Source organism: Streptomyces europaeiscabiei, from assembly GCF_001550375.1.
GTDB classification, from domain to species: Bacteria; Actinomycetota; Actinomycetes; order Streptomycetales; family Streptomycetaceae; genus Streptomyces; species Streptomyces europaeiscabiei.
Genome location: NZ_LRTR01000276.1, coordinates 1 through 57,671, shown reverse-complemented (window position 1 = coordinate 57,671; position 57,671 = coordinate 1). Strand labels below are relative to the sequence as shown.

Sequence of the window (57,671 nt, the reverse complement as noted above, 5' to 3'; positions counted from 1 at the left end):
CTCGTTGGTCTGGCGGTCGAAGGTGCGGGGGGTGGACGCGACACGGAACTTCGCGACCGCCGCACCGGAAGGGGTGAAGCGCAGCTCGGGGTCGTCGACAAGATTGCCGACGACCGTGATGACGGTCTCGCCTGCCATGGGGGTACCTCTCGGCGGGTTTGCTGCTGGCTGCTAGTGCTGCTACTCGGATCCCGGGATCAGCTGAGCGGGAGAGCTCAGTGGGTCTCGGGGCGGAGGACCTTGGTCCGGAGGACCGACTCGTTCAGGTTCATCTGGCGGTCGAGCTCCTTGACGACCGCAGGCTCGGCCTGCAGGTCGATGACCGAGTAGATGCCCTCAGGCTTCTTCTTGATCTCGTACGAGAGACGACGACGGCCCCAGGTGTCGACCTTCTCGACCTTTCCGTTGCCCTCACGGACGACGGAGAGGAAGTTCTCGATCAGAGGAGCGACAGCGCGCTCCTCCAGATCGGGGTCGAGGATGACCATCACCTCGTAGTGACGCATGTAGAACCCACCTCCTTTGGACTCAGCGGCCACGGTCGTTCCGTGGCAGGAGGGTCGTGATGCGTACGCAACGGTATCGGCAGCCACTGACAATCGGAGTCCCCGCTGGGGATCCCTGTCATGGCTTGGGCAGACACCGGTGCAGACGCTACAGACTACCTGCACCCCCGCTTCCGGTTGAAATCCAGGGGTGGTGACCGTCAGTCTGTACACATCGGGTGTGTATGGCGCTACGATGCGCCGCCTTCCGCAGGAGGTGCCCTATGGCACAGACATTGCGACCCAACATCGCCGGCTCCCTGTTCGCCACCGACGACAAGCCCCACCCAGTACAGGACACCCTGCTGGCCGTGACGCTCGTACTCGGGGCGGTCTCCTTCATCACCGCGATGTTCCACCATCTGCACCTGCTCAGTTCCTGGGCAGGGTTGGTGGGGATTCTGACCGGCGCGTACGGGCAGTTCATCTCGGAGACGACCCGTGAGCGCTTCGGCCTGATCGTGGGTCTCGGTGCCTCGGCCGTCGGCTTCTTCCTCGGCATGGCCCATGGAGGACTCTTCGGCGGGGTCATCGGCTGACTCCGTACCCCCGGCCGCGCGGGCGGCGGACCGTACTTGTCGCTGTCCGCCGCCCTACATCGGACCAAGCGGCCGAATAGCACCACCTGGCGTCCCGGCCGCATACTGGCCGGGTCCCAGGTTCCATACGGCCATTCGAGGCGCCCGCAGGGCGCAGTAGGCTTCGGCGCAAGAGCCGGAGCCCCTGTACCCATGGGGACACACCAGCCCGAGGAGCGCCCTGAATGAGCCTGACCCTGAGGACGATCAGCCGTGAGCAGCATCTGGCGTACCTCCAGAGCCTGCCCGCGGCTAGCCACATGCAGGTCCCGGCCTGGGCCGACGTCAAGGCCGAGTGGCGCTCCGAGAGCCTCGGGTGGTTCGACGACAAGACCGGTGAGGTCGTCGGCGCCGGCCTGGTGCTGTACCGCCAACTGCCCAAGATCAAGCGCTATCTCGCCTATCTGCCCGAGGGCCCGGTCATCAACTGGTTCGCCCCGAACCTCACCGACTGGCTGGAGCCGATGCTCGCGCATCTGAAGCAGCAGGGCGCCTTCTCGGTGAAGATGGGCCCGCCGGTGATCATCCGGCGTTGGGAAGCCACCTCCATCAAGGCCGGCATCCAGAACCCGGACGTGAAGCGTCTGCGTGACATCGAGGCCGACTTCATCGAGCCACGCGCCTTCGAGGTCGCCGACAAACTGCGCCGCATGGGCTGGCAGCAGGGCGAGGACGGCGGGGCCGGCTTCGGTGACGTACAGCCCCGCTACGTCTACCAGGTACCGCTGGCCAACCGCTCCCTGGAAGAGGTTCACAGGAACTTCAACCAGCTGTGGCGCCGCAACATCAAGAAGGCCGAGAAGGCGGGTGTCGAGGTCGTCCAGGGCGGTTACCAGGACCTGGAGGAGTGGCAGCGGCTGTACGAGATCACGGCCCTGCGCGACCGCTTCCGGCCCCGCCCGCTGTCGTACTTCCAGCGTATGTGGACGGCCCTCAACAACGAGGACCCCAACCGCATGCGGCTCTACTTCGCCCGGCACAACGGCGTGAACCTGTCCGCCGCGACCATGCTGGTCGTCGGCGGGCACGTCTGGTACTCCTACGGTGCCTCGGACAACATCGGCCGTGAGGTCCGGCCCTCGAACGCGATGCAGTGGCGCATGCTGCGCGACGCCTACGCTCTCGGCGCGACCGTCTACGACCTGCGCGGCATCTCCGACTCGCTGGACGAGACGGATCACCTCTTCGGCCTGATCCAGTTCAAGGTGGGCACGGGCGGGCAGGCCGCCGAATACCTCGGTGAGTGGGACTTCCCGCTGAACAAACTGCTCCACAAGGCGCTCGACATCTACATGTCGCGCCGCTGACGCCCCCGTTTTTGCTTCCATACCTCTGATACACCGCAGCCACGAGAAAGGTTCCGGGACCGTCCATGGCGCTCACGCTGTACGTCGACACCGCGCGCTGGCGGGCACACCACAAGCATGTTCAGGAGCAGTTCCCGGGACTCGTCCCCGTCTGCAAGGGCAACGGCTACGGCTTCGGGCACGAGAAGCTGGCGGAAGAGGCCACGCGCCTCGGGTCGGACATCCTCGCCGTCGGCACCACCTACGAGGCCGCCCGGATCAAGGACTGGTTCAGCGGCGACCTGCTGGTGCTGACGCCCTACCGGCGCGCTGAGGAGCCCGTACCCCTACCCGACCGCGTCATCCGTTCCGTGTCGTCGGTCGACGGCGTGTACGGGCTCGTGGGCGCGCGTGTCGTCATCGAGGTCATGTCCTCGATGAAGCGGCACGGAGTGAGCGAGCAGGAACTGCCCCAGCTCCACGCGGCCATAGAGAACGTGCGCCTGGAGGGCTTCGCCATCCACCTGCCGCTGGACCGCACCGACGGCTCGGACGCCGTCGAGGAGGCCATCGGCTGGATGGACCGCCTGCGCGCGGCCCGCCTGCCGCTGCACACCATGTTCGTGAGCCACCTCAAGTCCGAGGACCTCATCCGCCTCCAGCAGCAGTTCCCGCAGACCCGTTTCAGGGCCCGCATCGGCACGCGGCTGTGGCTGGGCGACCACGAGGCGACCGAGTACCGCGGGGCCGTGCTGGACGTGACCCGCGTCGCCAAGGGCGACCGCTTCGGTTACCGGCAGCAGAAGGCGGCCTCCGACGGCTTCCTGGTCGTCGTGGCGGGCGGTACGTCGCACGGGGTGGGTCTGGAGGCACCGAAGGCGCTGCACGGCGTCATGCCGCGCGCCAAGGGCGTCGCACGGGCAGGCCTCGCCACGGTCAACCGGAACCTTTCTCCGTTCGTCTGGGGCGGCAAGCAGCGCTGGTTCGCCGAGCCGCCGCACATGCAGGTGTCGATCCTCTTCGTGCCGTCGGACGCCCCGGAGCCGAAGGTCGGCGAGGAACTGGTGGCCCATCTGCGGCACACCACCACGCAGTTCGACCGGATCGTCGACCGCTGAGCCCCTCCCTCCCGGGAGGCGAGGGAACGAATCGCCGGGATCATCCGCAGGTAACGCGGAAGGCCGGACACGAGGTCTCGTGTCCGGCCTTCCGCGTTACCTGCCCGCACTCTGTTCGCTCAGGGCGAACTGTTTCCCGGGTCGTGGCTTCCCCACTCCACCTGTGTCCCTTCGAAGTGCATCGCGTGCCGCGGGGGATGGGCCGCCGCGCCGTACACATGAACGTCCTCCGCGCCGTCGAGCACTCCACCGGAGGGATCGTCATCGCCCGCCCGGCGCACCGTGTCGCGCTCGGGCATGAAGATGTCCCGCACGACGAGGACGCACAGGTACAGCGTCCCCAACAGGTGCGCCATGATGGCGAGTTGGTAGCCCTCGGCAGGCAGACCCTTGTGGGCGTCCCCGCTGGTCGTGTACGCGAGGTACATCCAGATCCCCAGGAAGTACGTCACTTCGCACGCCTGCCAGATGAGGAAGTCCCGCCAGCGGGGCCGGGCCAGCGCGGCGAGGGGGACCAGCCAGAGCACGTACTGCGGCGAGTAGACCTTGTTGGTGAGGATGAAGGCCGCGACGATCAGGAAGGCGAGTTGCGCGAAGCGCGGGCGGCGCGGTGCGGTCAGTGTGAGCACGACGATGCCCGCGCAGACGAGCACCATCGAGACCATCGCATACGCGTTCGCGGTCTCGGCCGTGATCTGGATGTTCATCCGTTGCGCGACGACGAGGAAGAAGGAGCCGAAGTCGACGCCGCGTTCCTGGCTGAAGCGGTAGAACTTCGCCCATCCGTCGGGGGCCAGGAGCATCACCGGGATGTTCACCGCGAGCCAGGCCCCGACAGTGCCGAGCAGGGCGGTCACGAACGCGCGCCACTTGCCCGCCCGCCAGCACAGCACGAAGAGCGGTCCGAGCACCAGGAACGGATAGAACTTGGCGGCTGTGGCGAGTCCGATCAGCACACCGAAGGCGAGAGGCCTCCCGCGCGACCACATCAGCATCGCGGCGGCCAACAGAGCCACGGCGAGCAGGTCCCAGTTGATGGTGGCGGTCAGCGCGAAAGCGGGCGCCAGGGCCACGAGAAGGCCGTCCCAGGGACGTCGGCGATGAATGCGCGCGCAGCAGACAGCGATGACCGCCGCGCACGCCATCAGCATCCCGGCGTTGACCATCCAGTACCACTGCTCTTGTTCCTGGATAGTGCCGCTGCCCGGGGTGAGCCAGGCGGCGACCTCCATGAACACTCCGGTCAGCACCGGGTACTCGAGGTACTCCATGTCGCCGGGGATCTTGTCGAAGTACGGCACGAGCCCGTCGGCGAAGCCACGCCCCTGGTAGAGGTGGGGGATATCCGAGTAGCAGGCGTGCGTGTACTGGGAACTGGCCCCGAAGAACCAGGCGCCGTCGTAGCAGGGCAGCTTCTGCACCATGCCGAGCGCGAACATGCCGATCGCCACGAGCGCCACGACCCGTACCGGCGTCCACCAGGACGTGCCGAGCAGCGCCCGTCGCCCGATCGGGCCGCCGATCAGCTCACTGCCGGTCGAAGCGACCTCGTCCTCCTTGGTCGGCCGCACGGGCTCCGGCTCGTCCACGCTCACTCGCGTCGTCTCTGCACTGGGCATGCCGCACATCCTGCCGTACGCGCCTGGGAATACGCCGAGGGCCTCCGCATCCCGTCGGGTGCGACAGCCCATGTTTCACGTGAAACACGCCCTGCCCGGGTCCCACAGGAACGGCAAGGGCCACCGCACCTGACCGGTGGGGTGGCCCTTGTTTCACGTGAAACACATTCTGCCGAGCGGGGAGCTACCCTTCGGGGCCTCCGAAGAGGCCCCCGTTCTGATTGCCTCTCGTATCGTCCTCCGACTCCGTCGGGGTCGGGGTCACCCCACCAACGGTTCCACCGGCGTCCGTACCGCCCGTGTCCGTCTCACCCGTGTCCTCACAGGTGGGGTCGAACGGGTTGCGGCAGGTCTCGCTGGGCGACGGCGACGGCAGGATCTCGCTCTCGGTCGGCGTCGGGCTCGGCTCGGGGCTCTCCTCCTCGGACTCGGTCGGCGTCGGGGTCGGCGTCGGGTCCGGGTCGTCGTTCACGATCACACCGATCGGCTGGGGCTCAGGGAAGTCCACAGCCGGCTCGCCCTTGAGCGCGTCCTCCATGTAGTCGTGCCAGATCTCGGCCGGGAACGACGCACCGTGGATCGTCTCCTGGCCACCCGTGCCGTACATCTCCAGGAACTTGCGGTTCTTGTTCGACTCGTCGTCGTCCATGCGGTACATGCTGATCGCGGTCGACAACTGCGGGGTGTACCCGACGAACCAGGCCGACTTGTTGCCGTCGGTGGTACCGGTCTTGCCCGCCACCTCACGTCCGGTGAGCTGGGCCGACGTACCGGTTCCCTCGTCGACGACGGTCTTGAGGACGTCGGTGACGTTGTCGGCGACCTCCGACGTGAAGGCCCGCTTGGGATCGGCGATGTCGTCGTGGTCGAACCTCGTCAGACCCTCGTACTCGACCGTCTTCACCGAGAACGGGTCGCTCTGCTTGCCGCTGGCCGCGAAGGTCGCGTAGGAGCCCGCCATACGGATCGCGCTGGGGTCGGAGATACCGATCGAGAAGGACGGGAAGCTGGTGCCGGCCAGGCTGCTCTCCTTGAGACCTGCCTCGATGGCCGCTTCCTTCACCCGGTCCAGACCCACGTCCATGCCCAGCTGCACGAAGGCCGAGTTCGCCGAGACCCGCATCGCCTCACGGAGGTCGATCTGGTACTTCGGCGCGCTGCCGTACGACGCGTCATCGTCGTTGGCCTGCAGCCACTCCTCACCCTTCTCGTTGGTCCAGACCTGTCCGTCGTAGTCCTTGATCTTGAGGTTGTTCTTGCCGCTGTAAAGGCTCTTCGGCGAGACGATGGTGCGCTCGTCCTGCGCCTGGTCCCCATCGAGGTCGGGGTCGCGCTTGCCCCAGGTCATGGCTGCCGCGAGGACGTACGTCTTGAACGTCGAACCGACCTGCGCACCGGTGACATCGGCGTTGTTGGTGAAGTGCTTGGTGGCGTCCTCACCGCCGTAGATCGCCTCGATGGCACCCGACTTCGGATTCACCGACGCGCCGCCGAACTGGACATGAGTGTCGGTCTGCGGGCGCAGGTCGGGCTTGATGTTCTCCTTGCGGACCTTCGCCACGGCCTTCTCGAGTTCCTTGACCTTGCTCTTGTCGAAGGTCGTGTGGATCTCGTAGCCGCCCTGTTCGAGCTGCTTCTGACTGATGTCCGTGTTGTTGAGGATGTAGCCCTTGGCCGTGTCGACGAGGTAGCCGATCTGGCCCCCCAGCTGGGCGTTCGACCGAGGGCTTTGAATCTTCGGGAAGTCGGGGTACTTGGCCCGCTCGGCCGCGGACAGGTGCTTGTCCCTGACCATCTCGTCGAGGATCCAGCGCCAGCGCTCCGTGGCTCGCTTACGGTTGTTCTCCGGCGAGGCCTCCGGGTCGATCGACGGCGCGCCGGCCGGGTCGTAGTACGTGGCGCCCTTGAGGACCGCGGCGAGGAAGGCGCACTGGCTCGGATCGAGCTCGTCGGCGTCCTCGCCGAAATACGTGCGGGCGGCCGCCTGAATGCCATACGCACCACGTCCGTAGTACGCGGTGTTCAGGTACCCCCGCATGATGTCTTCCTTCTCGACCGAGGTGCCCACCTTGACCGAGATGAAGAGCTCCTTGACCTTCCGCGACAGGGTCTGCGACTGGTCGTCGAGCATGGCGTTCTTCACGTACTGCTGGGTGATGGTCGAACCACCCTGCGTCTGACCACCCTTGGCCATGTTGACGACGGCTCGGGCGATACCCATCGGGTCGACGCCGCTGTCGGTCTCGAACGTCTTGTTCTCGGCCGACATGACGGCGTAGCGCATCTCCTTGGGGATCTTCTCGTACGCGATGATCTGGCGGTTGACCTCACCGCCCGTCGCGACCATCTGAGTGCCGTCCGACCAGTAGTAGACGTTGTTCTGCGCCGTCGCGGCCTCGGCCGGGTCGGGAACCGCCACGACCGCGTATCCGATGCCGGCCGCCGCCACCAGGCTTCCGAAGAACCCGATGAACAGCCCGGTCACCTGGCGCCACGACGGCACCCAGCGCATCGCCCCGTACTTGCCGGCACGCGGGTAGTCGATAAAGCGCTTCTTCCCCGGCGGAGCCGCGCGCCCACGGCCACGGCCGGGTCCACGCCCTGTGGGTTCGGCAGCTCTACGGCGGCCGCCGACGTCGGTACTTCTCTGAGACGACCGTTGAGTGCCACGGCCCTCGTACTGGGTCTCCTCATCTCCCGCGCCATAGGTGTCGGAAAGTGACCCGGTGGCGCCCCGCGGTGCCGCGCGGCGGCCGGCGGACGCCGACTGGCCGCGTCGGGCCGCGGCACGTCCGCCTCCCTGCGGCTGCGGCGGTTTGCGACGGTGCTCGCTCATCGAACGACTACTCCTCGGGCAGGCGCACCCGTGCGCGCCTGGAAACGGCGGCTGGTTTCCGGTCCCCCCGAAGTACGGATGCGGCCCTGTTGCCATTCATCCGTACCGCACCCAGGACGCCGACGTGCTCAAACGTCACTCGGCTCCCAGTGGTGTGCATGCCGCACAGACTACGCACCGCCAAAACCCACTGGGCACCGAACTTCATCCCAAATCAGGCAACTTGCTTCCTACTAATCAGTGATGTGACCCCGTTCACCGGATCCCCACTTGTCGCATCCGTAGGGGCGTTCTATCGTCTGGATGTATCGAGTCGATACATCAGCTCGGCATAAAACGTGTCGGCAGGGCCAGCGGGAGAGGGGAGGCGACGATGAGCCGGCGCTCCGGGATACTCGAGTTCGCTGTCCTCGGCCTGCTCCGCGAAGCCCCGATGCACGGCTATGAGCTGCGCAAACGACTCAACACGTCGTTGGGTGTGTTCCGTGCGTTCAGCTACGGGACGCTCTACCCCTGCCTCAAGACGCTGGTCGCGAACGGCTGGTTGATCGAGGAATCGGGTGGTACCCCGGAAGATGCTGCCGCCGTCCCGCTCACGGGCCGCCGCGCCAAGATCGTCTACCGGTTGACGGCGGAAGGTAAGGAGCACTTCGAGGAGCTGCTCTCGCAGACGGGTCCGGACGCCTACGAGGACGAGCACTTCGCTGCTCGCTTCGCGTTCTTCGGGCAGACCTCCCGTGATGTGCGCATGCGCGTCCTGGAGGGCCGTCGCAGCCGTTTGGAGGAACGGCTGGAGAAGATGCGTGCCTCTCTGGCACGCACCCGCGAGCGCCTCGACGACTACACGCTCGAGCTCCAGCGCCACGGGATGGAGTCCGTGGAGCGCGAAGTGCGCTGGCTGAACGAGCTCATCGAGAGCGAGCGGGCAGGTCGGGACCTGAAGGGTCCCGACCACGGAAAACCCGCTCGCGACACCACAGAGGGAGCGCCGGGCGCCCTGCCCCGGCCCGGGGACACCCCCGGGCCGGAAGCGCCCGGCGACACCACCACGTGAGGTCCCTGCCAGGACCTCACTCGTACACACAGGGAGCAACCGGAATGGGTTCGGTTCGCGTAGCCGTCGTCGGTGTGGGCAACTGCGCCGCGTCGCTGGTGCAGGGAGTCGAGTACTACAAGGACGCCGACCCGGCGTCGAGGGTCCCGGGCCTCATGCACGTGCAGTTCGGTGACTACCACGTCCGTGACGTGGAGTTCGTCGCGGCCTTCGATGTCGACGCCAAGAAGGTCGGTCTCGACCTCGCGGACGCCATCGGCGCCTCCGAGAACAACACCATCAAGATCTGTGACGTGCCCGCCACAGGTGTGCCCGTGCAGCGCGGCCACACCCTCGACGGCCTCGGCAAGTACTACCGCGAGACCATTGAGGAGTCCGCCGACACCCCGGTCGACGTGGTCCAGGTCCTCAAGGACAAGCAGGTCGACGTTCTCGTCTGCTACCTGCCCGTCGGTTCCGAGGACGCGGCGAAGTTCTACGCCCAGTGCGCCATCGACGCCAAGGTCGCCTTCGTCAACGCCCTTCCGGTCTTCATCGCCGGCACCAAGGAGTGGGCGGACAAGTTCGTCGAGGCGGGCGTCCCGATCGTCGGTGACGACATCAAGTCGCAGGTCGGGGCCACCATCACGCACCGCGTCATGGCGAAGCTGTTCGAGGACCGCGGCGTGGTCCTGGACCGCACGATGCAGCTGAACGTCGGCGGCAACATGGACTTCAAGAACATGCTCGAGCGCGACCGCCTGGAGTCCAAGAAGATCTCGAAGACGCAGGCCGTCACCTCCCAGATCCGTGACCGTGAACTCGGCGCCGACAACGTCCACATCGGCCCGTCCGACTACGTGGCCTGGCTCGACGACCGCAAGTGGGCGTACGTCCGCCTCGAGGGCCGCGCGTTCGGTGACGTCCCGCTGAACCTGGAGTACAAGCTCGAGGTCTGGGACTCCCCGAACTCCGCCGGTGTCATCATCGACGCCGTGCGCGCCGCGAAGATCGCCAAGGACCGCGGTATCGGCGGCCCGATCCTGTCGGCGTCCTCGTACTTCATGAAGTCCCCGCCGGTGCAGTACTTCGACGACGAGGCCCGAGAGAACGTCGAGAAGTTCATCAAGGGCGAGGTCGAGCGCTGACCAGGCGCTAGTAGTGGGCTGTTGAGGGTCTCCGGGTCATGCGCCCGGGGGCCCTCCCCGTATGTGAGGCTGTGCCCCATGTCCGTCGTGCGCGACCTGCGTGTCCTGCTCCGCCTCCGAGACTTCCGGCATCTGCTGGCCGTACGGCTGCTGTCCCAGGGAGCCGACGGCGTCTATCAGGTCGCGCTCGCCACGTACGTCGTGTTCTCCCCCGAGAAGCAGACCTCGGCGGCCGCGATCGCCTCGGCCATGGCGGTCCTGCTCCTGCCGTACTCCCTCGTCGGCCCCTTCGCGGGCGTCCTGCTGGACCGCTGGCGACGTCGCCAGGTGCTGCTGTACGGAAACCTGCTGCGCGCCCTGCTGGCGTGTGTGACAGCAGTCCTGATCCTGAGCCACGTGCCCGACTGGCTCTTCTACGTCTCCGCTCTGTGCGTCACCGCGGTCAACCGCTTCGTGCTGGCGGGGCTCTCCGCCGCACTGCCCCGCGTGGTGGACGCCGACCGCCTGGTCGTCGCCAACTCGCTCTCCCCGACGGCCGGAACGCTCGCCGCGACCGCCGGCGGCGGACTCGCCTTCGTCGTTCGGCTGGTGGTCTCGGACTCCGACGCGGCGGTCGTCCTCCTCGGCTCGGCCCTGTACCTGTGCGCGGCCCTGGCCTCGCTGCGTATCGCCCGAGAGCTGCTCGGCCCGGAACCGGAGTTGGTGCAGCCTCGACTGTGGGTGGCGCTCGCCGGGACCGCACGGGGCCTTGCGGCGGGCGTACAGCATCTTGCCGAACCGGGGCGGCGTACGGCTGCCTGGGCGTTGGCCTCGATGACGCTGATGCGGTTCTGCTACGGCGCCCTGACCGTCATGGTGCTCATGCTCTGCCGGTATGCCTGGTCGTCCGACAGTTCCGGGGCGCCCGACTCCGAGCAGGGGTTGGCCCTCCTCGGTCTCGCCGTGGGGATCTCGGGAGCGGGGTTCTTCGCCGCTGCGGTGATCACGCCCTGGGCAGCGGTGCGGTTGGGGCCGGGCCTCTGGATCGTCACCTGCTCCGCTGCCGCCGCCCTGCTGGAACCGGCCCTCGGCCTGCCGTTCGCTGAAGCGCCCCTGTTGATCGCGGCGTTCGTCCTGGGTCTGATCACCCAGGGAGCGAAGATCTCCACGGACACAATCGTCCAGTCCTCTGTCGACGACGGCTACCGGGGCCGGATCTTCTCCCTCTACGACGTCCTGTTCAACGTCGCCTTCGTCGGCGCCGCCGCCGTGGCCGCTCTGATGCTCCCTCCGGACGGCCGCTCAGCCGCTCTGGTGATCACCGTGGCCGTGATCTACGGACTGACCGCTGCGGTCATGGCCCGCTTCGGGGTGGCAAGGCAGCAACGATGCGGGGGCCACGATGTTTCACGTGAAACATCACCCCCTCGGTGACCACAGCCCTTGCGGACTCCCAGGACAGCAGCGCGGTGCGATGTTTCACGTGAAACATCGCACCGCGCTGCTGTCCTGGACAGGCAGCTGCCCACCTGTCGTCAAGAAGCCCGCGACGTCTGGGCCCACCAATCCTTGAGTGCTGTCACGGCCTCACCGTGTTCCATCGGCCCGTTCTCCAAGCGCAGTTCCAGCAGGAACTTGTACGCCTGCCCGATCACCGGCCCGGGTCCGACGCTCAAGATCTCCATGATCTGGTTGCCGTCGAGGTCCGGGCGGATGGCGTCCAGTTCCTCCTGCTCCTGGAGCTGGGCAATGCGCTCCTCCAGGCCGTCGTACGCGCGAGACAGGGCGTTCGCCTTGCGCTTGTTCCGCGTCGTGCAATCGGAACGGGTCAGCTTGTGGAGCCGCTCCAGGAGCGGGCCGGCATCGCGTACGTAGCGGCGGACGGCTGAGTCCGTCCAGTCACCCATTCCATACCCGTGGAAGCGCAGGTGGAGTTCGACCAGACGCGAGACATCCTTGACGAGTTCGTTGGAGTACTTGAGGGCGGTCATGCGCTTCTTGGTCATCTTGGCGCCCACCACCTCGTGGTGGTGGAAGGAGACCCTGCCGTCCGTCTCGAATCGACGAGTGCGGGGCTTGCCGATGTCGTGCAGCAGAGCAGCGAGCCGCAGAGTGAGGTCCGGTCCGCCGTCCTCGAGCGCGATCGCCTGCTCCAGCACGATCAGCGTGTGGTCGTAGACGTCCTTGTGCCGATGGTGCTCGTCCCGTTCCAGCCGCAACGCCGGCAGCTCGGGCAGGACGTACTCGGCGAGGCCGGTGTCGACCAGCAGGCTCAGTCCCTCGCGGGGGTGGGCGGAAAGGATCAGCTTGTTCAGCTCGTCCCGTACCCGCTCCGCCGAGACGATCTCGAGACGGCCGGCCATGCCGGTCATCGCCGAGACGACCTCGGGGGCCACCTCGAAGTCCAACTGCGCGGCGAAACGCGCGGCACGCATCATGCGCAGCGGATCATCGGAAAAGGAGTCCTCAGGAGTGCCGGGGGTACGCAGTACGCGTGCCGAGAGGTCCCCAAGCCCACCATGGGGGTCGATGAACTCCTTCTCGGGGAGGGCCACCGCCATCGCGTTCACGGTGAAGTCGCGGCGTACGAGATCTTCCTCGATCGAGTCGCCGTACGACACCTCGGGCTTGCGCGAGGTCCGGTCGTACGCCTCTGACCGGTAGGTCGTGACCTCGATCTGGTAGCCGTCCTTCTGTGCCCCCACCGTGCCGAAGGCGATCCCGACCTCCCAGACGGCGTCCGCCCAGGGGCGCACGATCTTCAGCACGTCCTCGGGGCGGGCGTCCGTCGTGAAGTCCAGATCGTTGCCGAGCCGGCCGAGCAACGCGTCCCTGACCGAACCGCCGACCAGGGCGAGCGAGAACCCGGCCTTCTGGAATCGGCGGGCGAGGTCGTCGGCGACCGGGGACACCCGCAGCAGTTCACTCACCGCGCGGCGCTGCACCTGGCTCAGGGCACTGATGTCTTCGTTGGCGTTCGGCACAACAGAAAAGGGTACGTGGCGCCAGTGGCAGCGGTCGCCTCCATTGAACGTGCACAAGGGCTTCGCGCAGGTGACCCCCTCACCGACCCACTTGATACCTGCACATACGGGGACAGCCCGGCCTAGCCCCCGATCTTGTGGAGCGGACCGCGGCACTTCCCCTCAGCGCGCATCGTTACCATGCGTGGACGCACATTCCGACGACCACTGACACGACGAGGGACGGGCGAGCGCGTGGCCGAGGCGGCAGACTTCCAGGGGACGAGTCCCTCACCTGCCCGCCGGTGGCTGCTGCGCACCGGAGCGCTGTTCGCCGGGGCACCCCTGCTGGCCGGTCTGGTTCAGCTGCCCACGGCCCCGTCCGCGGAGGCGGCGCCGAAAGCCTCGCTGACCGAGGCCACGGGGTCGAACACCGTCGAGGTCTCCCTGGACTCGCTCAGCCCCAGCGTGCCCACCGACGGCGACACGGTCACCGTCTCCGGCACGGTCACGAACAAGGGCAAGCAGACGGTCACGGACGCCCACGTGGGCCTGCGTGTGGCCTCAGGGGCCGTGACGGGCCGCTCGGCCATCGACGACGCGGCCAAACGCACCGGCTTCGACCAGTTCACCGACGGGACGGAGGTCGGCGGGAAGTATGTGGAGAAGTTTCCCGAGCTCGCCTCCGGTGTGGCCCAGCCTTTCACCATCTCGGTACCCGTCAAGGAGCTGGATCTCGGCTCGGACGGTGTCTATCAGCTGGGTGTCTCGCTGTCGGGCAAGACCGCTGCCGCTCAGTACGACCAGGTCCTCGGTATCCAGCGCACCTTCCTGCCGTGGCAGCCCGACGAGGCGGGTGCCAAGACGAAGACGACGTACCTCTGGCCGCTGATCTCCACCACCCACCTGACGGCCGAGACCGGACCCGGTGAGCAGCAGACGCCCGTCTTCCTCAACGACGACCTGGCCAAGGAGATCTCGGCAGGCGGACGCCTGGAGCAGATGCTGACGCTGGGCAAGGACCTGGACATCACCTGGGTGATCGATCCGGATCTGCTGGCATCGGTAGTCGCAATGACGGGAAGCTACCAGGTCCGGAGTAACGGAACCCCCATCGCGGGCAAGAACCAGGCCCTCGCCAAGGAGTGGCTGGCGGAGTTGGAGACGGCGGTCCAGGGCGAGGAGGTGATCGCTCTCCCCTTCGCCGACCCCGACCTCGCTTCGTTGGCCCACAACGGAAAGACGATCACAGGCTCCCTCAGTCGACTCAAGGGCGCCACCGATGTGGCCTCGGACACCGTCCAGAACATCCTTCGGGTGGTACCCGACACGGACTTCGCCTGGCCCGTCAACGGCGCCGTCGACCCGTCGATCGTCAAGGTCGCCATCTCCGCCGGCGCCGACAAGGTGATCGCCCGCAGCGACAGCCTGCAGGAGAGCAGCAGTCTGTCCTACACGCCCAACGCCGCCCGACCCATCGGCGGCGGCACCACGGCCGTGGTCGCGGACGCCCGGCTGTCGACGGCGTTCCAGGGCGACATGACGAAGGCCGAGAGTTCCACGCTGGCTGTGCAGAGATTCCTCGCCCAGAGCCTGGTGACGGACCTCCAGAACAACAAGCAGCGCAGCATCGTGATCACCCCGCAGCGCATGCCGTCGGCGAGCCAGGCGCAGACGATGGCGCAGGCACTGACGGCGCTCCAGGGGGGAAACTGGTCGCAGCCCCAGGAGCTGTCCGACGCCGCCGCCGCGAAGCCCGACCCGGACGCCAACACCAGGATCCCGTCGGCCTCGGCGTACCCCAAGTCTCTGCGGAAGCAGGCGCTGCCGAAGTCGGCATTCGAGGAGATCCACGCCACCCAGGCCGACCTCGACCGCTTCAAGGTGATCCTCTCCGACCAGTCCCGCGTGGTCACGCCGTTCGGCAGGACCATGGACCGGGAGATGTCCACGTCCTGGCGGGGCCGCTCCATGGATGCGGCGGTCTATCGCAACGACGTGCAGTCGTACCTCAACTCGCTCACCGGCCAGGTCCGGCTGATCGAGAAGTCCGAGACGAAGCTCTCGGGCCGCAGCGCGACGATCCCCGTGACCGTGCAGAACAACCTCGTGCAGGGTGTCGACAACCTGACCCTGCGCCTCACGTCGCAGGCGCCGAAGCGCCTGAAGATCGGTATCAAGGACTTCGACGAGCAGTCCGTCGACATCTCCGGCGGGCACAGCGAGTCGGTGAAGTTCACCACCAACGCCGAGGCCAACGGCAAGGCCGATGTCGTCGCCCAGCTCTACACGGCGGACGGCGAGAAGTATGGTGACGAGGTCAGATTCACTGTGAACGTGACCGAGATCACGCCCACGGTCATGCTGGTCATCGCCGGTGGCGTCCTGCTCCTCGTCCTCGCCGGATTCCGGATGTACACGCAGCGCAAGCGCGCCACTGCCCTGCAGCCGGCAGAGGAAGCCTCGACGGACGACGACGATCCGTCGGAAAGCGTCCCGACGGACGAGGACGCGAACGCCGAAGCGGTCTCAGCCGTACACACTGCCGAAGAGCAGTCCCCGGCGAAGTCCGGGTCAGATGAGCCGGAGCACCCGAGTGACCCGGCACCGGACACCGCTCCGGAAAGTGCCGACCCCTCCGGCACGGGTGAGAGAGTGGACCGTTGAGCGACTGTCGTGGCCGGTTGGCCCGGGGACGATGAGGTGGGGTAGCCATGAACGCGCCGTACGACGGTGACCGCGGCCAGGGCGCGGCCGACTCGGGGTATCCCGACGGCCGGCAGCCCGGGCCGGGCCAGGTACCGCCGCAGCCTCCCGCGGACATGTACCTCCAGGACGCCTACGACCAGGACCCCTACCGCGCGCGCGATCTCGCCGCCCAGGACCCGGTGGCCGAGGCGCTCTACGACCGTGCCGCGCACCCGCCGCCCGCTCCGGGCACCTACCAGCCGCAGCAGCCGCTCTACTCGCAGCCGTCGGCGCCTCAGTACGCGCCCGACCCGCGTGTGTGGGCCCAGACGCCCGCGCCCGAGCCCGAAGGGCCGACCCGCCATCTGCCGTACGGCGACGACGCGCGTACGACCCAGTTCGTGGGCGTGGACGACCTGGTGACCCAGGCCGGCGAGGAACGCCACGAACCGGACGCGTTCGCCCATCTCTTCCGCGACCAGCAGCAGGGTGGCGCCCCCATGGGGCAGCCCTCCGTTCCCGGGCCGGCCACCGCCCCGTCACCCGGTCCCGGCCGCCCGGCGTACCAGGAGCCCACCCCCACCCCCACCCCCGCTCCGGCACCTACGCCTCCGGCGAAGAAGGGCGGGCGGGCCTCCGGCCTGCTGAAGTCGAGCGCCGTGATGGCGGCAGGCACCATGGTGTCGCGCCTCACCGGCTTCATCCGCTCGGCGATGATCGTCTCTGCGCTCGGCCTCGCCCTTCTCGGTGAGTCCTTCCAGGTCGCCTACCAGCTGCCGACGATGATCTACATCCTGACCATCGGCGGTGGTCTCAACTCCGTCTTCGTGCCGCAGCTCGTCCGCGCCATGAAGGACGACGACGACGGCGGAGAGGCGTACGCCAACAGGCTGCTGACCCTGGTCATGGTGATCCTGGGCCTCCTCACCGCGCTTGCCATGTTCGCCGCACCACTGCTCGTCCGCGCGCTGTCGACACCCCTCGCCAACGACGCCGACGCCAACGACGTTGCTGTCACCTTCACCCGGTACTTCCTGCCCTCGATCTTCTTCATGGGCATCCACGTGGTGATGGGACAGATCCTCAACGCCCGTGGCCGCTTCGGCGCGATGATGTGGACCCCGGTCCTCAACAACATCGTCATCATCGTCACCCTCGGCGCGTTCCTCTGGGTCTACGGCAGCGCGGCAGACTCCGGTATGACGGTCGAGAGCATCCCGCCGGAGGGCGAGCGGCTGCTCGGTATCGGCATCCTCCTGGGCCTCGTGGTCCAAGCCCTGGCGATGATCCCGTACCTGCGGGAGACCGGGTTCCGGATGCGGCTGCGTTTCGACTGGAAGGGCCACGGTCTCGGCAAGGCCGCGATGCTGGCCAAGTGGACGATCCTGTTCGTGCTCGCCAACCAGGCGGGCGCCCTCGTCGTCACCCAGCTGGCGACCGCAGCGGTCACTGAGACGAAGATCGCCGGAACCGGTTTCAGCGCCTACGCCAACGCCCAGCTCATCTGGGGCCTGCCGCAGGCCATCATCACCGTCTCGCTCATGGCCGCCCTCCTGCCGCGCATCTCGCGCTCGGCCGCCGAGGACGACACGGGCGCCGTTCGTGACGACATCTCACAGGGGCTGCGCACCACGGCGGTGGCCATCGTGCCGATCGCCTTCGGCTTCGTCGCACTCGGCATCCCGATGTGCACGCTGATCTTCGGCTCCTCCGGCACCGGCGCGGCCACGAACATGGGCTTCATGCTGATGGCCTTCGGGCTCGGCCTGATCCCGTACTCCGTGCAGTACGTCGTCCTCCGCGCCTTCTACGCGTACGAGGACACCCGGACCCCGTTCTACAACACGGTCATCGTGGCCGCCGTCAACGCGAGCGCCTCCGCGGTCTGCTTCTTCGTGATCCCGGCCCGCTGGGCCGTGGTCGGTATGGCGGCCTCGTACGGCCTGGCGTACATGATCGGTGTCGGCGTCGCATGGCGTCGCCTCAAGAAGCGGCTGGGGGGCGACCTGGACGGATCCAAGGTCATGCGGACGTACGCGCGGCTGTCCATCGCCTCGCTGCCCGCGGCGCTGCTCAGCGGCGCCGCCTGCTACGGCATCAGCCGAACCCTGGGACAGGGCGTCGGCGGCTCGATGCTCGCACTCGTAGGGGGAGGAATCGTTCTGCTCGGTGTCTTCTTCGTCGCCGCGCGACGCATGCGCATCGAAGAACTCAACTCGATGGTCGGCATGGTTCGCGGACGGCTGGGGCGCTGAGGCTGGGGTACGCGCACAACCATCGTCCGCCGCCGCGTGTCGCTCATAGCGGCGGACTGTGGGCACAATTGGCTTTGGCGTCTCGGAGCGCTCAACGGATGGGGAGGCAGGAACGACGGTGGCGGAACGGAGCACGGCTGCCGTCGACGTGGCAGACAACAGCGGCGACGAGCCGCTGACCGCACAAGCGGACCAGTCCACGGCCGACGGGGAGGCCCAGAACCGGGAGCGGGACACGGAAAGCTCGGCGAGCGAAGAGGCACAAGGGAGCGGCGGTACCGAGAGCTCTTCGAAGACGACACCGCCCGAACTGCACAGCGGCCACAAACTCGCCAGGCGCTACCGTCTCGAGGAGTGCGTCACCCGTCTGGACGGTTTCAGTAGTTGGCGTGCCGTGGACGAGAAACTGCGGCGCGCGGTCGGGGTGCATGTGCTGCCCGCAGACCACGCGCGTGGTCGTTCCGTGCTGGCGGCGGCACGCTCCTCGGCGTTGCTGGGGGACCCCCGCTTCGTCCAGGTGCTGGACGCAGTCGAGGAGAACGACCTCGTGTACGTGGTGCACGAATGGCTGCCCGACGCCACGGAGCTGACGGCTCTGTTGGCCCACGGTCCGCTGGAACCTCATGACGCGTACCAGATGGTCACACAGGTCTCCCACGCCATGGCCGCCGCGCACCGCGAAGGTCTCTCGCATCTGCGGCTCAACCCGAGCGCCGTGCTGCGTTCCGCCTCGGGACAGTGGCGCATCCGCGGTCTCGCGGTGAACGCCGCACTACGAGGCATCAGCTCGGACACTCCTCAGCGGACGGACACGGAGGCGATCGGCGCGCTGCTGTACGCGGCGCTCACCCAGCGCTGGCCGTACGAGAACGACGCGCACGGCCTCTCCGGGCTCCCCAAGGGCGTCGGGCTCATCGCGCCCGACCAGGTCCGCGCCGGTGTCCACAGGGGGCTGTCGGAGCTCTCCATGCGCGCACTCGTCAACGACGGTGCCACCGCTTCCCGCCACGAGTCTCCGTGCACGACGCCGGAGGAACTGGTGAAGGCTGTCGGTGAGATGCCGCGCATCCGCCCGCCGGAGCCCGCGTTCACCGCGCCGCCCGACTACCAGCGCACGACGTACCAGCAAGGGTCGTACGGCCGCCAGGCACCGCACCCCGGCGTCACCCAGCCGATGCAGACACCGCCGCCCCCGCTGCAGAGCCGGACCGGCAAGGCCCTCAAGTGGGCCGTCTCGGCACTACTGATCGCCGCCCTCGGTCTCGGCAGCTGGCAGTTGGCCGACGCGCTCATGCGCCGTGCGGACCAGTCCACCGACCAGGACACCAGCCAGACGACGGACGACAACGACAAGGGCACCGACAAGGCCAAGCCCATCACGGCGCTCAGCATCAAGGGCGCCGCGGAGTACTACCCGGACGGCAAGCCACAGCACGCGAACGACGCGGATCTGACGTACGACAGCGACTCGTCGACGTACTGGCGGACCTACTCCTACACCGGCGGCCCCACGCTGGCCCCGTTCAAGCAGGGCGTCGGCATCGTCTACGACCTGGGCTCGGCGCGGGAGGTGACGGCTGCCTCAATAGGGCTGTACTACTCCGGCGATCACACGACCGCCACGCTCTACGCGGCCGACTCCCTCTCGTCGTCCGCTCCCCTCAGCACCATGACGAAGATCGCCACCAACAGGACGACCGGGACGGAACTGAAGATCTCCGCAAAGAAGCCGGTGAAGACCCGGTACGTTCTCGTCTGGCTCACGGATGTGCCCAAGGCGGCCGGCGACCAGTACAGCAACCCCGGCTACAAGCAGGCGATCACCGATGTGAAGTTCACGGGCTGAGAGTTCACCGAGGGAGGGGGGCAATGGCGCACGGCGCTGATCACAGCGGAGCGAGCGATCAGGAGCTCCTGGCCCGGCATGTCGAGGGCGACCCCGACGCCTTCAGTGAACTCGTACGACGGCACCGAGACCGGCTGTGGGCGGTGGCGCTGCGGACTCTGGGGGACCGTGAGGAGGCCGCCGACGCAGTCCAGGACGCGTTGATGTCCGCCTATCGGGCCGCCCACACCTTCCGTGGCCACTCGGCCGTCACGACCTGGCTGCACCGCATCACGGTGAATGCCTGCCTGGACCGTGCTCGCAAGGCGGCCTCCCGCAAAACGTCGCCCGTCGACGACACCGAGCGCCTGGAGCAGCTCCTGGAGCCTCACGAGTCGGCTTCCGCTCCCGCCGAACGCAACGACCTGCACCGTCAGCTGCTGGAGGCCCTGGGCACCCTGCCGCAGGATCAGCGGGCGGCACTCGTCCTGGTGGACATGCAGGGCTACCCGGTGGCTGAGGCCGCGCGGATCCTCGACGTGCCGACCGGCACGGTGAAGAGCCGCTGTGCCCGTGGCAGAGCCAGACTCCTGCCGCTCCTGACCCATCTCCGTGCGGATGGCGAAGGTGGCGGCGGTAAAAAGTCGGGGCGCGGAAGGAACCGGGCGCAGGGGACATCCGTCCCACCCGCAGCGGGACCACATGATGCAGGGCCAAGCGATTCAGCTGCTGTGAAGGGCGGAGGTGGACGAGCGTGACATCCACGACCGACACGGCCGGACACCCGGAAGTCGCGGAGATCTCCGACCTCAGTGAAGGTCTACTCCCTCCCTCCCGTACTACTGATGTCCGACAGCATCTGGACGAGTGCCCGCTCTGCGCCGACGTGTACGCCTCGCTGGAGGAGATCCGCGGTCTCCTGGGCACCCTGCCGGGACCTGCTCGTATGCCCGACGATGTGGCGGGACGGATCGATGCCGCGCTGGCAGCCGAAGCCCTTCTGAACGCCACGGCACCCGAGCACGAGACCGCCGAGGAACCTGCCGTCGCCTCCCCTGCGGCGGGCAGCGAGGATGCCGCGGATGTTTCACGTGAAACATCGCCTGTGGCGGGTCGTCCTGCCGGCCGTCCACGCGCGTCCACCGGCCCGGGCCGCACGGGTCGGCGGCGCCCCAACAGTCGCACGACAGTCATCGGTGCCGCCTTCGCGATCGCAGCCCTGGGCTTCGGCGCGGTCCTCGTCCAGTCGATCGGTGAGGGGGACGGTCCTACGAACAAGGACCCGGCAGCGGCCTTCTCCGGCGTCAGGCTGGAGAAGCGGGTCGAAGCCATCCTGGACGATGCCGAGACCCAGAGCTCGCCCGGAAGGGATCCCTTCGGGACTGCCGCGTCCCCGGACAAGAGCAGGAACACGGTCTTCAAGGCCGATGTGCCCGTCTGTATCGCGAAAGGCATCGGCGATGTCACGGGCGCGATCACTTCCGAGCCTGGTACCTATCGGGGAGCTGACGCGTATCTCGTGCTGCTGCCCGACCGTTCCGACGACTCGCGCGTCACCGCTTATGTCGTCGACGCCTCCTGCTTGGACAAGGCTTCGGAGCCGGCCGGTGACATCCTCCTGAAGCAGTCCTACGCCCGCCCCTGAGGGCTGTCGCTCGCGTTGCACCATCCCTGGCATCCCTGCGCGGTGCCTTGTCTCCGTGTGCCCGGACACACCGGGAATGCGCGCCCCTTAGGATCCGTTGGGTGGGGTGAGAGTTCCGAGAGCAGCTCCCACCGGCAGTACACCAGCAGTCTCCAGAGACGAGGAATCAAGCCGTGAGCGACGTCCGAAACGTGATCATCATCGGCTCCGGGCCCGCCGGCTACACGGCGGCGCTCTACACCGCGCGCGCGTCGCTGAAGCCGCTGGTGTTCGAGGGCGCCGTCACCGCAGGCGGCGCGCTGATGAACACCACCGAGGTGGAGAACTTCCCCGGCTTCCGGGACGGCATCATGGGTCCCGACCTGATGGACAACATGCGGGCGCAGGCCGAACGCTTCGGTGCCGAGCTCATCCCGGACGACATCGTCGCCGTCGACCTGAGCGGCGAGATCAAGACCGTCACGGACACCGCAGGCACGGTGCACCGCGCCAAGGCCGTCATCGTCACCACGGGCTCCCAGCACCGCAAGCTCGGGCTGCCCAACGAGGATGCTCTCTCCGGCCGAGGTGTTTCCTGGTGTGCCACCTGTGACGGGTTCTTCTTCAAGGACCAGGACATCGCCGTGATCGGCGGCGGGGACACGGCGATGGAGGAGGCGACCTTCCTCTCGCGGTTCGCCAAGTCCGTGACCATCGTCCACCGCCGGGACACGCTGCGTGCTTCCAAGGCGATGCAGGACCGCGCGTTCGCCGACCCGAAGATCTCCTTCGTGTGGGACAGCGAGGTCGCCGAGATCCAGGGCGACCAGAAGCTCGCCGGACTGAAGCTGCGCAACCTCAAGACGGGCGAGACCTCCGAGCTGCCGGCGACAGGTCTCTTCATCGCGATCGGCCACGACCCGCGCACGGAACTCTTCAAGGGCCAGCTCGACCTGGACGACGAGGGCTACCTGAAGGTGGTCTCCCCGTCGACCCGGACGAACCTGACCGGTGTCTTCGGCGCCGGTGACGTCGTCGACCACACGTACCGCCAGGCGATCACCGCGGCCGGAACCGGCTGCTCCGCCGCCCTGGACGCCGAGCGCTACCTCGCCGCCCTCGCAGACGGCGACCAGGTCGCCGAGCCCGAGAAGACCGCCGTCTGACCTCCGTCCGCCCCACCGCACCAACCAGTTAGGAGCCCTCAGTGGCCGGCACTCTCAAGAACGTGACCGACGACTCCTTCGAGCAGGACGTCCTCAAGAACGACAAGCCCGTCCTGGTGGACTTCTGGGCCGCCTGGTGCGGTCCGTGCCGCCAGATCGCGCCGTCCCTCGAAGCGATCGCCAACGAATACGGCGACAAGATCGAGATCGTCAAGCTCAACATCGACGAGAACCCGGCCACGGCTGCCAAGTACGGCGTCATGTCCATCCCGACGCTGAACGTCTACCAGGGGGGCGAGGTCGCCAAGACCATCGTCGGTGCCAAGCCCAAGGCAGCGATCGTGCGTGACCTCGAGGACTTCATCGCCGAGTGATGTTTCACGTGAAACACGAAGGGGCCAACCCGAACGGGTTGGCCCCTTCGCTTTAGAGCGGCCGCAACGCCGGCTCCTTCTGCACAGCTCCCAGAAGCCGGTCCAGTGCCAGCTCGACGTCCTCCTTCCAGGAGAGCGTCGTCCGCAGCTCCAACCGCAGCCGGGGATAAGTGGGATGAGGGCGGACCGTCTTGAAGCCCACGGCCGTCAGATGGTCGGCGGGGAGAACACACGCCGGATCCTTCCAACGAGCGTCCCCGAAAGCCTCGATCGCCTTGAAGCCCCTCCGCAGCAGATCCTTGGCAACCGTCTGGACCATCACACGGCCGAGCCCCTGGCTTTGGTAGCCCTGCATGATGAAGGCGGTCATCAACTGAACCGCGTCGGGAGACACCGGACTCGTGGGGAACGCCATGGCGCGGGGCACATAGGCCGGAGGCGCGTACAGCACGAAGCCCACCGGTACCTCGTCCACGTAGGCAACCCGGCCGCAGGACCCCCAGTCCAGCAGGACGGCGGAGATCCACGCCTCCTTCTCCAGAGCTGGAGTACCTGCTTTCAGCGCGGCCTCGCCGCTGACTGGGTCCAACTCCCAGAAGACACACGACCGGCAGCGCTTGGGAAGGTCCTGAAGGTTGTCCAGCGTGAGCGGTACGAGCCGACGCCCCATGAAGGCTGTTCCTCGCTTCCTTCGCCCGCAGCATCGCGAGCGGCTGTCAGAGCGCTCCGCTCCCTGATCAGACTGCCGATGAATCCGCCGACCGCACCCAGTCCCAGGCCTGCGGTCACCAGTCCGGAACGGCTCACGGTTCGCATGGCCCCGCCTCTCCCAAGAAGACCCGCCAGGTCGATGCGCCACCCGAACGCATCGTATCCACGATGCGATTGCCTAGATACCGCCTCGAAGCAAAGAGCGGGCTGTGTCCGGTATACATCGGTCACAGCCCGCTCAGGCGGTCGACGGGCCGAAGGCCGTCCTTCCATTCGACCGCTCAGACCTCCGTGTCCTCCGAGTCGTCGTCCAGAAGGCTCTTCTGGAGAGCGAGCTTCTCGCCCGGAGCGAGCGTGCTCAGAATCCGCTCAAGGTCCTCCGTGGACGCGAACTCCACAGTGATCTTGCCCTTCTTCTGGCCCAGATCGATCTTCACCCGCGTCTCGAAGCGATCCGAGAGACGGGTCGCGAGTTCGCCCAGCGCGGGGGAAGGTACGGAGCCGGCGCGTGGGCCCCTGGACCGCGCAGAAGCCTGCGGATGCGATCCCATGAGGGTGACGATCTCTTCGACGGCTCGGACCGAGAGCCCCTCGGCCACGATCCGGTGAGCCAGCTTGTCCTGCTCCTCGGAGTCCTCGACGGAGAGCAGCGCCCGAGCGTGCCCGGCCGAGAGAACACCGGCGGCCACACGCCGCTGGACCGCCACCGAAAGCTTCAGCAGGCGCAGCGTGTTGGAGACCTGCGGGCGGGACCGGCCAATACGGTCCGCCAGCTGGTCGTGCGTGCAGTTGAAGTCCTTGAGCAACTGATCATAGGCAAACGCCTCTTCCAGCGGGTTCAGCTGGGCACGGTGCAGGTTCTCCAGAAGCGCGTCCAGAAGAAGCTTCTCGTCGTCCGTGGCCCGGACGATCGCCGGAATTGCCTCCAGACCGGCCTCACGGCAGGCTCGCCAACGCCGCTCACCCATGATGAGCTCGTAGCGGGCCGGACCCACCTGCCGTACGACGATGGGCTGGAGAAGACCGACCTCCTTGATGGAGGTGACGAGTTCCTGAAGAAGGTCATCGTCGAACACCTCACGCGGCTGGCGTGGGTTCCGGGAGATGGAGTCGAGAGGCAGCTCGGCGAAAAAGGCACCGATAGGCGCTCCGGGCAGTTCCGCCGCGCCATCCGGCGGCAGCTCCTCTGTTTCACGTGAAACAGGCGGGAGAGTGGCCACCTTCGAGGCTGCCAGCCCACGCTCGGGGGTGAAGACAGATGGCACCGCCGGCGGTGTGGATGCGGTTGCTCCCGCTGCTGGCGATTCCTTCTCTCCTGTCGCGGCCGCTGGGATCAGTGCGGCAAGACCACGGCCCAACCCCCTCCGTCGATCACTCACTGGATCCCCTCCACCACACTCGGATTGTTCTGAGCACCGATATGGGCGTGCGTCGGGTCGTACCCCATGCCCACGCCCCTCAGTGCGACTTCTCGTGCCGCCTCAAGGTAGGAGAGGGCACCACTCGATCCTGGATCGTAGGTCAGCACCGTCTGCCCATAGCTCGGCGCCTCTGAGATACGGACCGAGCGGGGAATGCTCGTCCGTAGCACCTCCTCGCCGAAGTGGGTACGCACCTCGTCGGCGACCTGGGACGCCAGGCGCGTCCGGCCGTCGTACATGGTGAGCAGGATGGTCGACACATGAAGGACGGGGTTGAGGTGCCCTCGAACCAGGTCGACATTGCGGAGCAGCTGGCCGAGGCCCTCCAGCGCGTAGTACTCGCACTGGATCGGAATGAGAACTTCCTGGCCGGCGACCAGCGCGTTCACCGTCAGCAGGCCGAGCGAGGGCGGGCAGTCGATGAGGATGTAGTCCAGGGGCTGCTCATACGCCTGAATCGCTCGCTGCAGTCGGCTCTCTCGTGCCACCAGGGACACCAGCTCGATCTCGGCACCAGCGAGATCGATCGTGGCGGGCGCGCAGAAGAGACCCTCTACATCAAGAACGGGCTGGACGACTTCCGCCAACGGCTTGCTGTCGATCAACACGTCGTAGATGGACGGCACCTCGGCGTGATGATCGATCCCCAACGCGGTGGACGCGTTGCCCTGGGGGTCGAGATCGATCACCAGGACACGGGCGCCGTGCAGAGCCAGCGAAGCAGCGAGGTTGACCGTCGTCGTGGTCTTGCCGACACCGCCCTTCTGGTTGGCGACCACCATGACTCTGGTCTGCTCAGGCCGAGGCAGGCCCTCGCCGGCGCGGCCCAGAGCCTCTACCGCCAGCTGGGCGGCACGACCGATGGGAGTGTCGTCCATCGGGGGTGGTGTTTCACGTGAAACATCCTCCCCCATCGACTCGGTACGGGGACCGGGGACCGGATCGGTCATCGGTCCCGCGATGTTGGCGTCGGACCGCAAGGATTCACTCTCCTCGACTTCAGGCTCGCAATGAACAGAGCCTCCCATGCCTTCGGGGTCGTGAACCAGTGAGGCCTGGTCTTCTGTGGAGAATTCCACCTCTGTGGAAAACTCCGTTACCTCTCCGAGTGACCCGAGAGGCTTCCGGTCGCGCGGTTCGGCCGCGGCGCGGCCACGGCTGATAATGCCGTGTAGCAGTGAGCGACGTTTCACGTGAAACACGATGCCCAGCGACACAGACCAAGCTCGCGCGACACTCCGAGATGCATAGGTTTGGAAGCTTGTGTGGAGTACGACTCGTCGTCAGGACGGATCAGTGAACGTCCAGATCAATGCCTAGCGGCGTCGACGTGCTCGCCCCGCCCGGGCCGCCTTGGCCCGTTTCGCGGCGAAGCGCACACCTCCCGGGCTCTCCCCGACCTCCACGCGGACCACGGTGGACAGTGGATCGACCACGCCCTCGCCGACGTGGAGGACCGAGGTCTCCACCGCGCCGAGCTTACTCAGGGCCGAGGCAGCACTCTTCAGCTCCTCCTCCGCGGTGTCGCCCTTGAGTGCCAGCATCTCCCCGTACGGACGCAGCAGAGGGATGCCCCATGCGGCCAATCGGTCCAGTGGGGCCACGGCCCGAGCCGTCACCACGTGGACGGGCTGCAAGGTCCCGAGGACCTCCTCGGCTCGGCCTCGGATGACGGTCACATGATCGAGGCCCAAAAGCTCGACGACCTCGGCCAGGAAGTTCGTGCGCCGCAGAAGTGGCTCCAGCAGCGTGATCTTCAGGTCCTCCCGGACGAGGGCCAGCGGAATGCCGGGCAGTCCGGCCCCGGAGCCGACATCGCACACCGTCACCCCCTCGGGCACGACCTCCGAGAGCACCGCGCAGTTCAGCAGGTGCCTCTCCCACAGGCGGGGTACCTCCCGCGGGCCGATGAGCCCGCGCTGCACTCCCGCCTCAGCCAGGAGTTCGGCGTACCGGACCGCATCCGCGTAGCGATCACCGAATACGTCGCGCGCCTGCTCGGGCGCAGGGGGGAGCTCCGCTGACTCCGTCACGGGAACCGTCCTTCCGTACCGCAAGAGCGCACTCGGCGCTGACACCAGAACAACAGGCTGACAAAGTTTCGGCCCCGCCTGCGGGCAGACGGGGCCGGAGAAGCGTACGTACCGAATCAGGCGGGCAGCACGACGACGAAGCGCTGCGGCTCCTCGCCCTCGGACTCACTGCGCAGGCCCGCGGACTTGACCGCGTCGTGGACGACCTTGCGCTCGAACGGCGTCATCGGCTTCAGTTTCACGGGCTCACCGGTGCTCTTGGCCTCGGCCGCCGCCTTGGCGCCCAGCTCGGAGAGCTCGGCGCGCTTCTGGGCACGGTAACCCGCGATGTCCAGCATCAGACGGCTGCGGTCACCGGTCTCCCGGTGCACAGCCAGGCGCGTGAGCTCCTGGAGCGCCTCGAGCACCTCGCCCTCCCGGCCGACGAGCTTGTTCAGATCGCGGCCGCCGGAGTCGCTGATGATCGAGACAGAGGCACGGTCGGCCTCGACGTCCATGTCGATGTCGCCGTCGAGATCTGCGATGTCCAGCAGACCTTCCAGGTAGTCCGCCGCGATCTCACCCTCCTGCTCCAGGCGGGTCAGGGTGTCGCCACCCTCGGAGGCGGTGGAGGTGGTGCCTTCCGTCACGGGAGGAGCTCCTTCTTACTTCTTGGACGGGGACTTGGGGCGCTGCTGGCCCTTGCGCTGACCGGACTGGGCCTTGCTGCGACCACCGGTACCGGGCTTGGGCGCGGCCTTCTTGGCAGCAGCCGCCGGCTTGGCGTCCTCCGGCTGGTCGGACTTGATCAGCGAAGTGGGCTCGGTCTGCGGCTCATCGTCGTCGTCGGCGGTCTTCGCCCCACCGGACTGACGCTGGGCCTTGGTCTGGCGCTTGGGCTGCTGACGCTTGGGGGTGCCAGGCATCGACGTACCGTCCTCGGCCGTAAGGACGGTCGAGACCTCGCTCTTGACCACGGTGCCGTCACCCTGGGCCGCGAGGCCCTCCTTGCCCAGACCGGTGATGAACTTGCGCTCGTGCTCGTTGCGGTCTCGGCCCTTGGCGACGATCGCCTTGACGATGGCGCGCTCACGGCGGTTACGGGTCTTGCCGTGCCGCGTGACGTGCTTGAAGAGGCGCTCCAGGTAGGCGGCCTGCGCCGTGGAACCAGGGGTCGGGTTGTTGTGGATGACGTACATCTGCTGGCCCATGGTCCACACGTTGGTGGTCAGCCAGTAGACGAGGACACCGACCGGGAAGTTGATGCCGAAGACGGCGAACATGACCGGGAAGACGTACAGCAGCATCTTCTGCTGCTGCATGAACGGCGTCTTCACCGTGGTGTCGACGTTCTTCTTCATCAGCTGACGCTGCGTGTAGAACTGCGACGCCGACATCAGGACGATCATGATCGCGGTGACGACGCGGACCGTGACCAGCGAGGCGTCGAGCGCCGCGACGTCCGCGGAACTGTCGGTGAACTTCGCGGCCAGCGGAGCACCGACGATGTGCGCCTTCTGCGCGCTCTGCAGCAGGCTCTCGTTGATGACACCGATGGTGTCGTTGTTCGCGATGCTGTTGAGCACGTGGTACAGCGCGAAGAAGAACGGGGACTGCGCCAGGATGGGAAGGCACGAGGAGAGCGGGTTGGTGCCCGTCTCCTTGTACAGCTTCATCATCTCTTCGGACTGGCGCTGCTTGTCGTTCTTGTAGCGCTCCTGGATCTTCTTCATCTCGGGCTGCAGCGTCTGCATCGCCCGGGTCGCCTTGATCTGCTTCACGAAGAGCGGGATCAGGCAGATACGGATCAGGATCACCAAGGACACGATGGACAGGCCCCAGGCCCACCCGGTGTCAGCGCCGAAGAGGGCGCCGTACACCTTGTGGAACTGGACGATGACCCAGGAGACAGGTGTCGTGATGAAGCTGAAGAGGCTGGCAATCGTGTCCACTAATCATGCTCCTTGGGCATGGGACGGGCTCTCGGCGGCCGGGCTCGAAGGAACGTGCCCCTCGATGGCCGGTTCGGCGGCGGAGGACCCGCCCTTGCGTGCGCGCCACGTGCCACGCAACATCTCGTGCCACCGTGGGCGCTTGCGCGGCGGGACGTGGTCCACACCGCCGAGCGACCACGGATTGCACCGCAGGATGCGCCAGGCGGTGAGTGCCGTTCCCTTGATCGCACCGTGCCGGTCGATGGCCGTGTAGCCGTAGTGGGAGCACGACGGGTAGTACTTGCACACCGGCCCGAGCAGCGGACTGATCGTCCACTGGTACAGCTTGATCAGCGCCAGCAGCGGGTACTTCATCGTGCGCCCCCTCCCAGCAGCCGCCCCAGGGCGGCATCCAGGTCTTGGGCCAGTTGTACGTGGTCGGCGTCACCCGCTCCGGGCAGCGCTCGTACCACTACCAGGCTACCGGGGGGCAACAGGGCGACTCGATCGCGCATCAGATGGCGAAGCCTGCGCTTCACCTTGTTGCGTACGACCGAGCCACCGACGGCCTTGCTCACGACGAAACCCGCACGCGTCGGGGGAGCGCTCTCCCCAGGCGCGTGCGGGTCCGTGGCACCGCTACGTAGGTGAATGACGAGGAGCGGGCGGCCGGCCCGGCGTCCTCGTCGTACCGCGGTCGCGAAGTCCTCGCGCCGCCTCAGCCGATGCTCGGTAGGCAGCACGACGTCATGACCTGATCGGGATCAGGCGGACAGGCTTGAGCGACCCTTGCTGCGACGGTTCGCGAGGATCGCGCGACCGGCACGGGTACGCATCCGCAGGCGGAAGCCGTGGGTCTTGGCACGACGACGGTTGTTCGGCTGGAAGGTGCGCTTGCTCACTCGGGGGCTCCAGAAAGAAATCGGTGTTTGCGGGTGCCGTCCTGGCTGTCACCGTGCGCCCACGAGTAGCTCGTATAAACGCCCGAGTGCACCGCTGTCCGATCACCTGACGCGATCTGTGCCCATCGGAGGCAGGCGGCAGCAGCCATCGACAACTCGACCTGGTTACGGTACGCGCGGCTACGCCATCCGGTCAAACCGAGGATCACGGGGAGACACTATCCACAGCCTGGGGACAACAACTTGAACCGTACCGGTCGCCGTGACTACCGTGACTGAACTCCGATTCGTTCCCCTTCCCTTGGCTGCTGGGCACCGACCCACCCACCAGCACCTCGTCCCGAGCGCCCCACCAGTGCCCCACCCGAGTTCCAAACCAACCTGTCCCAGAACCACTCGTTCGCGGGACCTGTGAGAGAGCGTGCCCTGTGGCTGACGTACCTGCCGATCTTGCCGCAGTGTGGCCACGCGTATTGGAAAAGCTCCTCGGCGAGGGCCATGGCCAAGGCGTGGAGGTGAAGGACGAGCGCTGGATCAAGCGCTGTCAGCCGCTCGCACTGGTCGCGGACACGGCACTCCTCGCCGTCCCGAACGAGTTCGCGAAGGGCGTACTCGAAGGCCGTCTCGCGCCGATCGTCAGCGAGACCCTGAGCAGGGAGTGCGGCCGGCCGATCCGTATCGCGATCACCGTCGACAGCTCCGTCGGCGAGCCCCCGCCCCCGCCGGTCCAGCGCCGCTTCGACGAGCCGGAGCTCCCCTCCGTCCCGGCCCAGAACCGCGACGGCTACGACGGCAGGAGCGCGTACGACGGCCAGGGGCGCGATGCGCACGGTGGGTACGAGAACCAGAACGCGTACGAGGGCCAGAACGGATACGACGGCCAGCCCCGTGATCCCTACGAGGGGTACGGCCGCCACCGGGCCGACGACCGCGGTCCGGGGCGCGGCGAACAGCCGGGCGGCGGACCCGGCGACCAGTTGCCGCCCCCCCGCGCGGACCAGCTCCCCACCGGCCGCTCGGACCAGCTTCCAACCGCGCGCCCCGCGTATCCGTCCGAGTACCAGCGGCCCGAACCGGGCGCCTGGCCGCGGCCGCCGCAGGACGACTACGGCTGGCAGCAGCAGCGGCTCGGTTTCCCGGAACGGGATCCGTACGCTTCGCCGTCGTCGGACTACCGCTCGCAGTCGATGGACCGGCCACCGTACGACCAGCAGCGCTCCGAGTACGACCAGCCCCGCGGCGACTACGACCGGCTGGGTGGCGACTCCGACTATCCGCGGCAGAACAGACGTGGCCTTCCCGAGCAGTCGCCGGGCTCGGGGCACGTGCACCGGGGTGGCCCGGCGAGCAGCGCGCCCGGTCCGCTGGCTGCCCAGCCCGCGCCGGCGCCCGGTCCGGGTGAGCCGACGGCACGCCTGAACCCGAAGTACCTCTTCGACACCTTCGTCATCGGCGCGTCCAACCGGTTCGCGCACGCGGCCGCGGTCGCCGTCGCCGAGGCGCCCGCGAAGGCCTACAACCCCCTCTTCATCTACGGGGAGTCCGGCCTCGGCAAGACCCACCTGCTGCACGCGATCGGGCACTACGCGCGCAGCCTCTATCCGGGCACGCGGGTGCGGTACGTGAGCTCGGAGGAGTTCACCAACGAGTTCATCAACTCCATCCGCGACGGCAAGGGCGACAGCTTCCGCAAGCGGTACCGGGAGATGGACATCCTGCTCGTGGACGACATCCAGTTCCTGGCGGACAAGGAGTCGACGCAGGAGGAGTTCTTCCACACCTTCAACACGCTCCACAACGCGAACAAGCAGATCGTGCTCTCCAGCGACCGGCCGCCGAAGCAGCTGGTGACTCTGGAGGACCGGCTGCGGAACCGCTTCGAGTGGGGTCTGATCACCGACGTCCAGCCGCCCGAGCTGGAGACGCGTATCGCGATCCTCCGCAAGAAGGCGGTGCAGGAGCAGCTCAACGCCCCGCCGGAGGTACTGGAGTTCATCGCCTCCCGGATCTCGCGCAACATCCGCGAGCTGGAGGGCGCGCTGATCCGGGTGACGGCGTTCGCGTCGCTCAACCGGCAGCCGGTGGACCTCGGTCTGACCGAGATCGTGCTCAAGGACCTGATCCCGGGCGGCGAGAACGCGTCTCCCGAGATCACCGCCACCGCGATCATGGGCGCGACGGCCGACTACTTCGGGCTCACGGTCGAGGATCTCTGCGGCACCTCGCGCGGCCGCGCTCTGGTGACCGCCCGGCAGATCGCCATGTACCTGTGCCGTGAGCTGACCGACCTGTCGTTGCCCAAGATCGGCGCGCAGTTCGGCAACCGTGACCACACCACCGTCATGCACGCCGATCGCAAGATCCGCGCGCTGATGGCCGAACGGCGCTCGATCTACAACCAGGTTACGGAGCTGACGAACCGCATCAAGAACGGCTGACAGAAGGCCGTCGTACGTCGCTGAGGGCGCCCCGGGACGAGTTCCCGAGGGCGCCTTCGGCGTTCCGGGGGAGGCTTCGTCCGTCGCCGGCCAGACATCAGGTGTTCGAATACCTGCCGCGTTACGGCCTCCCTCCACAGATTCCGGGACTTTCTCCCGTCCACACCCTGGGGACCGGGAAGTTATACAGATCGTGTCCACAGGGCCGACTGTTGCGGGATCATCGGGCCAGGTCAGTGCCCTGTGGATTCGTGGACAAAAGATCTCCACAGGCTGTGGACAAAGCGGAGATCCACAGACTGTGGACGGAGTTGTCCACCGACGGCCCACAGGCTGCGGCCCGTTGTCCCCAGTGATCGTCGGCTTCTCCACATGCCTGTCCACTGTTCGGCAAGCCAACGCGCCTCTTCACCGTGTCGAGTGAAAGGCGTCACACGAAGTTGCCTGGTTGGGCTGTGGGTAAGGCGGGTAAACCTGGGGACGCCGTTGGGGAGAACTGCCCCCGGGCTGTGCACGGTGTGTGCAGAACTTTCCGTTCTCCACAGATACCCCCGGTTGTCCACCGCCTCCGCCCACAGGCCCGGTGGACAAAATTTGCCGTCTGAGCTGCGAAAACGGGGTTATCCACGGTTTCCACAGCCCCTACTACTACTCCCAACTAGAGAGAGCTGGGAATCCGTTTCGAAGTGGGTCCTGTGCACAACTCGCTCTGGGCTGCCCGACCGCGCCTCGTCACGACTTGACCCCGAGAGGCTCCGAGTGTCAGTGGTGTGCGTCAGACTGTTCCCGGTGTCCTTCCCCTCACAGGAACCAGCGACACCGAGACAGACGACGAAGCCAGGCAGGGCGAGAAGCGCCGGCAACAGCAGGAGGCGGCAACAGTGAAGATCCGGGTGGAACGCGACGTACTCGCGGAGGCAGTGGCCTGGGCGGCGCGCAGCCTCCCGGCCCGGCCGCCGGCGCCTGTTCTCGCCGGCCTCCTTCTGAAGGCCGAGGAAGGCCAGCTGAGCCTCTCCAGCTTCGACTACGAGGTCTCCGCTCGGGTGTCCGTGGAGGCGGAGGTCGACGAGGAGGGCACGGTGCTCGTCTCCGGCAGGCTTCTCGCCGACATCTGCCGCGCCCTCCCCAACCGTCCGGTGGAGATCTCCACAGACGGTGTACGGGCGACGGTGGTCTGCGGTTCCTCCCGGTTCACGCTCCACACACTGCCTGTGGAGGAGTACCCGTCCCTGCCGCAGATGCCGAACGCCACGGGCACCGTCCCCGGCGAGGTTTTCGCCTCCGCCGCCGCCCAGGTGGCCATTGCCGCCGGGCGCGACGACACGCTGCCCGTCCTCACCGGTGTGCGCATCGAGATCGAGGGCGACACGGTCACGCTGGCCTCCACCGACCGCTACCGCTTCGCGGTCCGTGAGTTCCTGTGGAAGCCGGAGAACCCCGAGGCGTCCGCGGTCGCCCTGGTGCCCGCCAAGACGCTCCTGGACACCGCCAAGGCCCTCACGAGCGGCGACAGCGTCATCCTGGCGCTCTCCGGCTCGGGCTCGGGCGAGGGTCTGATCGGTTTCGAGGGCGCGGGCCGTCGTACGACCACGCGGCTGCTGGAGGGTGACCTCCCGAAGTACCGCACGCTGTTCCCGACGGAGTTCAACAGCGTGGCCGTCATCGAGACGGCGCCCTTCGTCGAGGCCGTCAAGCGTGTCGCCCTGGTCGCCGAGCGGAACACCCCGGTGCGGCTGAGCTTCGAGCAGGGCGTGCTGATCCTGGAGGCCGGCTCCAGCGACGACGCACAGGCTGTGGAAAGGGTCGACGCCCAGCTGGAGGGCGACGACATCTCGATCGCCTTCAACCCCACCTTCCTGCTGGACGGCCTCAGCGCCATCGACTCCCCGGTCGCCCAGCTGTCGTTCACCACCTCCACCAAGCCCGCGCTGCTCAGCGGCAAGCCGGCCGTGGACGCCGAGGCGGACGAGGCCTACAAGTACCTGATCATGCCGGTGCGGCTCAGCGGCTGACCGGCCGGACGCCGCCGCGGCCGAGCCGCCGGAGGTGGTCCACAGCGCTGTGGGGCCCGGTGGATCACCGGGCCCTCGGTGTGAAGCCGCAGGTCGGGGTGTACGTATGAGCGGGTATGCCCACAGGTGTGCGTGAGTGTGCGGGTTTAGGCTCGTGCGTGGGTACGCAGGTGCCCTCATGCCACGTCGCAACCTAAGGAACAACTGATGGAGCTCGGTCTCGTCGGCCTCGGCAAGATGGGCGGCAACATGCGCGAGCGGATCCGCCGCGCAGGTCACACCGTCATCGGATACGACCGGAACCCGGATCTCGCCGATGTCCACAGCCTCGAGGAGCTTGTGGGCAGGCTCAAGGGCCCGCGGGTCGTGTGGGTGATGGTCCCGGCCGGTGCAGCCACCCAGTCGACCGTCGACGAGCTGGCCGAGCTGCTCCAGCCCGGCGACGTCGTCGTGGACGGCGGCAACTCCCGCTGGACGGACGACGAGAAGCATGCCGAGGAGCTGGCGGCCAAGGGCATAGGCTTCGTCGACTGCGGTGTCTCCGGCGGAGTCTGGGGTCTGGAGAACGGCTACGCGCTGATGTACGGCGGTGACGCGGAGGACGTCGCCAAGGTGCGGCCCGTCTTCGACGCGCTGAAGCCCGAGGGTGACCTCGGCGCGGTGCACGCCGGCAAGGTCGGTGCCGGGCACTTCGCGAAGATGGTCCACAACGGCATCGAGTACGCCATGATGCAGGCGTACGCCGAGGGTTGGGAGCTCCTGGAGAAGGTCCACTCGGTGACGGACGTCCGCGAGGTCTTCCGTTCCTGGCAGGACGGCACGGTCATCCGCTCCTGGCTGCTCGACCTGGCGGTGAAAGCCCTGGACGAGGACGAGCACCTGGACGGGCTGAAGGGCTACGCACAGGACTCGGGCGAGGGCCGCTGGACCGTGGAGGCCGCCATCGACCACGCCGTGCCGCTGCCGGCGATCACGGCCTCGCTCTTCGCGCGGTTCGCGTCGCGCCAGGAGGACTCTCCGCAGATGAAGATGGTCGCGGCGCTGCGGAACCAGTTCGGCGGCCACGCGGTCGAGAAGAAGTAGCCCACGGCACCGAAGGCAAGACCGCACACACGAAACAGTCGACGAGAAGTCGTTCACAGGTCCGCACAGCGGTCCACAACCCTGGGGGAGGTCGGCACCCGACCATGCACGTCACGCATCTGTCGCTGGCCGACTTCCGCTCGTACGCCCGGGTCGAGGTCCCGCTCGACCCGGGCGTCACCGCGTTCGTGGGCCCCAACGGGCAGGGCAAGACGAACCTGGTCGAGGCCGTCGGCTATCTCGCGACCCTCGGCAGCCACCGGGTGTCGTCGGACGCGCCCCTGGTCCGCATGGGCGCCGACCGCGCGGTGATCCGGGCGCAGGTGCGGCAGGGCGAGCGGCAGCAGCTCGTCGAGCTGGAGCTGAACCCCGGCAAGGCGAACCGGGCGCGCGTCAACAGGTCGTCGCAGGTCAGGCCGCGTGATGTCCTCGGCATCGTGCGAACGGTGCTGTTCGCGCCGGAGGACCTCGCGCTGGTCAAGGGTGATCCCGGTGAACGGCGGCGCTTCCTCGACGAGTTGATCACCGCACGGGCCCCGCGCATGGCGGGCGTGCGCTCCGACTACGAGCGGGTGCTCAAGCAGCGCAACACGCTCCTCAAGACGGCCGCACTGGCCCGCCGGCACGGCGGCCGCACCATGGACCTGTCCACGCTCGACGTGTGGGACCAGCATCTCGCGCGCGTGGGCGCCGAGTTGCTCGCCCAGCGTCTGGACCTGGTCGCCGCGATCCAGCCGCTCGCCGACAAGGCGTACGAGCAGCTGGCACCTGGGGGCGGACCGGTGAGTCTGGACTACAAACCTTCCTCGCCCGCCATTGTCGGCCACGCGCGAGAGGAGCTGTACGAGCAGCTGATGGCCGCCCTCGGCGAGAGCCGCAAGCAGGAGATCGAGCGGGGCGTCACCCTCGTAGGGCCGCATCGGGACGATGTGAACCTCAGACTCGGCCAGCTCCCCGCCAAGGGATACGCCTCCCACGGCGAGTCCTGGTCGTACGCTTTGGCGCTGCGGCTCGCCTCGTACGATCTGCTGCGGGCCGAGGGCAACGAGCCGGTGCTGATCCTCGACGACGTCTTCGCCGAGTTGGACGCCCGTCGGCGGGAGCGTCTGGCGGAGCTGGTCGCGCCGGGCGAGCAGGTGCTGGTGACGGCCGCGGTCGACGACGACGTACCTGGCGTACTGGCGGGGACGCGGTACACCGTGTCCGACGGGACGGTGGAGCGCGCATGAGCGGATCCGAGGGAGCCCCCAAGCCTCCCGAGCCTTCCGGTGTGGACCTCGCGCGGGTGGCGCTGCGCGCCGCTAAGGAGGCCGCACGCGCGCGAGGGGACGCCGCGCAGCAGAAGAAGCAGGTGCGACGGGGTGCCGGTCTGCGCTCCGGCGCGCGTGCCGACGGCCGCGACCCGATGGCCCTCGGCTCCGCCATCAACCGGCTGATCACCGAGCGCGGCTGGGAGACCCCGGCCGCCGTCGGCGGGGTCATGGGCCGCTGGCCGCAGATCGTCGGTGAGGACCTGGCGAGGAAGTGCGTACCGGAGCGGTACGACGAGGACGAGCGGGTCCTGCATGTGCGGTGCGACTCGACGGCGTGGGCGACGAACCTGCGGCTGCTCGCCCCGCAGCTGGTGGCCCGGCTCAACGAGGACCTCGGCCATGGCACCGTAAGGCTGCTCAAGGTCCACGGCCCCAGTGGTTCCGCCCGTCGCTACGGGCCCCTGCGTGCCCCGGGGAGCACCGGGCCCGGCGACACCTACGGGTGACCGTAGTCACATTTCAGGGCGCCTCCGTGTCCATGACCGGGGGTCCTTCGCTGCCCGCCGGACGGCCGTGTGCTCCGGCGCGCACGGTCGCGTGCGGTTGCGAACGCCGACCTGACCCGGGAGTAGCAAAGGGTTCACAGTCGGAAGCGCTGAGTGCCGCTGTGAGCCTCTTGGAGCCCCGTTCCGCATATGGGGAGTCGGGAGAGACCGGTTCAGGGCGGCACATGCGGACTCAGGTACCGGCAAACCCCCATCACTGTCGGCGCTACCGGTAGACTGGAAGCTAATCCCGCCCCATTGGTGGGGACCGCTTCGGAAACTCTCTGCAACGCTGACAAAGGCTTTCACCGCAACATGCCGCAGCCGCTCCGGCAAACCCGCCGGGCGCCTGGTTTGTGCTGTGCCAGAAAGGGCGCTTCGTGGCCGATTCCGGCAACCCCAACGAGAACATCCCGTCCACCGGCGCCGGCGTCAACGGCGAGGTCACAGCCTCGTACGACGCCAGCGCCATCACCGTCCTCGAAGGGCTGGACGCGGTCCGCAAGCGGCCCGGCATGTACATCGGCTCGACCGGTGAGCGTGGTCTGCACCACCTGGTGCAGGAGGTCGTCGACAACTCGGTCGACGAGGCGCTGGCCGGTCACGCGGACACCATCGACGTGACGATCCTCGCCGACGGCGGCGTGCGCGTCATCGACAACGGCCGCGGCATCCCGGTGGGCATCGTTCCGTCCGAGGGCAAACCCGCCGTCGAGGTCGTGCTGACCGTGCTGCACGCGGGCGGCAAGTTCGGCGGCGGCGGCTACGCGGTCTCCGGCGGTCTGCACGGCGTCGGCGTCTCCGTCGTGAACGCCCTGTCCAGCAGGGTCGCCGTCGAGGTCAGGACCGACGGCTACCGCTGGACGCAGGACTACAAGCTGGGCGTCCCGACGGCTCCGCTGGCCCAGCACGAGGCGACGGACGAGCACGGTACGTCGGTCACCTTCTGGGCCGACGGCGACATCTTCGAGACCACCGAGTACTCCTTCGAGACGCTGTCGCGGCGCTTCCAGGAGATGGCGTTCCTCAACAAGGGGTTGACGATCAACCTCACTGACGAGCGCGAGGTGGCGAAGGCCACAACCGGTGCGGACGAGGCGGGTGCCGACGAGAAGGACGAGGTCAGGACCGTCTCGTACCACTACGAGGGCGGCATCGTCGACTTCGTGACGCACCTCAACTCCCGCAAGGGAGACGTGGTGCACCCGACCGTCATCGACCTGGAGGCGGAGGACAAGGACAAGAGCCTGTCCCTCGAGGTCGCGATGCAGTGGAACACCGGTTACAGCGAAGGTGTGTACTCCTTCGCCAACATCATCCACACGCACGAGGGCGGTACGCACGAAGAGGGCTTCCGGGCCGCGCTGACCTCGCTGATCAACAAGTACGCGCGCGACAAGAAGCTGCTCCGTGAGAAGGACGACAACCTCACGGGCGACGACATCCGCGAGGGTCTGACCGCGATCATCTCGGTCAAGCTCAGCGAGCCGCAGTTCGAGGGCCAGACGAAGACCAAGCTGGGCAACACGGAGGCGAAGACCTTCGTGCAGAGGGCGGTCTACGAGCACCTCAACGACTGGCTGGACCGCAATCCGGTCGAGGCCTCGGACATCATCCGCAAGGGCATCCAGGCGGCCACCGCGCGCGTGGCGGCCCGTAAGGCCCGTGACCTCACGCGTCGCAAGGGTCTGCTGGAGACGGCGTCGCTGCCGGGCAAGCTGTCCGACTGCCAGTCGAACGATCCCATCAAGTGCGAGATCTTCATCGTCGAGGGTGACTCCGCCGGTGGTTCGGCCAAGTCCGGCCGCAATCCGCAGTACCAGGCGATCCTCCCGATCCGCGGCAAGATCCTGAACGTGGAGAAGGCGCGGATCGACAAGATCCTGCAGAACCAGGAGATCCAGGCGCTGATCTCGGCCTTCGGTACCGGGGTCCACGAGGACTTCGACATCGAGAAGCTGCGCTATCACAAGATCATCTTGATGGCGGACGCCGACGTCGACGGCCAGCACATCAACACCCTGTTGCTGACCTTCCTCTTCCGCTTCATGCGCCCGCTGGTCGAGGCCGGACACGTGTTCCTGTCCCGTCCCCCGCTGTACAAGATCAAGTGGGGCCGGGACGACTTCGAGTACGCGTACTCGGACCGTGAGCGCGACGCCCTGATCGAGCTGGGCCGGCAGAACGGCAAGCGGGTCCGCGAGGACTCGATCCAGCGCTTCAAGGGTCTCGGCGAGATGAACGCCGAGGAGCTGCGCATCACGACGATGGACCAGGAGCACCGGGTCCTCGGCCAGGTCACGCTCGACGACGCCGCGCAGGCCGACGACCTGTTCTCGGTCCTGATGGGCGAGGACGTCGAGGCGCGCCGCGCGTTCATCCAGCGCAATGCCAAGGACGTCCGCTTCCTCGACATCTGAGTCGGTCTCAGCTGACCGCACCAGAAAGGATCTTCACCAGCAATGACCGACGAGACACCTCTTTCCCCCACCGGTCCGAGCACTCCCGAAGAGGGCGAGGTCGCCCTGCGCGTCGAGCCCGTCGGGCTCGAGACCGAGATGCAGCGCTCGTATCTCGACTACGCGATGTCCGTCATCGTCTCGCGCGCGCTGCCCGACGTACGGGACGGTCTCAAGCCCGTCCACCGCCGGGTCCTGTACGCGATGTACGACGGCGGTTACCGGCCCGAGAAGGGCTTCTACAAGTGCGCCCGCGTCGTCGGTGACGTCATGGGCACCTACCACCCGCACGGCGACTCCTCGATCTACGACGCGCTGGTCCGTCTCGCGCAGCCGTGGTCGATGCGGATGCCGCTGGTGGACTCCAACGGCAACTTCGGTTCCCCGGGCAACGACCCGGCCGCGGCCATGCGGTACACCGAGTGCAAGCTGAAGCCGCTGTCCATGGAGATGGTCCGTGACATCGACGAGGAGACCGTCGACTTCACGGACAACTACGACGGCCGCAACCAGGAGCCGACGGTTCTGCCGGCGCGCTTCCCGAACCTGCTGATCAACGGTTCGGCGGGCATCGCGGTCGGTATGGCGACGAACATCCCGCCGCACAACCTCCGCGAGGTCGCGGCCGGTGCCCAGTGGTACCTGGAGAACCCCGAGGCCTCCCACGAGGAGCTGCTCGATGCCCTGATCGAGCGCATCAAGGGCCCGGATTTCCCCAGTGGTGCCCTGGTGGTGGGCCGCAAGGGCATCGAGGAGGCGTACCGCACGGGCCGTGGCTCGATCACGATGCGCGCGGTCGTCGACGTCGAGGAGATCCAGAACCGCCAGTGCCTGGTGGTCACCGAACTCCCGTACCAGGTCAACCCGGACAACCTCGCGCAGAAGATCGCCGACCTGGTGAAGGACAGCAAGATCGGCGGCATCGCGGACGTCCGCGACGAGACGTCGTCCCGTACGGGTCAGCGCCTGGTCATCGTCCTGAAGCGGGACGCGGTCGCCAAGGTCGTCCTGAACAACCTGTACAAGCACACCGACCTGCAGACGAACTTCGGCGCGAACATGCTGGCGCTGGTGGACGGCGTACCGCGGACCCTGTCCCTGGACGCGTTCATCCGGCACTGGGTGACGCACCAGATCGAGGTCATCGTCCGGCGTACGCGCTTCAGGCTGCGCAAGGCCGAGGAGCGCGCGCACATCCTGCGTGGCCTCCTGAAGGCCCTGGACGCCATTGACGAGGTCATCGCGCTGATCCGGCGCAGTGACACCGTGGAGATCGCGCGTGAGGGCCTGATGGGCCTTCTGGAGATCGACGAGATCCAGGCCAACGCCATCCTGGAGATGCAGCTGCGCCGGCTGGCCGCTCTGGAGCGCCAGAAGATCGTCGCCGAGCACGACGAGCTGCAGGCGAAGATCCGCGAGTACAACGCGATCCTCGCCTCGCCGGTGCGTCAGCGCGGCATCATCAGCGAGGAACTCGCCGCGATCGTCGAGAAGTTCGGCGACGACCGCCGCTCCAAGCTGGTGCCCTTCGACGGTGACATGTCCATCGAGGACCTGATCGCCGAAGAAGACATCGTCGTCACGATCTCGCGCGGTGGCTACGTCAAGCGCACGAAGACCGAGGACTACCGTTCGCAGAAGCGCGGCGGCAAGGGCGTACGCGGTACGAAGCTCAAGGAAGACGACATCGTCGACCACTTCTTCGTGTCGACCACGCACCACTGGCTGCTGTTCTTCACGAACAAGGGCCGCGTCTACCGGGCCAAGGCCTACGAGCTGCCGGACGCCGGACGTGACGCGCGTGGACAGCACGTCGCCAATCTGCTGGCCTTCCAGCCGGACGAGTCGATCGCCGAGATCCTCGCGATCCGCGACTACGAGGCCACGCCCTACCTGGTGCTCGCCACCAAGGGTGGTCTTGTGAAGAAGACGCCTCTGAAAGATTACGATTCGCCCCGTTCCGGCGGCGTCATCGCGATCAACCTCCGTGAGAAGGAGGACGGTTCCGATGACGAACTGATCGGAGCCGAACTCGTATCGGCCGAGGATGACATCCTTCTGATCAGCAAGAAGGCGCAGTCGATCCGCTTCACGGCGACGGACGAGGCGCTGCGGCCCATGGGCCGTGCCACCTCGGGTGTCAAGGGCATGAGTTTCCGTGAGGGGGACGAGCTGCTCTCGATGAATGTTGTTCGACCCGGTACGTTCGTGTTCACTGCCACAGACGGCGGGTACGCGAAGCGGACCGGCGTCGACGAGTACCGCGTCCAGGGTCGCGGTGGCCTCGGTATCAAGGCCGCCAAGATCGTCGAGGACCGCGGTTCGCTCGTCGGCGCGCTGGTGGTCGAGGAGACCGACGAGATCCTCGCCATCACGCTGTCGGGCGGTGTGATTCGTACGCGAGTCAACGAGATCAGGGAAACCGGCCGTGACACCATGGGCGTCCAACTGATCAACCTGGGCAAGCGCGATGCCGTGGTCGGCATCGCTCGTAACGCCGAGGCAGGGCGGGAGGCGGAGGAGATCGACGGCGACGAGGCCGTTGACGAGACCGCCGAGGGTGCCGCGACGACCGGTACGGACGAGGGTGAGGCGCCCTCGTCCGAGTAGCACGAGGAGTGAGTCAGCGTGAGCGGAGCCACGGGCGCCGGATCGTCCGGTACTTCGGCCGGCACTTCGACCGGGTCGGAGGCGGACGGCGGCGGCCGTGGCTCCGCCGCGCGTGCGATGGACACGCACACGACCCAACTGAAAGCGATCAAGACGGGCGCGACCGATTCGGCCGCGCCCGCGCCCTCGCCCGAGAAGTCTGGATCCCAGGGGGGAACCGTGACGGACACCCGTGGTCCGCAGACCCAGCAGCCCGCGCCGGGCAGCCCGGCCGCGGCTGCGGGCGGGCCCGCCCGCCAGGCTCCGGCGCAGCCCCCGGCCCAGGCGGCTCAGTCCGGTGGTTCCGCGCTGCCCGGTGAGCGGCAGTCGCAGCAGCAGGCCGGCCCGTACCACCCGCCGCAGGCCTACCAGCCGGTGCCGGAAGGCTCGTCCCGCAAGCCGCGTACGGGAGCGCGCACGACGCCTCGTACGCGCAAGGCGCGATTGCGGGTGGCCAAGGCCGATCCGTGGTCCGTGATGAAGGTCAGCTTCCTGCTCTCCATCGCTCTCGGCATCTGCACGGTCGTCGCGGCCGCGGTGCTGTGGATGGTCATGAACGCGATGGGTGTGTTCTCCTCGGTCGGCGCCACCATCTCCGAGGCCACCGGCTCCAACGAGTCCAACGGATTCGATCTGCAGTCGTTCCTGTCGCTGCCCAACGTGCTGATCTTCACCACGGTCATCGCGGTCATCGACGTCGTCCTCGCGACCGCCCTCGCCACTCTCGGCGCCTTCATCTACAACCTGTCCGCAGGCTTCGTGGGCGGCATCGAGCTGACGCTCGCCGAGGACGAGTGAGCGCGGAGAGGATGTAGGGGACGGAGTACGGGGACAGCGCCGAACGCCGTCCCCGACAGGGCTCCCCACCGCGTCATGGCCCCCCTCCGGGTATCGATTTTGGGACTCCCCACGTCGTGCGCTAATCTTCAGGAGTCAGCGCGCGGGACACACACCGCAGAGCGCGGCGGGGCTATAGCTCAGTTGGTTAGAGCGCATCCCTGATAAGGATGAGGCCACAGGTTCAAATCCTGTTAGCCCCACCATCGCGAAGACCCCCAGCCGGTACCGGCTGGGGGTCTTTGTCATCCACGGCTGACATCGGGGTCATCCATGGCTGACATCGAGCCGGATTCCGTTCGCTGTCGCCGACCGCGCATGTGTGCAGGCGTCCATGGTCATGCTGATCCGGCTGTGCCGGAGGGTCGCCCGAGCGTCCTCGGGGTGCGCCTTGAGCAAGGCGAGCAGGGTGCCGCAGGTGTGCTGGTGAGCCGGACGGTGATGCGGCGCGCGCCGGCCTGCTTCATGAGCCGATCGAAGGTCTGGGAGAAGAGATCTTCCGTTCCGGTTCTTGAATCCCGTGACACTCGGCCACGGCAGGGGCGCAGAACTACCTCAGCGGGAGCACAGTCAGCGACGTTCACCGCGGCGCGGCGCGGCCTGGTAGGAAGACCCGGACGCAGGCAGGCCGCGTCGAGGTGGTGGGCGAGAGCCGCTCAGGGCCGTTGCGGACAAAGCCTTGTGATGTGGGATTGACCTGTCGAAAAGGCCAATTCGCGCTCTACTCCACTTCGCTCAGAGCCACTCACACTCGAACATATGGGGGCGACAGGTGACCGTGACGAGCGTGCGTGCCAGCACTGTGGAGAACCCGACCCGAGTGTCCACAGCCGGGGACGCATCGATCTCATAGCCGAACTCTGCGACGTCTGTTGGGGTCGACTCGCAAGCTCGATGGCGCAGAGCGAGGGGGCCACGGCGCCACCCAGGCCGGAGCCGGTTCCCGACGACGTGATGTTCATCGAGCCGCCAACCTGTGCCCTGTGTGGCGCTGACATCCGTATCTACCCAACGGTCTACGACCGGTGGGTCGGCCTGGCCACGGCAGAACTACCGGCCAAGGCGGTCCCCGAGCGGTTTCGGTGGCGTCTAGTCAAGATCCAGACGCCTCGGTCGCCCGTGGTCGTCGATGTTGTGGCCGTCCGGGTGCGAGGTATTGATCCGCTTCCCGGAGAGCAGGTAGTACCGGCTCATCAGATGCTGTGTGCCGGACAAGAGGCGGAGCGACCGCCTGGCAGGGGTGCGCTTGATGCCGACATCAGCGGCTGACACCAACGGCAGCGAACGGGGGCGGGCCCGGAAGGTCCGCCACGACCGCCGCTGAGCCGCCCACCCGGCTAATCGCAGGGCCCAGAAGCCGCCATGATCTGAGCGATCTGGTGGGTATCAGGCCACGGGATCAAAATCTGTACGCCGCATCAGTAGGAACGCCCTCGACCGGCAGCGGTTTACGGCGTTCGTCGTTCACGGCGGGGGCTGGCGGGGGCTGGCGGGGGCGCGTATGCGGGAACCCCCGGCCGTCCCGGCCGGGGGTTCCCGTTGTGCTGTGAGGCTGTACTACGGGGCGTCGTACGCAAGATCGCCACGATGGTTGTGCGGGATACTGCCCGGCCCGAATCAGCGCTGGAGGGGTGCGGCGGGCTGCTCGACTTGCGGGAGAGGGGGCTCCAGGGCGGCGCCATCCATGGCTGCCGTGTCCAAGGGCGTGCGGTGGCGGCACGAGGGCGAGGAGCCGTGGGCCTCGGCGCGGATGCGTTGCTTCATCGTGGGGGGCAGGGCGCGATCGTGAGGCCGGGCCGGGGGAGTCATCGCCGCCGATGTCGTCGTGGGGGCCGCGCAGTTGCGGGTGCTCTTGGTCTGCGGTACCGCGGCCGACGCCGTGGTCGTGATCAGTCCGAGCGCCGTGCACAGGGCAAGGACGGCGGTGACGACGGCGGTCCACAACTTCATGACCTTGTTCTGGGCCATGGCCCCTCACTTTCGGGTTGGGCGATTTGCGTACTTTCCTCATGATGTGTATGGGGGCTCCGAAAGCACGGACCGACGCCCATGGCGCGTGGATCTTCGGATGAACACCACTCGGATGGACGCAAGGGGCTCGGAAGGCCCCCCGGGGGGCCCGCAGGTGCCTGCCGGAGGCCGTGGGAATGCGCAGGGCAGGGCGTACGGGGGCGGGGCGCGGCCTCCGAGGCTCGTCGCGTGTGCGAGATGTGGGGGACCTGTGTGATGAGCCTGCGATCGGAACAGTGGCGTCCGGTTCTACTGCGGTCTTCCCGGCGGGAGTTGAGGGGGCGACGCAGGTCACCGATCGGTATCGGTCGGTGTGTATAGTCGGGCGCCAGAGGTCCCCTACGTCAAGGAAAGACGAGGTCGCGCGGTGAAGAAGCTTCTCCTGGTCGCACTGGCCGCCATCGGCGGGCTCCTCGTGTACCGCCAGATCCAGGCGGATCGCGCCGAGCAGGATCTGTGGACGGAGGCAACTGACTCCGTGCCCACGGGTTCGTGAACATCGACATCAGTCTCAGAGCAGACCCCGGCCGCGCTCGCGGTCGGGGTTTTGTGTCGCTCGGGCACGCAGTCCACGCCATTCCGGATATTCATGCGCATACCCCTGGCTTGTGATTCGCCTTGGCAAACGATTCGGTTGCCTGGGTGAAGCGGCGGTCTGTGTAGAGGCCGTTTTCGGCCGCTCCTTCTCAGGAACGCGGGCACCGGCGCGCGGGGCCCGGCAGGATGGGCGCGTTCAGGGCCGTGGCTTCCGGGAGGCTGCTGCGTAGCCACGACCGCTGGGCGGGGTCTGCCGGCATGTATCCGGGCATCGACTGCCCGGCTTCTCCACGGGCCTTCTTCCGGGCTTCGACTTCGGAGCCGCGACTTCGGGTCTACGACGAGGGGTGGCGCTTGATGGGGCGGCGCACGGTCTGGTGGCGAATTGCGGCAGCCATGGGCGCGGCCCTGTGCGCGACGGCGGCGTCGATCGGACCCGCCGGGGCGGCTGACGCACCCACTTCGTACGCCTACGCCTACGCCGAAGACGCGAGGACGGTGGAGGGCGCCACGAGCAGCACGGGAGCCCTGCGGCTGGAGGCCGGCAAGACATACCGGAGCTCCATCGGCCCGGGCGGCAAGCTCTACTACCGCCTCGATCTCGGTGCCGCCGCCCATGCGTACGTCTCGGCCACAGCCGTACCCGGTGCCGGAGCGGCGGTAGCCTCCGCCGACGGCGTCCGGGTGTCCCTGCAGGACGCCGACGCACATCGCTGCTCCTACGAGACCGCCCGCTTCGGCCCGACCCGCAGTGCGCACCCCGTCACCGCCTGGGCCTCGCGTGAGATCGGCAGCGACGAGTACATGTGCCAGGAGGCAGGGGCGTACTACGTCGTCGTGGAACGGGTCGGCTCGGCCGCGGGAACCGGTACGGGGACGAGTGCGGGCTCGGCTACCGGCTCGGTGTCGGGCTCGCCCTCGGAGGGCTCGTCGGAGGAGTGGGGGCTGGAGATCGGCTTCGTGTCGGAATCCGCTGTGACGACAGGCGGTTCGACGAGTGCCCCCGAGAGCTGGAACTCCGCTCCGCCCGAAGGCCTGTCCGGTGACCCCGAGCTGCGTCGCGGTGGCAGCGGCTTCGCGACGGCGAGCCCCGTGACGCAGGGCGTCTGGCAGGACAAGGCCGGGATCGGAGCCGGGGAGACGCTCTTCTACAGGGTGCCCGTCGGCTGGGGGCAGCAGCTGTACGCCACCGCCGAACTGGGCAGCACGACCGAAGGCGACGGGTATGTGGGGAACGCGTTCGTCATGTCGCTCTACAACCCCGTACGCGGCTTCGTGGACGACAGGACCGCCAACTACGGGGGCGAGCAAAAGTCCACCGCCCTGGAGCCGCTCCCGCCCGTCGCGTACGAGAACCGTTTCTCCCCCGACGACGAAGTGAGCGGGATGCGGTTCGCCGGCTGGTACTACCTGGCGCTGCACCTCGGGACGTCGGTCGCCGACCGGTATGGCGAGGAGCCTCTCGGGTTGACCCTGCGGGTGCGGCTGGAGGGCAAGGCCGGGGCCGGGCCGAGGTATCTGGGTGCTTCCGAGCCGAGCGGGGTTTTCGAGGTCACCGCGGAGGATCAGGAGGCCGCGGAGAGCGGGACCACAGGAGACACGCTGGACGGAGCGGGGGACAGCGGCGGTGGAGAAGACGCGGAGACTTCCGGTGGTGGGGAGGGTTCCGGGACATCCTCGGGCACCGGGGACCGGCGTCTCGCCATGACGGTCGTCGCGGCGGGCGGCATCGGAACGGGGAGCCTGCTGGTGTTCGGGCTCGTGGTGTGGACTCTCGTGGCGCGCAGGAGGGCGCCCGTCGGTGCGCAGGAGGAGCGGACGAAGGCGGGCACGGCTCCGCGGGGGCGGCATGGGGCGTCCCGGGGGTGGTAGGACGATCAGCTGCGGCTTGGCAGGGTAGGGCGGGGGATGGCCGCGTGGGCGCCGGCCCCGGAGCAAGCCGGTAGCAGGTACTGGCCGCCTGGTCGTCGCCTTGTGCTGGTTGTTGTGGCTGGTGAGCTGTATCGGCCGGGCGCTGGCGGGCGCGCCTGGGCAGGCGGGCCGCTGTGTCAGCGGTCGTGGCTGACTCAGCGGGGCGCAGGGCGAGGGCCGTTGGATGACGCGGAGTCGGCCGATGGGATGTGCCGATATCGCTCAATATCAGTGGGTATCTTATGATATTGGCCGTTTTCCCCGGGGGATTCAGAGTTGGCCCAGTGCCCAGAACCCCACGGCGAAGCAGGCCAGTGCAAGCAGAAGGACCGGCAGGACGACCTTGACGGGCGGGCCCGGACGGCGTCGGCGAAGCGCCCGCGATCGACGTGGAACCTGTGACGGGCGAGCGGTGTATGAATCAGTAGAGGCGTAAGCGTGCTGCTGCACCGCCGTGGTCGGGGCCTGGGAGAGGCCCAACGGCGGGTGTGACTGGGGGGAGGGCACATGCGCGGGTTCGGGGTGTTGTGCTGGGGCAGCTTGGACGGGCGTCGCGGTGGGGGGAGTGGCCTGCTGCTCGGGTTGGTGCTCTGGGTAGCCAGGTTTGGGGGTGTGCTGCTGTTCCGCCTGCCACGACGGTGCATGGGCGGCGAGTGCCTGGGGCGGCGGCAGATGGAAGCTGCCGGTGTCCGACATCGTGGACGGCCGCGGGGGCACGGGGTCGCGTTCGGGCCGAGGGGGTACGGCGGTGGAGGGCGACTCGGGCGACACGTGGCCGGCGTGCGGCGGAGACGCCGAAGATGCCGAGGGGGAGGAATCGCGAGACCACTGCCCGGCACCGGCACCGGCACCGGCACCGGTGGAGTTGGTGTGGGGTGGGGCGGTGGTGGGCATGGGCGGCGGCGATATGGAACCCGTGTGTGGGGGCTGGGGCACGGAGCCTGTGCTCGGTGCGGGTAGCGCGGTGCCTGGGCCGGGACGGGGCGGCGGGCCCTGAGGCGGCGGGCTGGATGCCGGCGGATTGTGAGGCGGCGGCGGTGTCGTCTCCGTGCCGGACGGTGAGGCGACCCCCATGACCGGCACTGAGGACGATGGCGAGGGCGAATACGCAGACACGGAAGGCGGTGAAGCAGCGGAGGGGAAGGAGGCGGAAGCCGAGGGAACGGTGGGACCCCAAGGAGATGAAGGGGCGTGCCGACCGGGCAAGTCGGAAGGAGCGTCCGTACCTGGGCTGGAGGTCGGCGAAAACGTGCCGCCAGTGCCCGTTCCGCTGGTGCCCGTGCCTGTTCCGGTCTTGTCCAGCCCTGACGCCCTCTGCAGGGGTCCGTCGGGGACGAAACCCTCGGGGAGCGGGCCGAGTTGGTCGAATACCTCCACCAACTCGTCGTCGGGCCCAGGGGCGGGCAGGAGCTCCCTGGCCGCGCCAAGAGCCTTGCGGGCGCCCGTGGCCGTGCGGAAGCGGGAGTTGGGGTCGGGCTGGAGCAGTGTGGCGATGACCTGCCACAGAGGCTCGGGGATGCCTCGCGGGGCGTTCGGGGTGCCGTGGGCGGCGAAGTGCTCGATGAGGGCCTTGGCGTCGGGTTTCGCGCCCTGCAGGAGGTACAGGGCGACGAGGCCCACCGCGAAGAGGTCGGCCGGGAAGTCCGGGTCGGCGCCCAGCATCTGCTCGGGAGCGAAGTAACCCGGCGTTCCCACCACGTAGTTGGTCTCGGTCAGGCGGGGTTCGCCCAGACGCATGGCGATGCCGAAGTCGGACAGGCGCAGGCGGGGCCGCGCCGTGCCGGTGGCCTCCAGCAGCACGTTGGCGGGCTTGATGTCGCGGTGGATGACGCCCTCGGCGTGCACGGCGGCGAGGCCGGACAGCAGTTGGTCGAGCAGGTCGCAGACGTAGGCGGGCGGAAGGGGACCGTAGTCGTTGACGAGGTTGACCAGGGAGCCCCCGGCCACCAGGTCCATGGTGAACAGGACCTTGTCGTCGTCGGCAGCCCAGCTGGCGGGCGCGAGCACGTGGGGGTGGTCGATCCGCACGGCCTGCTCGCGGACGAAGCGCAGCAGGGCGTGCGCGTCACGCTGTTGCAGGACCTTGGCGGCCACATAGCGGCGGCGGCGGTGGTCCCAGGTGCGCCAGACCGCGCCGACTCCCCCGCGCCCGATCGGGTCGACCAGTTCGTACCGGCCGGCGAAGACCTCACCCATGGCTGTGCGTCGTTCCCCCTTCGGCTCACCCCTTGGCTGCCCGTCGGCGGAGGACACGGCGCTCGCGCCGTCCTCCGCGGAGCCGGCTCGCACGTGCCCGGCTGCCCCCGGAGCTTGCTTCTCGCCTCTGTCCCCCTGCCACTCTGTTCTGCTGCACTTGTCGGCTCTCCTGGAGCCTACGTCTACGTCTTCGTGGCTCTCGAGGGGCCTACAGACCCCTCGCCGACCTCATCGGCCTCGGCCCGGCCGCCGAACCCCCTTCCGGGGACCGGGCCTTGGGCTCAGTTCTGGTGGGACTGGTAGTGCGCCACCGCGTCCGAGGTGCGGCCCGCGCCGTACACCCGGAGGAACTCTGCCAGTTCCGGGTGGGTCGGGGCGAGAGTGTCCGCCGCGTCGATGATGTCGCCCGCGGCCGCCACCGAGCGAAGCAGCGACTGGATCTCGCGGACGACCCGCTTGACCGTGGGCGCTCCCGAACTCGTCGTCGACTGCGTGGTGTTGCTGAGCACTGATCCCCCCTGTGACTTCTTGATCTCGTCCATGCGCTCGGTCGCCTCGGCGGCGCTCACGCTGCCGTCCGCGACCTGACCCGCCAGGTCCTGCAACAACTGCACCCGCTGGACCACTGCCGGGTTGCCGATCTTGGCACGCTGACCACTCATCAGCTGCGACAGCATCGGTGCGGACAGGCCCAGCACCCCCGCGAGACGGGCCTGGTTGAGACCCAGGTCCTCGATGAGCCTACGGAAGAGCGCCCCCAGCGGCTCTCCGTACCAGTTCCGCTGCAGCTCCCGGGCTCTTGCGGTCGCTTCCTGCTGTGCGGCGTCCATTGCGTCTCCCCATCGCTTCCCCAAATACCGTGGTTCGCTGTAGCGAACCACGACGAGCATCTTACGGAGAGTGGTCGTTCACGGGGACCCCCAATCTTTTTGCGAGATCCCGGGGGTGACCCGGTACTCTGGTCTGCGAAGCCTCCCGGTGGTCGGTTGTTCCGGGTGGACACTTCCCTTTCGGGGCCTTAGCTCAGTTGGTAGAGCGCTGTCTTTGCATGGCAGATGTCAGGGGTTCGACTCCCCTAGGCTCCACAGTGGATTGGCCGGGCCGGATGTCTCAGGACATCCGGCCCGGCCTTTTTCCTGCCCTCGGTACCCAGTCGTCGGTGGAGTCTGGGATGGGGGCCCATCGCGATCGCTATCTGTGCACTCCGTGCAGAGGGGGCCGCTGGGGCGGGGTGACGGCCGCTGGCACGTGTCGGCGTACGCATATGCGAAAACGGTGCTCTGTGTCACAAGGGTGCGCGGCGGAATGTGTGCATCACCCTTCGCAACCGGATCAATACATTCCGGGGTGCCGTGTTCCCTGCCCTGGAGGGTGGGACGTTTCACGTGAAACAGCCCTGTGGGGCAGAAGACCTGCAAGTCTTCTGCCCCACAGGGCTGTTGAAAGGTGTCCCGCCGAACGTGCCTCCGGGCACGCGAGGCCGAGCCGGAAGAGTTCGTCACGGGACGGCGGCAGCCGCGAAAAATTTCCTCGGCCGCCGATCCTCAGCGGCGGTCGTCGCGGTCGGCTGCCTCCTCCTCGGCCTGCTTGGCCTGGACCTCGGGGTCGAGGGCGGACTGGCCGCTGCCGTCGACGGAGGACAGGCGACCGGGGTCGGAGACCTCGGTGGCGGCGGGAGGCTCGACCAGCCAGTCGGGGTTGGCCTGCTTGTCCCACCACTTCCAGGCGGCGAAGGCGCCGCCCGCCAGGACGCCCAGCACGGCCAGGCCCTTGACGGCGCTGCCGAGCCTCGCGCGGCGCTGCTGCCTGCGGACCAGCTTCTGGATCTGCTGGGGCGAGACCTGTCCGCGCAGGGCGGCCAGCGCCGCGACACTGCGGGCGGTGGCCTCCTCACGGACGGGGCCGGCGGCGGCCACGGCCTGTTCGATGCGGGGACGGGAGTAATCGGCGGCCTGGCGGGCCGCCTTGCGGGTGCGGACGGCGGCTTCATGGGCCGCGTAGTCGACCTTCGGCGGCACATGCGTGCGAGCCTGCTCCAGGCGCGGGACGACAAGGGCGCCGTACTGGACGCGTGCCTGTTCCGCAGCCTGTGACACCTTCGGCGCGATCAGTACGCGTGCCTCGTGCGCGTAGTGCGAGGCCTTGTCCTTTGCCGTGTCGGCGTAGGGCGCCACCACTTCCGCGGCGTGCAGCACGCTGTCCTTGGCCGAGCCGGTCGCGGCGCGCACGCTGTCGATGCGGGTCACGGGATCCTCCTCCTCGGTGGCGTACGTCATTCGACTTTCCACCCTTTTGGGGATCATGCCTCCCGGAGCGATCCGGGGCATGTGCGGGCGGGCATCCGGGTCATGGGCACCGACTCCGGCTGATCATCGAGCAGGAGCCGCTCTGAACCGGTCACGTGCAATATGAGGATGAATATGGGACAACGGGAACTTGTCCCCGACAGTGCCGACAATGCCACGGATCGCCGCGAAGCGCGCCGGTGCCGGGGGTACTCGACCGGTTTTCCGCGCACCCGCCGTACGAGAGGGTGGGCGTCGGGGGACGGACCGCGTCGTCCGTGCGAGGATCGGGGGAGTCACAGAGGACAACGGAAGGCAGATCGTGGCAGAGCAGCTGTACGCCACCCTGAAGACGAACCACGGCGACATCGAGGTGCGGCTGCTGCCGAACCACGCGCCCAAGACGGTCCGTAACTTCGTCGAGCTCGCCCAGGGCGAGCGTGAGTGGACCAATCCGGCCACCGGCCAGAAGTCCACTGACAAGCTCTACGACGGCACGGTCTTCCACCGGGTGATCAGTGGATTCATGATCCAGGGCGGTGACCCGCTGGGGAACGGCACCGGTGGTCCCGGATACCAGTTCGCGGACGAGTTCCACCCGGACCTCGGCTTCGACAAGCCCTACCTGCTGGCCATGGCCAACGCCGGTCCGGGCACCAACGGCTCGCAGTTCTTCATCACCGTCTCCCCGACGGCGTGGCTGACCCGCAAGCACACCATCTTCGGTGAGGTGGTCGACGCGGCCAGCCAGAAGATCGTGGACGCCATCGCCGGTGCCCAGACCAACCCGCGCACCGACCGCCCGGTCAACGACGTCGTCATCGAGTCGGTCGTCGTCGAGACCCGCCAGGGCTGAGCCCGCCGGGGTTCACCTCGCGAGGGCCGGACCCGAAAGGTTCACCAGGTCCCGAAGGGAACCAATCGCCCCGCCCATCCGTAAGGATGGGCGGGGCGATTGGTTCCGCACAGGAGATGGAGGGGACCCGATGGACCAGGTGCCGAGCGGCTCGCAGGACGCGCAGAGCCTGCCCACCTGCTACCGGCACCCGGACCGCGAGACGGGTATCCGCTGCACCCGCTGCGAGCGCCCCATCTGCCCCGAGTGCATGGTGAGCGCCTCCGTGGGCTTCCAGTGCCCCGAATGCGTCCGCGGCGGATCCAGTACGGGCCACGCGCCCTCGGCCTCCGCCCCGCGCACTCTCGCGGGCGGCACGGTCGCCGCCGACCCCCGGCTCCTCACCAAGATCCTGATCGGCGTGAACCTGCTGCTCTTCCTGGTGCAGATGTCGGTGGGCGACACCTTCACAGACCGGTTCAGCCTCATCGGGCGGGCCTGGGTCCCGGAACTGGGCTCCTCGTTCCAAGGCGTCGCCGAAGGCCAGTGGTACCGGCTGGTGACATCGATGTTCCTGCACAGCAGCAGCAGCGTCACACACATCCTGTTCAACATGCTCAGCCTGTGGTGGATCGGCGGTCCTCTGGAGGCGGCCCTCGGCCGTGCCCGCTATCTGGCGCTCTATTTCGTCTCCGGCCTCGCCGGCAGCGCGCTCACCTACCTGCTCGCCGAGCAGAACCAGCCGTCGCTCGGCGCCTCCGGCGCCATCTTCGGCCTCTTCGGCGCGACCGGCGTCCTCATGCGCCGCCTCAACTACGACATGCGTCCGTTGATCATCCTGCTGGTGATCAACCTGATCTTCACCTTCAGTCCGATGTTCAACATCGCCTGGGAAGCCCACGTCGGCGGCCTGGTCGCCGGTGTCCTGATCGGCTACGCGATGGTGCACGCACCGCGTGAGCGACGGGCGCTGATCCAGTACGGCGCGTGTGCTCTGGTCTTGGCCGCCGTGGTGGTCATGACGCTGCTCAGGACCGCGCAGCTGACCTGAGGTGATGTCGGGCCTTCACCGGTCAGGCCCTTCATCGGCACTGTTACAGCACTGTTGTCCACAGACCGTGGCGGATCTTGTGCATAGAGTTCGGGAACAGGTGTGCCCCCTGTCGCTCACCTACGTTCTCGCAGGTCAGGCAGGGGGCGAACATGCTTGCGGATGCCGGTAGGTCAGTCATACCGGCGTCAACGCCCGGTGAGTTATCCACAGATGGTCGTTCTTTTTCCCCACTGTGGAAAACACCTGTGGATAACTCCGGGGATAGCTCTGGGGAGAGCTACTTCCACCGGGCGGGGACCTCTACTTCCACTGGGTCGAGACGCCGAATCCCGCGGCGATGAACCCGAAGCCGACCACGATGTTCCAGTTGCCGAGCGAATCGATCGGCAACGAACCGTCGGTCACATAGAAGACCACGATCCAGGCCAGCCCGATGAGGAACATGGCCAGCATGACCGGGGCCACCCAGCCATGGCTGTTCAGCTTGATGTTCGTGGCCTGCTTGGACGGCGGCGGCGTGTAGTCGGCCTTCTTGCGGATACGTGACTTCGGCACGAGGGTCTCTCCTGTCGATGCGCTGCGTGGCCGCGCAGGGAACTGTGGCGGGCTCCGGGGCAGCGTACAAGGGGACACTGATTGCTCCCCCGGGCGTCCGTTAGCGTAGTGCTTCCGCGGCGCCTAAGGAGATAAGGGTACGTTGAGCAATTCAGCCGACTCCCCCAAGGCTGGTTCCGGCACCTCCCCGGAGGCCGGGTCCGGTGACTCCTCCGGGACCGGCTCCGAGCCCGCTGCCCGGAACGGGGACACCTCCACCCGCGGCGGGATCCGCCCCGTGCGCGTGCTCACGGTCGGGGTCTTCGCCCTCGCCGGGCTGATCTTCTTCACCAGCTTCGACACGGCCAAGGGCACCAACATCCGTACGGACGCCTCGTTGCTGAAGCTCTCCGACCTCATCCAGGAGCGCAGCCACAAGAACGGGCAGCTCGACGAGTCCAACGCGGTGCTCCGGGACGACGTCGAGGCCCTCGCCGAGCGGGACGACGGCAGCACCGACGCCGAGGACGCCCGACTCAAGGCCCTGGAGAAGAACGCCGGCACCCAGAGCCTCAAGGGCGAGGCCCTCACGGTCACCCTCAACGACGCTCCGCCGGACGCCACCGCCAAGCTCCCCGGTTACCCCGAGCCGCAGCCCGACTATCTGGTCATCCACCAGCAGGACCTGCAGGCCGTGGTGAACGCCCTGTGGCTGGGCGGCGCCCAGGGCATCAAGGTCATGGACCAGCGGCTGATCTCCACCAGCGCCGTGCGCTGCGTCGGAAACACCCTGATCCTCCAGGGCCGCGTCTACTCGCCCCCGTACAAGATCCAGGCGGTCGGTGACCCGGAGAAGCTGCAGAAGGCGCTCGCCGCGAGCGAGGCGATCCAGAACTACATGGTGTACGTCAACGTCTACGGGCTGGGCTGGAAAGTCACCGAGGACGGGCCGGTGACTCTTCCCGGCTACTCGGGCACAGTGGATCTGAAGTACGCGAAGCCCGTGGAGTAACGGCAGCCGGGGGACCCGTGTCGGTGCGCGTGATCGTGAGGACCGTCAGCGAACTCTGTATCACCGCCGGCGCCCTGATCGTGCTCTTCGTCGTCTATGTGCTGTTCTGGACCGGCGTGAAGGCCGACACCGAGATGGACCACCAGGTCGACCTGCTCCAGGACCAGTGGGCGAAGCAGCCGGCGAAACCGACGTCCGGCCCCGGCGCCTCGGTGGCTCCGGAGCCACCCGCCCCGTACAGGGACGCCAGGCCCTTCGCGCTCATGTACATCCCGCGCCTTGGTGCGACGTGGAACAAGCCCGTCCTCGAGGGCACGAAGACGGACACTCTCAAGAAAGGGCTCGGGCACTACGCGAACACCACGCAGCTGGGGCAGAAGGGGAACTTCGCGGTCGCCGGCCACCGCCGCACCTACGGCGATCCCTTCAAAGATTTTCCCAAGCTGCGCCCCGGCGACGCGGTCGTCCTGACCGACGGCGATGACTGGTTCACGTACGTCATCGACAAGAGGCCCTATCGGACATTGCCCACGGACGTCCAGGTCATCGACCCCGTGCCGACGAAGTCCGGGTACACGCGCGCGGGGCGCTATCTGACGCTGACGACGTGCGACCCGGAGTGGGGACACAGTCATCGGCTCATCGTCTGGGGCCATCTGGATTCCACACAGCCTGTGGAGTCAGGGAAACCGGAGGCACTACGCCGTTAGTCTGGTGGCGGTACGGCGTGAGTCCGGTGGCGTGGTGTGAAGGAAGGGACGGCATGTACGGCTGGATCTGGCGGCATCTGCCGGGTAACGCGTGGCTGAAGGCGCTGGTTTCCCTCGTGCTGACCCTGGCCGTCGTCTATGTCCTCTTCCAATACGTCTTTCCCTGGGCGGAGCCCCTGCTCCCCTTCAACGATGTGACGGTGAACGACCAGTGAGTGCCGCCCGACCCGCCCGGGTCCTCGTCGTCGACAACTACGACAGCTTCGTCTTCAACCTGGTCCAGTACCTGTACCAGCTGGGTGCCGAGTGCGAGGTGCTGCGCAACGACGAGGTGGCGACCTCCCACGCCCAGGACGGTTTCGACGGGGTGCTCCTGTCCCCCGGGCCGGGCACTCCCGAGGAGGCCGGCGTCTGCGTCGACATGGTCCGCCACTGCGCCGCGACCGGCGTCCCCGTCTTCGGTGTCTGCCTCGGCATGCAGTCCATGCAGGTGGCGTACGGCGGTGTGGTGGACCGCGCTCCCGAACTGCTGCACGGCAAGACGTCGCTGGTGGAGCACGAGGGCAAGGGCGTCTTCGCAGGCCTGCCCACCCCGTTCACCGCGACCCGCTACCACTCCCTGGCAGCCGAGCCGACGACCGTACCGGCCGAGCTTGAGGTCACGGCGCGCACCCACGACGGGATCATCATGGGCCTCAGGCATCGTGAACTGCCCGTCGAGGGCGTGCAGTTCCACCCCGAGTCGGTGCTCACCGAACACGGCCACCGCATGCTCGCCAACTGGCTGGCGGAATGCGGCGACCAAGGGGCCGTGGCGAAGTCGACCGGGCTCGCCCCCGTGGTGGGCAGGGCCACGGCGTGACGGCACTGCGCCCCGAGCGCGAGAGTGCCCCCTACGGCGGCGAGGCCGCGTACGGGGGCGCCGAGTCGTTCGAGGCGGAGGCCTTCGATCCCGGGGCGCCGTTCGGCGACGCGGCCGAGCCCCGGCAGTGGGCCGCCCAGCAGGCGCCGCAGTACGCCCCGGGCGACTGGTACGGGCAGCAGCAGCCGTACGCGAGGCCCTCGTTCGAGCCGTACGAGGCCTACGAACAGCGTCCCCAGGCCCCGTACGACGGTCCGTACGACGCCTCTGCGACGGTGAGTGCCCGTGCCGACTTCTCGGCCGACACCGCCCACGAGCACCCTCCGATCGACGAGGAGACCGTGGCGCTCCGGGTGGAGGAGGCGAGGCGGACAGCGGCAACGGCCGAGTACATACCTCCCCAGGCCGTCACGGCGGGCCGTGCGGCCCGCC

At 67.7% G+C, this 57,671-nt stretch carries 49 protein-coding genes, 2 tRNA genes and 2 pseudogenes (1 of these 53 running past the window's edge); 33 read left to right on the top strand and 20 right to left on the bottom strand.

The window, feature by feature from the left end; translation table 11 throughout:
* Nucleotides 1–138, bottom strand: the 5' portion of a protein-coding gene (locus AWZ10_RS13280) for a single-stranded DNA-binding protein (RefSeq protein ID WP_060891148.1). The gene continues 363 nt to the left of window position 1, outside the view; 138 of the gene's 501 nt are visible here — the first part of the coding sequence; the start codon lies at nucleotides 136–138; its stop codon lies beyond the left edge, outside the window.
* Between the two features lie 77 nt (nucleotides 139–215).
* On the bottom strand, nucleotides 216–506 hold the full coding sequence (gene rpsF, locus AWZ10_RS13275) for a 30S ribosomal protein S6 (protein WP_005482942.1): 291 nt from the start codon (nucleotides 504–506) through the stop codon (nucleotides 216–218).
* Between the two features lie 263 nt (nucleotides 507–769).
* Between rpsF and AWZ10_RS13270 the strand changes: the two genes are divergently transcribed.
* The 3 genes from AWZ10_RS13270 (at nucleotide 770) to AWZ10_RS13260 (ending at nucleotide 3,527) form a co-directional block, all read left to right on the top strand.
* Entirely contained in the window at nucleotides 770–1,084 is a 315-nt protein-coding gene (locus AWZ10_RS13270; RefSeq protein WP_037689622.1) for a hypothetical protein, read from the top strand.
* Nucleotides 1,085–1,308: 224 nt separating this feature from the next.
* Entirely contained in the window at nucleotides 1,309–2,430 is a 1,122-nt protein-coding gene (gene femX / locus AWZ10_RS13265) for a peptidoglycan bridge formation glycyltransferase FemX (protein WP_046706383.1), read from the top strand.
* A gap of 65 nt (nucleotides 2,431–2,495) precedes the next feature.
* Nucleotides 2,496–3,527: an alanine racemase gene (locus AWZ10_RS13260; RefSeq protein ID WP_060891147.1), complete on the top strand. Its 1,032-nt coding sequence runs from the start codon at nucleotides 2,496–2,498 to the stop codon at nucleotides 3,525–3,527.
* Between the two features lie 119 nt (nucleotides 3,528–3,646).
* Here AWZ10_RS13260 and AWZ10_RS13255 read toward each other — a convergent pair whose 3' ends face one another.
* Entirely contained in the window at nucleotides 3,647–5,146 is a 1,500-nt protein-coding gene (locus tag AWZ10_RS13255; protein WP_046706384.1) for a glycosyltransferase family 87 protein, read from the bottom strand.
* Between the two features lie 184 nt (nucleotides 5,147–5,330).
* Nucleotides 5,331–7,982, bottom strand: coding sequence for a transglycosylase domain-containing protein (locus AWZ10_RS13250; protein WP_199845964.1), 2,652 nt, complete (start codon nucleotides 7,980–7,982; stop codon nucleotides 5,331–5,333).
* A gap of 373 nt (nucleotides 7,983–8,355) precedes the next feature.
* On the opposite strand from AWZ10_RS13250, the gene AWZ10_RS13245 reads away from it, so the two are divergent.
* From AWZ10_RS13245 to AWZ10_RS13235, 3 genes are all read left to right on the top strand, one after another.
* Nucleotides 8,356–9,036 (top strand): PadR family transcriptional regulator, encoded by a 681-nt coding sequence (locus tag AWZ10_RS13245; protein ID WP_046706386.1) that lies wholly within the window; start codon nucleotides 8,356–8,358, stop codon nucleotides 9,034–9,036.
* A 44-nt stretch (nucleotides 9,037–9,080) separates the two neighbouring features.
* On the top strand, nucleotides 9,081–10,163 hold the full coding sequence (locus AWZ10_RS13240; protein ID WP_046706387.1) for an inositol-3-phosphate synthase: 1,083 nt from the start codon (nucleotides 9,081–9,083) through the stop codon (nucleotides 10,161–10,163).
* Nucleotides 10,164–10,241: 78 nt separating this feature from the next.
* A complete protein-coding gene (locus AWZ10_RS13235; protein ID WP_046706388.1) occupies nucleotides 10,242–11,576 on the top strand; it encodes an MFS transporter in 1,335 nt (444 codons plus the stop codon).
* Between the two features lie 101 nt (nucleotides 11,577–11,677).
* On the opposite strand, the gene AWZ10_RS13230 is transcribed toward AWZ10_RS13235, so the two are convergent.
* Nucleotides 11,678–13,126 carry a CCA tRNA nucleotidyltransferase gene (locus AWZ10_RS13230; protein WP_046706389.1) on the bottom strand — a complete coding sequence of 483 codons (1,449 nt, stop codon included), beginning with the start codon at nucleotides 13,124–13,126 and terminating at the stop codon, nucleotides 11,678–11,680.
* 234 nt (nucleotides 13,127–13,360) lie between these two features.
* Here AWZ10_RS13230 and AWZ10_RS13225 point away from each other — a divergent pair, with 234 nt between their 5' ends.
* The 7 genes from AWZ10_RS13225 (at nucleotide 13,361) to trxA (ending at nucleotide 23,037) form a co-directional block, all read left to right on the top strand.
* On the top strand, nucleotides 13,361–15,772 hold the full coding sequence (locus tag AWZ10_RS13225; protein ID WP_046706390.1) for a DUF6049 family protein: 2,412 nt from the start codon (nucleotides 13,361–13,363) through the stop codon (nucleotides 15,770–15,772).
* Nucleotides 15,773–15,819: 47 nt separating this feature from the next.
* Nucleotides 15,820–18,048, top strand: a complete 2,229-nt coding sequence (gene murJ / locus AWZ10_RS13220; RefSeq protein WP_060891146.1) for a murein biosynthesis integral membrane protein MurJ — start codon at nucleotides 15,820–15,822, stop codon at nucleotides 18,046–18,048.
* Between the two features lie 118 nt (nucleotides 18,049–18,166).
* Nucleotides 18,167–19,894: a protein kinase family protein gene (locus tag AWZ10_RS13215; RefSeq protein WP_046703973.1), complete on the top strand. Its 1,728-nt coding sequence runs from the start codon at nucleotides 18,167–18,169 to the stop codon at nucleotides 19,892–19,894.
* A 23-nt stretch (nucleotides 19,895–19,917) separates the two neighbouring features.
* The gene (gene sigM, locus AWZ10_RS13210; RefSeq protein WP_046703974.1) at nucleotides 19,918–20,631 is read left to right on the top strand and encodes an RNA polymerase sigma factor SigM; all 714 of its coding nucleotides are present in this window, start codon (nucleotides 19,918–19,920) and stop codon (nucleotides 20,629–20,631) included.
* Nucleotides 20,628–21,518, top strand: a complete 891-nt coding sequence (locus tag AWZ10_RS13205) for an anti-sigma factor family protein (protein WP_060891145.1) — start codon at nucleotides 20,628–20,630, stop codon at nucleotides 21,516–21,518. The genes sigM and AWZ10_RS13205 overlap by 4 nt, the downstream gene beginning before the upstream one ends.
* A 173-nt stretch (nucleotides 21,519–21,691) precedes the next feature.
* Complete coding sequence (gene trxB / locus AWZ10_RS13200) at nucleotides 21,692–22,663, top strand: thioredoxin-disulfide reductase (protein WP_046703976.1); 972 nt, start codon at nucleotides 21,692–21,694, stop codon at nucleotides 22,661–22,663.
* Nucleotides 22,664–22,704: 41 nt separating this feature from the next.
* Nucleotides 22,705–23,037, top strand: coding sequence for a thioredoxin (gene trxA / locus AWZ10_RS13195; RefSeq protein WP_037689654.1), 333 nt, complete (start codon nucleotides 22,705–22,707; stop codon nucleotides 23,035–23,037).
* A gap of 52 nt (nucleotides 23,038–23,089) precedes the next feature.
* On the opposite strand, the gene AWZ10_RS13190 is transcribed toward trxA, so the two are convergent.
* The 9 genes from AWZ10_RS13190 to rpmH all read right to left on the bottom strand — a co-directional run bounded on the left by AWZ10_RS13190 (nucleotide 23,090) and on the right by rpmH (nucleotide 30,017).
* Nucleotides 23,090–23,707, bottom strand: coding sequence for a GNAT family N-acetyltransferase (locus AWZ10_RS13190; protein WP_046703977.1), 618 nt, complete (start codon nucleotides 23,705–23,707; stop codon nucleotides 23,090–23,092).
* Nucleotides 23,708–24,029: 322 nt separating this feature from the next.
* The gene (locus AWZ10_RS13185) at nucleotides 24,030–25,127 is read right to left on the bottom strand and encodes a ParB/RepB/Spo0J family partition protein (RefSeq protein WP_078935268.1); all 1,098 of its coding nucleotides are present in this window, start codon (nucleotides 25,125–25,127) and stop codon (nucleotides 24,030–24,032) included.
* On the bottom strand, nucleotides 25,124–26,197 hold the full coding sequence (locus AWZ10_RS13180; RefSeq protein ID WP_078935270.1) for a ParA family protein: 1,074 nt from the start codon (nucleotides 26,195–26,197) through the stop codon (nucleotides 25,124–25,126). The genes AWZ10_RS13185 and AWZ10_RS13180 overlap by 4 nt, the downstream gene beginning before the upstream one ends.
* Before the next feature lie 288 nt (nucleotides 26,198–26,485).
* Nucleotides 26,486–27,202: a 16S rRNA (guanine(527)-N(7))-methyltransferase RsmG gene (gene rsmG / locus AWZ10_RS13175; RefSeq protein WP_046703979.1), complete on the bottom strand. Its 717-nt coding sequence runs from the start codon at nucleotides 27,200–27,202 to the stop codon at nucleotides 26,486–26,488.
* Between the two features lie 116 nt (nucleotides 27,203–27,318).
* On the bottom strand, nucleotides 27,319–27,831 hold the full coding sequence (locus AWZ10_RS13170; protein WP_037689663.1) for a Jag family protein: 513 nt from the start codon (nucleotides 27,829–27,831) through the stop codon (nucleotides 27,319–27,321).
* A gap of 15 nt (nucleotides 27,832–27,846) precedes the next feature.
* Nucleotides 27,847–29,133 carry a membrane protein insertase YidC gene (yidC, locus tag AWZ10_RS13165; RefSeq protein ID WP_060891144.1) on the bottom strand — a complete coding sequence of 429 codons (1,287 nt, stop codon included), beginning with the start codon at nucleotides 29,131–29,133 and terminating at the stop codon, nucleotides 27,847–27,849.
* A 3-nt stretch (nucleotides 29,134–29,136) separates the two neighbouring features.
* Entirely contained in the window at nucleotides 29,137–29,490 is a 354-nt protein-coding gene (gene yidD, locus AWZ10_RS13160; RefSeq protein WP_037689668.1) for a membrane protein insertion efficiency factor YidD, read from the bottom strand.
* Nucleotides 29,487–29,858 (bottom strand): ribonuclease P protein component, encoded by a 372-nt coding sequence (rnpA, locus tag AWZ10_RS47650; RefSeq protein WP_078935269.1) that lies wholly within the window; start codon nucleotides 29,856–29,858, stop codon nucleotides 29,487–29,489. The genes yidD and rnpA overlap by 4 nt, the downstream gene beginning before the upstream one ends.
* A 21-nt stretch (nucleotides 29,859–29,879) precedes the next feature.
* The gene (gene rpmH / locus AWZ10_RS13155) at nucleotides 29,880–30,017 is read right to left on the bottom strand and encodes a 50S ribosomal protein L34 (RefSeq protein ID WP_060891143.1); all 138 of its coding nucleotides are present in this window, start codon (nucleotides 30,015–30,017) and stop codon (nucleotides 29,880–29,882) included.
* Between the two features lie 428 nt (nucleotides 30,018–30,445).
* On the opposite strand from rpmH, the gene dnaA reads away from it, so the two are divergent.
* The 10 genes and pseudogenes from dnaA to AWZ10_RS55475 all read left to right on the top strand — a co-directional run.
* On the top strand, nucleotides 30,446–32,455 hold the full coding sequence (dnaA, locus tag AWZ10_RS13150) for a chromosomal replication initiator protein DnaA (protein ID WP_046703982.1): 2,010 nt from the start codon (nucleotides 30,446–30,448) through the stop codon (nucleotides 32,453–32,455).
* A gap of 881 nt (nucleotides 32,456–33,336) precedes the next feature.
* On the top strand, nucleotides 33,337–34,467 hold the full coding sequence (gene dnaN / locus AWZ10_RS13145; RefSeq protein ID WP_037689673.1) for a DNA polymerase III subunit beta: 1,131 nt from the start codon (nucleotides 33,337–33,339) through the stop codon (nucleotides 34,465–34,467).
* Nucleotides 34,468–34,674: 207 nt separating this feature from the next.
* Entirely contained in the window at nucleotides 34,675–35,550 is an 876-nt protein-coding gene (gnd, locus tag AWZ10_RS13140) for a phosphogluconate dehydrogenase (NAD(+)-dependent, decarboxylating) (protein WP_046703983.1), read from the top strand.
* Between the two features lie 104 nt (nucleotides 35,551–35,654).
* Entirely contained in the window at nucleotides 35,655–36,779 is a 1,125-nt protein-coding gene (recF, locus tag AWZ10_RS13135; protein WP_060891142.1) for a DNA replication/repair protein RecF, read from the top strand.
* Complete coding sequence (locus tag AWZ10_RS13130; protein WP_208618491.1) at nucleotides 36,776–37,309, top strand: DciA family protein; 534 nt, start codon at nucleotides 36,776–36,778, stop codon at nucleotides 37,307–37,309. Before recF ends, AWZ10_RS13130 begins: the two co-directional genes overlap by 4 nt.
* 419 nt (nucleotides 37,310–37,728) lie before the next feature.
* Nucleotides 37,729–39,768: a DNA topoisomerase (ATP-hydrolyzing) subunit B gene (gene gyrB, locus AWZ10_RS13125; protein WP_173531479.1), complete on the top strand. Its 2,040-nt coding sequence runs from the start codon at nucleotides 37,729–37,731 to the stop codon at nucleotides 39,766–39,768.
* Nucleotides 39,769–39,810: 42 nt separating this feature from the next.
* The gene (gyrA, locus tag AWZ10_RS13120; RefSeq protein WP_046703986.1) at nucleotides 39,811–42,417 is read left to right on the top strand and encodes a DNA gyrase subunit A; all 2,607 of its coding nucleotides are present in this window, start codon (nucleotides 39,811–39,813) and stop codon (nucleotides 42,415–42,417) included.
* 18 nt (nucleotides 42,418–42,435) lie between these two features.
* Nucleotides 42,436–43,254: a DUF3566 domain-containing protein gene (locus AWZ10_RS13115; RefSeq protein ID WP_046703987.1), complete on the top strand. Its 819-nt coding sequence runs from the start codon at nucleotides 42,436–42,438 to the stop codon at nucleotides 43,252–43,254.
* Between the two features lie 168 nt (nucleotides 43,255–43,422).
* A tRNA-Ile gene (locus tag AWZ10_RS13110) sits at nucleotides 43,423–43,499 on the top strand.
* Nucleotides 43,500–44,052: 553 nt separating this feature from the next.
* Nucleotides 44,053–44,373 (top strand): annotated as a pseudogene (locus tag AWZ10_RS55475) (DUF6083 domain-containing protein); the annotation flags it as partial.
* A 9-nt stretch (nucleotides 44,374–44,382) separates the two neighbouring features.
* Here the strand turns inward: AWZ10_RS55475 and AWZ10_RS55065 are convergent.
* Both AWZ10_RS55065 and AWZ10_RS13105 read right to left on the bottom strand, forming a co-directional pair.
* Nucleotides 44,383–44,508: a hypothetical protein gene (locus AWZ10_RS55065; protein WP_267893554.1), complete on the bottom strand. Its 126-nt coding sequence runs from the start codon at nucleotides 44,506–44,508 to the stop codon at nucleotides 44,383–44,385.
* Nucleotides 44,509–44,910: 402 nt separating this feature from the next.
* Nucleotides 44,911–45,261 carry a DUF6344 domain-containing protein gene (locus AWZ10_RS13105; protein ID WP_060891141.1) on the bottom strand — a complete coding sequence of 117 codons (351 nt, stop codon included), beginning with the start codon at nucleotides 45,259–45,261 and terminating at the stop codon, nucleotides 44,911–44,913.
* Nucleotides 45,262–45,670: 409 nt separating this feature from the next.
* On the opposite strand from AWZ10_RS13105, the gene AWZ10_RS47630 reads away from it, so the two are divergent.
* On the top strand, nucleotides 45,671–45,799 hold the full coding sequence (locus tag AWZ10_RS47630) for a DLW-39 family protein (RefSeq protein WP_003999697.1): 129 nt from the start codon (nucleotides 45,671–45,673) through the stop codon (nucleotides 45,797–45,799).
* 437 nt (nucleotides 45,800–46,236) lie between these two features.
* The gene (locus tag AWZ10_RS13100) at nucleotides 46,237–47,712 is read left to right on the top strand and encodes a hypothetical protein (RefSeq protein WP_060891140.1); all 1,476 of its coding nucleotides are present in this window, start codon (nucleotides 46,237–46,239) and stop codon (nucleotides 47,710–47,712) included.
* A gap of 309 nt (nucleotides 47,713–48,021) precedes the next feature.
* On the opposite strand, the gene AWZ10_RS13095 is transcribed toward AWZ10_RS13100, so the two are convergent.
* Both AWZ10_RS13095 and AWZ10_RS13090 read right to left on the bottom strand, forming a co-directional pair.
* A complete protein-coding gene (locus AWZ10_RS13095) occupies nucleotides 48,022–49,947 on the bottom strand; it encodes a serine/threonine-protein kinase (RefSeq protein ID WP_060891139.1) in 1,926 nt (641 codons plus the stop codon).
* Nucleotides 49,948–50,228: 281 nt separating this feature from the next.
* On the bottom strand, nucleotides 50,229–50,777 hold the full coding sequence (locus AWZ10_RS13090) for a helix-turn-helix domain-containing protein (RefSeq protein WP_037689714.1): 549 nt from the start codon (nucleotides 50,775–50,777) through the stop codon (nucleotides 50,229–50,231).
* Nucleotides 50,778–50,959: 182 nt separating this feature from the next.
* On the opposite strand from AWZ10_RS13090, the gene AWZ10_RS13085 reads away from it, so the two are divergent.
* Nucleotides 50,960–51,032 (top strand) — tRNA-Ala (locus AWZ10_RS13085).
* A gap of 459 nt (nucleotides 51,033–51,491) precedes the next feature.
* On the opposite strand, the gene AWZ10_RS13080 is transcribed toward AWZ10_RS13085, so the two are convergent.
* Nucleotides 51,492–52,193, bottom strand: coding sequence for a DUF5324 family protein (locus tag AWZ10_RS13080; RefSeq protein WP_060891160.1), 702 nt, complete (start codon nucleotides 52,191–52,193; stop codon nucleotides 51,492–51,494).
* Nucleotides 52,194–52,554: 361 nt separating this feature from the next.
* On the opposite strand from AWZ10_RS13080, the gene AWZ10_RS13075 reads away from it, so the two are divergent.
* On the top strand, nucleotides 52,555–53,088 hold the full coding sequence (locus tag AWZ10_RS13075) for a peptidylprolyl isomerase (protein WP_037689715.1): 534 nt from the start codon (nucleotides 52,555–52,557) through the stop codon (nucleotides 53,086–53,088).
* 130 nt (nucleotides 53,089–53,218) lie between these two features.
* A complete protein-coding gene (locus AWZ10_RS13070) occupies nucleotides 53,219–54,118 on the top strand; it encodes a rhomboid family intramembrane serine protease (RefSeq protein WP_046703139.1) in 900 nt (299 codons plus the stop codon).
* 303 nt (nucleotides 54,119–54,421) lie between these two features.
* Here the strand turns inward: AWZ10_RS13070 and crgA are convergent, their stop codons facing one another.
* The gene (gene crgA, locus AWZ10_RS13065; protein WP_037689717.1) at nucleotides 54,422–54,676 is read right to left on the bottom strand and encodes a cell division protein CrgA; all 255 of its coding nucleotides are present in this window, start codon (nucleotides 54,674–54,676) and stop codon (nucleotides 54,422–54,424) included.
* Nucleotides 54,677–54,818: 142 nt separating this feature from the next.
* On the opposite strand from crgA, the gene AWZ10_RS13060 reads away from it, so the two are divergent.
* The 5 genes and pseudogenes from AWZ10_RS13060 to AWZ10_RS13045 form a co-directional block, all read left to right on the top strand.
* A complete protein-coding gene (locus AWZ10_RS13060; RefSeq protein ID WP_060891138.1) occupies nucleotides 54,819–55,667 on the top strand; it encodes a DUF881 domain-containing protein in 849 nt (282 codons plus the stop codon).
* 17 nt (nucleotides 55,668–55,684) lie between these two features.
* Nucleotides 55,685–56,377 (top strand): class E sortase, encoded by a 693-nt coding sequence (locus AWZ10_RS13055; protein WP_060891137.1) that lies wholly within the window; start codon nucleotides 55,685–55,687, stop codon nucleotides 56,375–56,377.
* 53 nt (nucleotides 56,378–56,430) lie between these two features.
* A complete protein-coding gene (locus AWZ10_RS50135; protein ID WP_037689719.1) occupies nucleotides 56,431–56,592 on the top strand; it encodes a hypothetical protein in 162 nt (53 codons plus the stop codon).
* Nucleotides 56,589–57,239: an aminodeoxychorismate/anthranilate synthase component II gene (locus AWZ10_RS13050; protein ID WP_046703137.1), complete on the top strand. Its 651-nt coding sequence runs from the start codon at nucleotides 56,589–56,591 to the stop codon at nucleotides 57,237–57,239. Before AWZ10_RS50135 ends, AWZ10_RS13050 begins: the two co-directional genes overlap by 4 nt.
* Nucleotides 57,236–57,671: pseudogene (locus tag AWZ10_RS13045) on the top strand (class E sortase); the annotation flags it as partial. The gene AWZ10_RS13050 and the pseudogene AWZ10_RS13045, both read left to right, overlap by 4 nt.

Excerpts from the sequence above, each read along its gene's own strand:
- rpsF (WP_005482942.1), bottom strand. The coding sequence starts at position 506 with ATGCGTCACTACGAGGTGATGGTCATCCTCGACCCCGATCTGGAGGAG.
- AWZ10_RS13270 (WP_037689622.1), top strand. The coding sequence starts at position 770 with ATGGCACAGACATTGCGACCCAACATCGCCGGCTCCCTGTTCGCCACC.
- femX (WP_046706383.1), top strand. The coding sequence starts at position 1,309 with ATGAGCCTGACCCTGAGGACGATCAGCCGTGAGCAGCATCTGGCGTAC.
- AWZ10_RS13260 (WP_060891147.1), top strand. The coding sequence starts at position 2,496 with ATGGCGCTCACGCTGTACGTCGACACCGCGCGCTGGCGGGCACACCAC.
- AWZ10_RS13255 (WP_046706384.1), bottom strand. The coding sequence starts at position 5,146 with ATGCCCAGTGCAGAGACGACGCGAGTGAGCGTGGACGAGCCGGAGCCC.
- AWZ10_RS13250 (WP_199845964.1), bottom strand. The coding sequence starts at position 7,982 with ATGAGCGAGCACCGTCGCAAACCGCCGCAGCCGCAGGGAGGCGGACGT.
- AWZ10_RS13245 (WP_046706386.1), top strand. The coding sequence starts at position 8,356 with ATGAGCCGGCGCTCCGGGATACTCGAGTTCGCTGTCCTCGGCCTGCTC.
- AWZ10_RS13240 (WP_046706387.1), top strand. The coding sequence starts at position 9,081 with ATGGGTTCGGTTCGCGTAGCCGTCGTCGGTGTGGGCAACTGCGCCGCG.
- AWZ10_RS13235 (WP_046706388.1), top strand. The coding sequence starts at position 10,242 with ATGTCCGTCGTGCGCGACCTGCGTGTCCTGCTCCGCCTCCGAGACTTC.
- murJ (WP_060891146.1), top strand. The coding sequence starts at position 15,820 with ATGAACGCGCCGTACGACGGTGACCGCGGCCAGGGCGCGGCCGACTCG.
- sigM (WP_046703974.1), top strand. The coding sequence starts at position 19,918 with ATGGCGCACGGCGCTGATCACAGCGGAGCGAGCGATCAGGAGCTCCTG.
- AWZ10_RS13190 (WP_046703977.1), bottom strand. The coding sequence starts at position 23,707 with ATGGGGCGTCGGCTCGTACCGCTCACGCTGGACAACCTTCAGGACCTT.
- AWZ10_RS13180 (WP_078935270.1), bottom strand. The coding sequence starts at position 26,197 with ATGGGAGGCTCTGTTCATTGCGAGCCTGAAGTCGAGGAGAGTGAATCC.
- yidD (WP_037689668.1), bottom strand. The coding sequence starts at position 29,490 with ATGAAGTACCCGCTGCTGGCGCTGATCAAGCTGTACCAGTGGACGATC.
- gnd (WP_046703983.1), top strand. The coding sequence starts at position 34,675 with ATGGAGCTCGGTCTCGTCGGCCTCGGCAAGATGGGCGGCAACATGCGC.
- recF (WP_060891142.1), top strand. The coding sequence starts at position 35,655 with ATGCACGTCACGCATCTGTCGCTGGCCGACTTCCGCTCGTACGCCCGG.
- AWZ10_RS13130 (WP_208618491.1), top strand. The coding sequence starts at position 36,776 with ATGAGCGGATCCGAGGGAGCCCCCAAGCCTCCCGAGCCTTCCGGTGTG.
- gyrA (WP_046703986.1), top strand. The coding sequence starts at position 39,811 with ATGACCGACGAGACACCTCTTTCCCCCACCGGTCCGAGCACTCCCGAA.
- AWZ10_RS13105 (WP_060891141.1), bottom strand. The coding sequence starts at position 45,261 with ATGGCCCAGAACAAGGTCATGAAGTTGTGGACCGCCGTCGTCACCGCC.
- AWZ10_RS13100 (WP_060891140.1), top strand. The coding sequence starts at position 46,237 with ATGGGCGCGGCCCTGTGCGCGACGGCGGCGTCGATCGGACCCGCCGGG.
- AWZ10_RS13095 (WP_060891139.1), bottom strand. The coding sequence starts at position 49,947 with ATGGGTGAGGTCTTCGCCGGCCGGTACGAACTGGTCGACCCGATCGGG.
- AWZ10_RS13090 (WP_037689714.1), bottom strand. The coding sequence starts at position 50,777 with ATGGACGCCGCACAGCAGGAAGCGACCGCAAGAGCCCGGGAGCTGCAG.
- AWZ10_RS13070 (WP_046703139.1), top strand. The coding sequence starts at position 53,219 with ATGGACCAGGTGCCGAGCGGCTCGCAGGACGCGCAGAGCCTGCCCACC.
- AWZ10_RS50135 (WP_037689719.1), top strand. The coding sequence starts at position 56,431 with ATGTACGGCTGGATCTGGCGGCATCTGCCGGGTAACGCGTGGCTGAAG.